The following is a 56,881-nucleotide window of genomic DNA, read 5'->3' on the forward strand; positions in this document are numbered from 1 at the left end:
GCCGCTCTCACCCGCTGGGGCGCGGCGGGCGGCCTGTACAAGACGCTGATCCAGGGCGCGCACAAAGCCATCTACTGAAGCGTTTCTACTGGCGAGCGAATCTGCGGCTACGCGACGCCCGCAGGTATCCCATCACCAACGCTTCCAGATCGGGATGCGTGGTCTGCCAACCAGAAGGCACGGACCCGCCCCGCACCAACGCGGTCGTCTGCCGCGCCGTGTGCGAGGAGTCGACGACAACGCCGTCTGTCTCCAAGTCGACCCCGGCCGCTCCGACCACGATCTGGTGGTCGCCCAGGATCTCGTCGATGTCGCCCGACACCTGCACCCGTCCCTCGTCGAGCAGCAGCAGGTGGTCGCAGACGTCGCCGAGATCGGTGAGCAGATGCGACGACAGCAGCACCGTGGTGCCCCGTTCCGCGACCTCGGCCATGACGAGACGCAACGTCTCGTCGCGTGCCAATGGGTCGAGATCGGACAACGGCTCGTCGAGCAGCAACACCTTCGGCAACCTGCCGAGGGCCAACGCGATCGCGACCTGCGTGCGCGCGCCGGCGGACAACGTACGCACCTGCGCGTCTTTGTCCACGCCCGCCAACAGGTCGAGCATTTCGTCCGCGCGCGAAGCCGACCAACGGTCGTTCATCGCCGCGCCCGCCCGCATCATCTCGCGCACGGTGAACTGCTCGTAGAGCGGACGCCGCTGAGTCAGCAGCGAGACGTCGGGATGCATCCGGCCGCGCACCGCCGTGCCGTGCACGCTGATCGAGCCGCTCGTGGGCTTCGCGAGTCCGGCGATCAGCGACAGCAGCGTGGTCTTGCCCGCGCCGTTCGGGCCCACCAGCCCGGTCACGCTGCCCTCCGGCAACGTGAACGTGCAGTCGTCGAGCGCTCGGGTGCGTCCGAAGTGCTTCGCCACGCTCTCCGCGTGCACCGGACTCGCGTTCATCGTGCTCCAAAGTCCACAGTGGACATCAGTAGTGCGTGCTCCGCACGTCGGTGTAGATCGCGTCGACCTCGTCGGCCGACAGACCTTCGTCCACCGCCCGGTCCATCCACTGCTCCAGGTCCTGCCGCAACGGCGCGTCCGCGCGCGCCGCGTCGGTGGCGAGGGAGGCCGTGACGAACGTGCCCATGCCCCGGCGGCCTTCGACGAGACCTTCGTGTTCGAGCTCGCGATACGCCTTCAGCACGGTGTTGGGGTTGACCCTGGTGGCCTCCACCACCTCCCGTGCGGTCGGCAGCTTGTCGCCGGGTCCCAGCAGCCCCATCCGCATGGCCTGCTTGACCTGTGCGGCGATCTGGAGATAGGTGGACACCCCGGAGTGCCGATCGATGCGAAACTCGATCACGCCGCTCAGCATAGGTGCCCACCCCCGGTCACACCTGCCTGCGCACTGCCCACACCGAGCCCAGCACGAACAACACCGCCAGTCCGGCGAAGATCGACGCCTCGAGCAGGTGCACCGTGGTCGCCTGGTCGATCGGGAGGACGTCCCGGAACGACCGCGCGAGGCCGTTCTGCTGCCAGCAGGCGGTCCGGTCCTCGACCGAGACCTCGATCGGCGCGTTGGGGACGCACTTCGTCTTCGCCGCCGACGGGTCCGCCACCACGGCCCCCTTGGCGTCCAGGAAGCCCGTGCCCACCACCACCTGACCACGTTCGACGGCGGCATAGGGATCCGTCAGATCGTTCGACAGCACGCGGATCGGCTCGACCACGTCCTCCCGCCGCAGGGCGAGAGCGCCACGGACCGCGACGAAGACGCCGAGCGTCAACGTGATCGCCACGAGCGTCCGCTTGAACAACGCACCCACGAACACGCCCAGCGTGTACGCGAAGAGCGTGTACGCGATCGGCGACACACCCTGAGCCTCGAAGGTGGTGAAGTAGTACGGCCCTCCCGCCAACGGCCCGAGCTCGCCCGCCGCGTTCACCCAGCTGCGCACGAGAAGCTGAAGGACCGCCACGAACAGCAGGGCGGGGAAAGCGGCGACGAGGAACTTGGTCGCCATCCAGCGCGTCCGGCTGACGGACTGGGTGAACGCCAGCACGTGCGTGCCCTGTTCGAACTCGCGCGCGAACAGCGGCGCGCCGATGAAGACACCGATCAGCGCGGGCACCACGATCACCACGACCTGCGCGATGTGGATCAGGTCGTACCAGGTCTTCTGAAAGTCGCGGGCGGCCTCGCCACGACAGGACTCCATGCTCCGCCGCACGCAGTCCACGATGTTGCCGGCATGGAGATCGGCGACCATTCCCGCTCGCAGCAACAGGATGGCCGCCGCCGCCACGACCAGCCCGGTAGCGAGGGTGATGAACACCGGCCGCTGCTGACGCCACACGGTCCAGATCATGCCGCCCTGCCTTCCTCGGCCTGCCGCAGATAGGAGAGAGCGAGCTGGCTTAGCCGCTCCAGACCCGGTTGCCCGGCGTGCGCGCGCAACAGCTCGTCGACGTCACCCACCAGCCGCACGCGGCCGTCGGTCAGCAGCACCAGGTGGTCGCACACGCCCTCCAGCTCGGCCAGCACGTGCGAGGACAGCAGCACGGTGATGCCCTGCGTCCGGCACTCCTCCACGAGCGTCCGCAACACGGTCTCGCGTGCCAGCGGGTCGAGGTCGGCGAGCGGCTCGTCGAGCATCAGCAGCCGCGGCCGCTTCCCCAGCGCCAGCGCGAGCGCGACCCGCGTGCGCTGACCGCCCGACAGCGTCCCCACCTTCGCCGCGAACGGCACCTGCGCTTTTCGCACAAGCTCCTCGGCGTACGCCTGGTCCCACCCCGGATTGGAGCTCTCGCCGTACCGCAACGTCTCGGCCACCGTGAACTGCGGGTACAGCGGCTTCGCCTGCGTCAGGAACGCCACCGCGGCGTGCATCCCGCGCCCGTTCGGCACGTCGCCGAACACCGTGATCCGGCCGGAGGTCGGGCGGAGCAGACCGGTGATCATGCCCATCAGCGTGCTCTTGCCCGCCCCGTTCGGCCCGACGAGCGCCACGATCCGGCCGGCCGGGATCTGCAGCGTGCAGTCCCGCAACGCCCAGCCCCGCGAGTACTTCTTCCCCAGGTTCTCCGCTACGACGGGCGGATGCTCCCTCAGTCCCATGGGAGCGACCGTATCACCCTTTCACTAGTTCCCTAGTGAAAGGGTGCTGTACGTCCTCTGGCCAGCGCGTCGAGGCGCCGCAACGTTTCCTTGTTGCGTGGAACCAGCATCAGGTCCTGCACGAACGCCGGCAGGAACGCCGAGGGGCCGCGCACCACGGTCTCGGTCATCCGCACCTGCGTGAGCGAATCCGACCGCGCCTGCAGGGTGAACGTGATCCGCGCCGCTCCCGCCGGCCACAGCCGGGCGTCCAGCTCCAGCAGCCGGCCAGGCTCACAGCGCACCACCTCGGTGGAGTCCTGGATGACCAGCGGCCACGGCCCCACGCTGTGGTGGATGTGCGTGCCGGCCTTGGGCCAGCCGGTGTCCACGTCGCGGATGTGCGACGCGCCCACCACCCACCCCGCGTACGACCAGCCGTCGGCGAGCACCGTCCAGACGGCGTCGATGGGCGCTTCGACGTTCAGAGAAACCTCAGCCACGCACGGGAGGTACCCGCTGCGTCAGGAGGCAATCCGCCGGACTGGACGGCTAAGACGCCACGCTTTGCCGGTACTCGGCCGCCTCGGGTTCGAGGACGTACTCGAGCATCTGACCGGAGTGCATCTTCAGCAGCTCGCGCACTTCCTCCGGCGTGGCGTAGAAGAACTCCCGGCGCATGTTCACTCGATTGACCCTGCGACCGGACAGCTCCTGATGGAGCTTGGTCTCCAGGGAAACCGCGTCCGCCGAGTAGTGGAGGATGTGGGTGTCGTAGCGGAACGGCACCGAGGCGTCACCAAGCTCCAGCACGCGCTCCTCTGGATGCAACCGCCGAGTCATCCCGATCTTGACCATCTTCGGCCCGAACGCACCCAGGTTGCTGATCACGTACACGTACCCGGCGCGGATGTTCGCCTCGCGCTGGTGCACGCCCTCGATACCGGAGACGACCTTGTCCAATTCGGACTGGAGCTCTTCCGCGGCGGCCAGATCTCCCTTGGCGAGGAGCGCCTGCCGGACGTTCTCGAGGTGCTTGCGCTCCTTCTCCAGCTTCTCCAGCTCGCGGCGGAACTCGGCCTGCGCCTTGGCCTCCTCGCGCAACCGCTCGCGCTCGGCGCGCTCGTTCTCCTTCTCTTCCTGCTTCTTTTGCAGGTAGTCCGCCATCAGTTCGAGCTCGCGCATGCGGAGAGCTTCGTAACGGTCGTCGATCTCGATGCTGAGCATCTTGCCAAGCTTCTCAATCGCCTCGGCTGCGCGGACCAACCGCTTTTTGGCCGCGTCGACAGAACCCGCTTTCATCACCCGCAGGCTGTTCTCCGCCTCGGCGTTGTACGAGCGCAGCATCAGCTTGCACCAGTCAGCGACCATCTTGGCGCCTTCCCGGCTCGACCCGTTGAAGGTGAAGTTGCTGCTGCCGATGACCGCGGTCTTGTCCTTGATCATCTGCTTCATGGCGTCCTGCACCCGGTCGAGCTCACGCTTGTAAGCCTCGGAGTTCTCCAGCGGGTGGTGGTACCGGAACACTCCCGCTTCCTGGAACAGCAGCTCGTCGTTGAACGGCACCAACGTCGCCTGAGTGGCCGCGAGCTCAGCCCGCAGCTGGGCCAGCCCCTGCTCGAAACCCTTCTTCTGCAGGGCCAAGGACTGCTCCTGCGCCTGGCGCTCAGCAGCCAGCACGTTCTGGTGCGCCTGTCTCTCCGAGGCTTGTGCTTGGTGCAAACCGGCGAGTTCGGCACGCATGCGGTCGATCTCCTGACGCACTTGCACGTAGTCGAGGCCGCCGATCTGCTGCAGGTACGCGTTCAGCTGGTTGACCTGCGCCTGGAGCCCACCGGCAGCCTGTTCAAGCGAAACGATCTTCTTCTGCTTGCTGCCGAACATCGGATGGCCCCCTTGTGGTGACGACATGTACCGGCGTCATCGCGAGGCACGCGGCGACCGTTAGACCAACCGGGCAAACCCACCCGAACGGCGCATCAGGAGGCAATCCGGCGCGTGCGGCGACTCTCGGCCTTGCGCTGCAGGTGGTCGGCGGTGAGCTCCAGCTCGTAGGACCGCAACGCCTGGTAGCGCGGCGAGATCCGGAGGGCGAACGTGCCGCTGAGCCGCTCGATCGCCGACGCCGCGCGATCGAGCCGCCTGCGGGCGGCGTCCAGGCCACCGGCTCGCAACATGCGCAGGCAGTTCTCGGCCTCGCAGTTGTACGAGCGGAGCATCAGCGCCGACCAGTCCTCGACGAGCCTGCGCCCGGTGGCGTCCGACCCGTTGTAGGTGACCTGCGCGCCGCCCTCGATCGCGGCACCGGTCTTGATCAGCGTCTTCATCTCGGTGTGGATCAGGTCGACCTGGGCCTGGTGATCCACGGCCGCGTCGGTGCGGAAGACGCCCGCGCGCTGGAAGGTCAGCTCTTCGGACAGCGGTTGCAGCTCGGCGCGCACTTTCTTGATCCGGTGCCGCAGCGCGATCAGCTCGGCACCGGCGCGGTCGGCCTCCTCCAGCGCCTGATCTTGCGCTGTTCGGGCGTCACCGATTCGGGCGAGCAGCTCCTGAAGGCTTTCGACGGCCTGCTCCAGCTCAGCGATCCGGCGGTTCTTGCGCCCGAGCATGCTTACCTCCCCGACCAGGACGAAAGGCCTACGACCGTTCCATCGCAAGGAGGTATCCACCGTTATCCACCCCGCTAGGCACTCACTCCATCGAGTGAACCCACAAAGTGGACGAAGCCTTCGGGGTCTTCGCACGACTCCGACTGCTGCAAGATCACGCTGTCCGCCCCGGCGCCGGCCACCGACGCGACGAGATCCGTGACGAACGCCCGGTCACGCGAGTCCGTCTCGACGTAGACGATGAGCGGGTGCTCGCGGGTCGCCCTGATCGCCCTGACCCGGTCGAGATCAGCCGACGCGTCCAGGATCGTGCCGTCACCGACCTCACCGGCGAGGTCCAGGGTCTTGGCACCCAGCCCGCCCACGTAGATCGGCATCGGTGCGGCGGGCGGCCAGTCGAGCGCCACGCCGGTCAGCGACACGTATCGGCCGGACGTCGTGACCCGCTCGCCCGCGAGCAAAGCACGCAACGCCCCCGTGTACTCGCGCAGCAGGGTCAGCGGCGACGACACCCGCACGCCGACCTGCCCCATCCAGTCCTGCACGCCGTGCCCGATGCCGATCATCGCGCGTCCCGGGAACAACCTGTCCAGCGTCGCGGCCTCCATCGCGGTCAGGGCGACGTTGCGCAACGGCACCGGCAGCAGCCCGACGCCGACCTTCAACCGGGACGTCCAGGCGAGAGCGGCGGAGGCGCAGGCGATGCCGCTCTCCAGGAAGCAGTCCTCCCACAGCCACAACGAGTCCACACCGGACTCCTCTGCGGCGAGGACGACGGAACGCAGGTTCTCTGGCGGAAGCTGGGGCCGGTAGACAGCGCCGAGTGTGGTCACCCGACAACTACTACCGGCCCCGGCGGTGGTTCAGCAACAGCGTTCGGTCAGCAGCCGCCGCAGTTGTAGTACGTCACGTCCCAGTGGTTCGACTCGAGGAAGTAGATGTTGCCCGAGCCCGACTTCCACTTGTTGCCACCGATGGAACTGAAGTTCCGCTTGATGTAGTTGGTGACGCAGCTGGACAGCGAGTAGTCCAGCTTGTAGCCGTTCCAGTGCGAGTAGGTGCCCGACGCGTGGCCGGTCTCGGTGCCGCCCGTGATGTTCAGCGCACAGCCCGACGCCCGCTTGAACGTCTTGGCTCCCGCGATGCTCGTCTGGTTGACCTGCTCGAACGAGGTGCAGTTCGGACGGTTGCGGTCGCTGCAGCCACCGCTGGACGACCAGGTGATGCCGGCCGCGCGCAGCTGCGCGGTCGCCTGCGAGTGGGTGTACTTGGCCGGGGCCGCCGACGCGACGGACGCGCCCATCAGCAGAGCCGCGAACATCGCGATCACAGCTGCGATCGTGCGAACGAACATGCTCTCTCTCCTTATGCCCAAAGCAAGGTGGGCAGAAGCTAGGAACGAGCGGTAAAGAGACGCCTAAATCGACCTTTGGCCGATCTTTGGCGCTGTCGTGAACAGTTCCGGTCGTCACCAACAGCAAGTCGATCGGAGCAACAACCATGCGCATTCGCCACGCCGTCGCGGCGACCGCACTCTCGCTGGGGCTGCTGTCCGGCATCACGGGCATCGCCCACGCCGCACCGGAGGGTCCTGCCGAGCAGGAGACCGCCATCTCGCAGGTCGAGGCGGCGGCCGGGTACGGCGGCACGATCAGCCGCACCGAGGTCATCAAGCGGGCCAAGGACTGGTGGGACCGCAAGATCCCGTACAGCCAGTCCGCCTACGCGTGGGACATCAACCACGGCAAGAAGTACCGCACGGACTGCTCCGGCTTCGTCTCCATGGCGTGGAAGCTGACCAGCAGCCGCAACACGTCCACTTTGGACGAGGTCGCCACGCAGATCTCGTGGGCGAACCTGAAGCCGGGCGACATGATCCTGCGCAACGGCCACGTGAAGCTGTTCGAGAAGTGGGCCAACTCCGCGCACACCTCCGCGTGGATCTACGAAGAGGGCAGCACCGCCACGGACATGGACCACGAGACCGTGTCGATCTCGTCGCTCAAGAGCGGCGGCTACAAGCCGTGGAAGTACAAGAAGATCAGCGGCTGAGCTAGCTGATCGCGAAGCCCCACCGAGCAGGCCACTGGCGCACTTCCCCCACTTCTCGTGTGCCCAGTCGCGTGAACAGCTCGGCAGCTTCGTCCCAGCAGCGGTCCGCGCCTGCCACGTCCCCCAGGCAGGCGTGGACCGCTCCGAGGTCTCTGAGGGTGCGTGCCCGCCACAGCGGCAGGCCGAGGTCGTTCCACGACGTGAGCGTCGCGGTCAGTACGACCCGCGCACCGGCGTGGTCGCCGGCCGCGAGCCGCCACTCCCCCAGGGTGCGGCGGACGAGCGCCTCGCCGAACCGGTCGCCGACGTCGCGCAGCCGGCCAGCGCCTGCCGCAGCAGTTTCTCCGCCGGTTCGAAAGAACCCTTGCGCAGCAACACCTTCGCCCACGCCTGGGCGGTGTAGCAGCCGAGCAGCTCGTCACCGGTGCCCGCGACCATCTCGTGGGCGCGCACGATGTGCTCCTCCGCGAGGTCCAGCTCGCCGCGAGCGCGGTGCACGAGCCCGATCCCGCGGGCCGCCAGCGCTTCACCCCTCCTGCTCCGCGCCTCGCGGTAGACGGACTCAGCGTGCGCGAGAGTGTCGAACGCTCCCTCGTCGTCGCCGAGTTCTCGTTTGATGGAGCCGATTCCGTAGAGCGCGTGCCCGAGACCCTCCGGATCGTGCGACTCCAGCAGCTCACGGGCCCGGCCGAGCGCCTCCAGCGCGCACGGGTACTCGCCGAGATCGCGGCACACCATGCCGATGCCGTTCATCGCGACGGCCTCGCCGTGCTTGTCGCCCAGGTTCACGAACAGCGTCTGCGCGGTGTCGAACCACGACCGCGCTTCTCTCAGGTTGTCGCGCTTGTAGTGCATCTGGCCGAGGCTGCACCGCAGAACCGCCTCCAGCCGCAGGTTTCCGGTCTTCCACACGGCTTCCAGCGCCGCTGTGTGTGTTCGTTCCCAAGCCTCGTAACGGTTCCTGAGCCCGAACCAGGCGAACACCAGCACTTCTGCCAGCTGTGACGCGATCTCCGCGAGCCCGAGCTCCGCCGCGCGTTCCACGAGTTTGGTCAAGAGCGATTCCTCGCGCGCGAACCACGTGTCCTTGTCCGCGGGACGCACCGCCGTGGTGACTATTCCCAACGAGTCCTGCATGCGCGGCACAGCGAGGAAGAGCTGTTCGGTCAGACCGTCCACAGTGGACAGGGCTGCGACCACGGCCCTTCTGACGATGTCTTCGCGTTGCTCCTGCGGGTCTTCTGCTTCGGCGAGCTCGCGGGCGTGCAGCCGCACCAGCTCGTGCATCCGGTACCGCGCGCTGCCGATGACGTCGAGCAGCCGCGCGTCGACGAGCTGGTCGAGCACGTCCTCGTCGAGCAGGTGCACCCACAGGAAGCTCGGCACCTCGGGCAGCCCGAGGAACCCGAAGATCCGGTAGGCGCTCCGGACGTTCTCGTCGAGCGCGCGGTAGGTCAGCTCCAGGCTCGACCGCACCGCGAGGTCGTCCGCGACCAGCTCGTCCAGCCTGCTGCGTTCGTCCGAGAGCCTTCTGACCAGCTTCGACACCGGCCAGTGCGCCCGTCCGGCGAGCCGCGCGCCGGTGATCCTGACCGCGAGCGGCAGGTACCCGCACAGCCGCGCGACCTCCTTGGCCTGATCGGGTTCGTTCGACACCCGGTCGTCGCCGAGGATCTTCTTGAGGAGGGTGACGGCCTCGTCGCCGCTCAGCACGTCGAGGGGGATGCGGCGCACGCCTTCCAGCCCGCACAGCCGGCTGCGGCTCGTGATCAGCGTCAGGCAGCCGGGACTGCCGGGCAGGAGCGGCCTGACCTGCGACACGCTCGTGACGCCGTCCAGCACGATCACCACGCGCCGCCCACTGACCGTCGCCCGCCACAGCGCCGCGCGTTCCTCCGCCGACTCCGGGATCCGCTCGCTCGGCACGTCCATCGCGCGCAGCAACGCGTCCAGCGCCCCCGACGGCGAGTGCAGGTCCACGAACAGCTGCCCGTCCGGATACCGGTCAGCCAGCCGATGCGCCGCGTGCACGGCCAGCGCCGACTTGCCGACACCCGCCGGCCCCTCGATCCACCAGACACCGCCGTCGCCGTCGAGCAGCCTGCCGAGCTCCCGGTCGCGCCCGGTGAAGTCACCCGCGTCGCGCGGCAGGTAGTTGCGACGACTGTCCCGCGAACCCTCCAGCACGTCGCGGTAGAGCTGCTGGAGCTGCTCACCGGGCTCGACACCCAGCTCGTCGACGAGAACCTTGCGCGTCTCCCGGAACACGCGCATGGCGTCCGCCCTGCGTCCCGCCCTGGCGAGCGCCGTCATGAGCTGACCACGGAGCCGCTCCACCAGCGGATACTCGGCGACGAGCGTGCCGAGCTTCTCGATGAGCTCGGCGTGACGCCCCAGCGCGAGCTCGACGTCGACCAGCGCTTCGGCGGCGGCGAGCCGTTGGACGTCGAGCGTCTGCGCGAACACCACCGGCGTGCCCCGCCAGAGCCGCAGTGCCTCGTTGAGCGCCTCGGCCTTGGCCTTGAGATCGGCCTCGTCGCCCGCCTGCGCGACGAGCTTGCGGAACAGGTGCAGGTCGACTTCGTCCGGTTCGGCGTTGAGCACGTACCCCGCGGCCCGGTGCTCGACCGGCAACCCCGCCCGGCGCAGGCTGGAGATGTGCACCTGCAGCGACTTGCGCGCCTGCGGCGGCGGCTCCTCACCCCAGATGAGATCGATGAGCCGCTCGACGGGAACGATCTTCCCGCACTCGACCGCCAAGACAGCTAGGATCTGCGCGGGCTTCGGCGGCACCGACGGCTCGACCGGCCCGAGAATCCTGATCTCCACTGCGCCCCCACCAGTGTTGAAGATTCACCGAGTTCTGCGTGGCATTGCAAAATTCTGACGCAGCCCGGCTTACCCGGTTCCACTTCTGGGTGAAGGCCACTCGAATGGACGCAGATCCGGATGCAACCAGACCACAGTTCACTCCGTCCAGCCCACTTTCAGTGGGCATGAATGTGAACTTTCGTCCTGTTTTCACAGACTCGCTTTGAGCCTGCCGAACTCCTCAGCCAAAGCCGGCAACTGCCAGTGCGCGTTCAACCCGCTCGGATTGGGCAGCAACCACACCCGCGCCCCGCCCACCGTGTCCTGCTGCGGCCCTACCTGCGCTTTCTTGCGACCGAACGCCGCACGGTACACCGTCACACCCAGCACCGCGAGAACCTTCGGTGAATACCGCTCGACCTTTTCGGCCAAGGCCGCCCCACCGGCCCGCAATTCGTCAATTGTTAATTCATCGGCTTTGGCGCTCGGCCGCGCGACGACGTTCGTGATGCCGAGACCCAGTTCCAGGAGCTCCCGCTGCTCGGCGGGCGCGAACAGCCGCGGCGTGAAACCGGACAAATGCAGTGCGGGCCAGAACCGGTTTCCCGGCCGCGCGAAGTGGTGCCCGGTCGCCTCCGACACGAGGCCGGGGTTGATGCCGCAGAAGAGCACGTCCAGCCCTGGCTTGATCACGTCGGGAATCACGCGGCCGAGCTTACGAGGTGCCCGCGCGTACCGTGACCCGGTGGCCGCACTCCCGATCCTCTTCCTCGACGTCGACGGCCCGCTGCTCCCGTTCGGCGAGGGCATCGCCCACCGCGGCCCTCAGCACGACAACCCGTTGCTCGCCCGCCTCGACCCGATGCACGGCCCCTGGCTCGCGGCCCTGCCCTGTGAGCTCGTCTGGGCCACAACGTGGATGGAGGACGCGAACGACCTCCTGGCCCCGCTGCTCGGCCTCCCGAAGCTGCCGGTGGCGACCTGGCCGGACGACCCGGAAACCGAGGAGCAGGACGCCCACCGAGGGCTGCACTGGAAGACCCGAGGCCTGGTCGCGCACGCAGGAACCAGACCGTTCGCCTGGGTGGACGACGAGATCACCCACAAAGACCGCGCATGGGTGGCCGAGCACCACGGCAAAGCCCTGCTGCACAAGGTGAACCCACGCCACGGCCTGACAGACGCCGACTACCTCGAACTGGACACCTGGCTCCGCGCCCCGAATTGCTAGGCGCTTGCGGGCACCCGCGGCCGAGGCGTCCACATCGTGTAGCCGGCACGGCGCGCGTCCTCCGGCGAGTGGAAGAACGCGTCACCCTTCATCCGCTTGTAGTAGGGCGACTCGGGCGTGTGGAACATCATCGTCCGCGAGTTCGCCTTGATCGCGGACGCCGCCGCGACCGGCTCCTCCATGATCGACAAACGCGCCTCGGCGACGTCCTCCGAAGCTGACCGCGTGCGCATGCTCAGCCAGGTCAGCAGCACGCCCGCGAGGAAAGCGCCCGCGCACAGCAGGAACATCTGGAAGAAGAACCCGAACAACGAACAACTCCTAACCCGTAGTCGTGAAGTCCTCGTCGACGCGCAGGCCGGGAGCAGCGGCGCGCAGGGCGTCGCTCAACGCGCCCGCGCGCTCCGGGTCCGCCACGCGTGCCGACGCGGTCAGGTGTCCTTTGTGGACGACGCCGGTGAAGTCGGTGACGCCTTGGTCCAGCACCACCCCCAGCAGCGACGCGGCCATGTCGGCGGTGACCGGCATGCGCTCGCCCGCGTCAGGGGTGATCATGTCGGTGATCCGGTGGGCAGCGGCCAGCGAACGCACGGCGTCCACGAGCTCCTGGCGCTCACCAGAAGACCCCGCGGTGCCGGCCAGCACGATCTCCGACGACCGCACGGCGAACACCAGGTGGCCGGGCACCACATCGGGAGCGGGATGGGCCGCGAGACCCACCGTGGCGAGCAACGCAGGCACGACGAGAGCGCCGACGAAGACGCGCTGCGGTAACTGCACGCGCCTGACCTATCTCATTCGGACGACCCCATGCCACCACCTGGAGCAGAACGCCCAGGACAACACGCCCGAATTCACCCGTTCGTGGAGACCACCACGGGCGAACCGCCGGCCACCAGGCGCCAGTCCGAACCGGCGAAATCAGCGGGATTCAGCACGCCCGCGGCCTTGACCCAGTCGATCACGAGCTGGCGGATCTCCTGGTGCTGGTTGTGCAGCACGGGTGCGGAAGCGATGTGCGGGAAGTCGCCGCCGCCGGCCTGCCGGTAGTTGTTCACGGCCACCGCGAACTCGAAGGTGTCCGCAACGGGCACACCGTCGTACGCCAGCCCCACGATCCGCGAGCCCACGGGCTGGGAGATGTCGATGTCGTAGGTCAACGGCGCGGACAACCCGTAAGCGATGTCGAAGTTGTAGTCCGGCACATCGGCGGAAACCTCGTCCGCCGAGAACGGCCCCGGACCGGAGACCTGCAAGAAGTACCGCGCGGACTCCTCCAGGAAGTCACGCAGCTGCGCGCCGGTCAGCCGCACGCCCACCAGGGTGTTGTCGAAGATGTAGAGCCCGGCAACGTCCCGAATGGACACTTCCCCTGCCGGAATCGCCGCCGCACGGTTGAAAGGCGCGCACAACGACAGCACCGGTAACGACGTGGACTTGGCGACCTCCACCGCCTGCAGGTGGTTGATGAACCGCAACGCGGGCGTGTCCTCGAACCGCGACCGCGCGGCCGACATCGCCGCGGCGCACGTGCCGATCCGGGCGTTGACGTAGTCGACGACCTTCGAGTGGTCGTGCCGCAGCAGCCGCACGATCCGCGGGTCCTCGTCGACCGAAGCCGACGACAGCACGGAAGACCGCGACGCGACCAGTTCCCAGCGGTGGTCGTGCTGCAGGTCGAACTCCATCAGCGACAAACGCTTGCCCGAGAACAAAGGCTCGGTCAGCAGCACCGGCCGTCCGGTGACCTTGTTCGTCACGAACCGTTGCGGAATCTCCACGTGCGCATGCCCGACCAGCACGGCGTCGATGCCGGGCACCGTCTCGGCCAGCAGCGCGGCGCAGTTCTCCGGGAACGGCACCTGATCACCCAGCGACGACGAGAGATCGGCCCCGGAATGCGCCGCCACCACCACGAGATCGGACTTCGACCGCACCTCGGGCACCCAGTGCAGCGCCTGCTCCACCAGCCCGGGAAAGGTCAGCACACCTTCGACGTGAGCGCGGTCCCACACGGCGATGCCGGGGTTGGTGAGCCCGAGGATCCCCACCCGCAACGGCGGTCCGCCGGTCCGCCACACGGTCTTGATCACGTACGGCTGGAAGGCGGGCTGTCCCGTCGCCACGTCCACCGCGTTGGCTCCGAGCAGCGGGAAGTCCAGCTGCCGCTCGAACGTCCGCAGCACGTCGAGCCCGTAGTTGAACTCGTGGTTGCCCAGAACGGCGGCCGTGTAGCCGATGGCGTTCATCGCGGCGGCCATCGGGTGCACGTGCATGCGCGTCGTGATCGGCTCGACCTTCGCGTAGTAGTACGCGAGCGGCGTGCCCTGGATCGTGTCTCCTGCGTCGAGCAGCAACGTCCGGTGCCGCCCGACGTCGGAGCGCACCGCGTTCACGAGGGTGGAGATCTTCGCGAGCCCGACGTCGTTGTGCGCGAAGTCGTCGAACTCGCGGTCCAGGTAGTAGTCCCAGTTGAAGAGGTTGCCGTGCAGGTCGGTCGTGCCCAACACAGTCAGTGTGAACGTGCGCAGACCGCTCACCTCCGGTTGTGGTCGGGCATGCACCCGACCATAACCACTCACACTTGACCCACCTACTACCTCGCCGGAGGCGCCTGCTGGCCCTGCTGACCACGCTGACCAGGCTCGACGACGCTCGACGCGACGATCTTGCCGTCCTCTGTGGCAGCGATCACGGTCACCGTGTCGCCCTTCTCGACACCTTCGGCCACGGTGTCGGCGTCGATCACGTAGGTCTTGGTGTAGCCGTCCGTCGACTTCACCTCCACCGACGTGTCGCTGATCGCCGTGACCTCACCGGTCTGGAACTCGCCGTGCGTCGCGGAGCCGGAGCCGAGCCCGAAACCGGGCCCGCCCTGCCGCATGCCGTTGCCACCGTCCGGCGGTCCTCCACCTGGGCCCATCGCTCCGGTCTGCTGGCTCGTGCCACTGGCCGCGTAGATCGCGACGCCTCCGGCCGCGGCGATGCCCACGGCGATGGCCACGGCTGCGACCGTCTTCTTCGCGGTCCACGCCGGGCGCTGAGGTGCCGGCTGGGGTGCGCCCCACTCCGGGGGCTGTTCTTCGGTCATGTCAGCCACCGTGGCGACGCTGCCTGTGCCGGACCTGTGCCTGGCGTAGGCACGAGCTGTGCGCCGCGCTCACAGCTGGTACACAGGGTCGGCGTTCACGATGGGAGCCATGCGCGCGATGAAGACCGAACTCCGCAGGCCGGACGGGCAGCCCGTGCGGGTGCTCGTGGTGGACGACGAGTCCACTCTGGCCGAGCTGATGTCGATGGCGCTGCGGATGGAGAAGTGGGACGTCCGCACGGCGCTCGACGGCCAGACGGCGGTGCGGACCGCGCGCGAGTTCCGGCCGGACGTGGTGGTGCTCGACGTGATGTTGCCTGACTTCAACGGTTTCGAGGTCCTGCGCAGGATGCGCGCGGACCTCCCCACGTTGCCCGTGCTGTTCCTGACGGCGAAGGACGCGGTGGAGGACCGCATCGCCGGGCTGACCGCCGGCGGCGACGACTACGTCACCAAGCCCTTCTCCTTGGAGGAGGTCGTGCTGCGGCTGCGCGCTTTGTTGCGCCGCACCGGCGTGACCGACGCGGACGCGGGCGCCCGCCTGATCGTCGGCGACCTGTCGCTGAACGAGGAGACGCGCGAGGTCGAACGCGCCGGCGACTCGATCGACCTGACGGCAACGGAGTTCGAGCTGCTGCGCTATCTGATGAGCAACCCGCGCCGGGTGCTGAGCAAGGCGCAGATCCTCGACCGCGTCTGGAGCTACGACTTCGGCGGCCAGGCGAACATCGTCGAGCTCTACATCTCCTACCTGCGCAAGAAGATCGACGCCGGGCGTGCTCCGATGATCCACACGATGCGAGGCGCCGGATATGTCCTCAAGCCTGCGACCTAGAACCCTGCGGGCGAAGCTCGTCTCGGGCCAGATCGTCCTGCTCACCGCGCTGTGCCTGGTGATCGGCGGGATCTCGGTGCTCGCGCTGCACGCGTTCCTGATGGGCAACCTCGACCGCGAGGTCACGAACCTCAAGCCACCGCCGCCCGGTTCGCCCTACCCCGCCCCCGGCCTCAACGCGATCATCCAGCCCGACGGCACCATCCGCGGCACGATCGAACTGCCGGACTGGCAGCAACCGCGGCTGCTCACCGACGACGAGATCACGGCTCTGGAGTCGATACCTTCGGGCCTGCACACGGTCGACCTGGGTGAGACAGGCGAGTTCCGCGTGGTCACCGACCGCATGAGGATCAAGGGCCTGCCGCTGGCGCCCGTCACCGGCGTGGTGTGGCAGATGGTCTGGATCCTCGCCGGGCTCATCGTCGCGGGAGCGGCGGTGGTGGCACTGGCGGGCCGGGTGATCGTGCGGCGCGCACTGGTGCCGCTGGACCGCGTCGCGGACACCGCGACCCGCGTCTCCGAACTCCCGTTGCACGAGGGCGAGGTCGCGCTCGCCGAACGCGTGCCGGAGGAGGACACCGATCCGGCGACGGAGGTCGGCAAGGTCGGCCTCGCGCTGAACCGGATGCTCGGCCACGTCGACGAGGCGCTGAAAGCCAGGCACGACAGCGAGACCAGGGTCCGGCAGTTCGTCGCGGACGCCTCGCACGAGCTGCGCACCCCGCTCGCCGCGATCAGGGGGTACGCCGAGCTGACCAGGCGGACCGGCGCGGACCTGCCGCCCGAGGTCACCCACGCGATGAACCGGGTCGAGTCCGAGGCGCTGCGGATGACGTCACTGGTCGAGGACCTGCTGCTGCTGGCCAGGCTCGACGCGGGCCGTCCCCTGGAGAGCGAGGACGTCGACCTCTCCCGGCTGGTGCTGGACGTGGTTGGCGACGCCAGGATCGCGGGCCAGGACCACAGCTGGAAGCTCATGCTGCCGCAGGACCCCGTGATCGTTCCCGGTGACGTGCAACGGTTGCACCAGGTGCTCGGCAACCTGCTGTCCAACGCCCGCACCCACACCCCGCCGGGCACCACGATCACCACCGGGCTGTCCGTCCACAACGGACGCGTCGACCTGACCGTCACGGACGACGGGCCGGGAGTCCCGCAAGGCCTCCAGGTGTTCGAACGGTTCGCGCGCGGGGACAGCTCGCGGTCACGTGCCGCGGGCAGCACCGGGCTGGGACTGTCGATCGTGGCCGCCGTGGTCGGCGCGCACGACGGTGAAGTATCGGTGGCGAGCGAGCCTGGCCGCACGACGTTCACGGTCTCCCTGAGAACCTCACCGCACACAGGTCGTTCACAGCGAGAGCACACGACCGGCCCAGGGTAGGCCGCGAACCTCGTCCGCATGAGACGAGAACGCCTGGCGCTGGCGGTCCTGCTGGTCGCGACCGGCGCGCTGTACCTGTGGCGGCTGGGTGACTCGGGCTGGGCCAACGCCTACTACTCCGCCGCCGCGCAGGCCGGCGCGACGAGCTGGAAGGCGTGGTTCTTCGGCTCGTCGGACGCCTCCAACGCGATCACCGTCGACAAGACGCCCGCCTCGCTGTGGGTGATGGGCCTGTCCGCCAGGCTGTTCGGCGTCAACGCGTGGAGCATCCTGGTGCCGCAGGCGTTGATGGGCGTGGGCAGCGTGTGGCTGCTGCACGCGACGGTCCGCCGCTGGTTCTCCCCCGCCGCCGCGCTGATCTCGGGAGCCGTGCTCGCGCTGACCCCGGTCGCGGTCCTGATGTTCCGCTTCAACAACCCGGACGCGTTGCTGGTGCTGCTGCTGATCGCGGGCGCCTACTGCGTCACCCGCGCGGTCGAGAACGCCAGCCCGTTCTGGCTCGCTCTCGCCGGTGTGGCTGTCGGGTTCGGCTTCCTCACCAAGATGCTGCAGGCCTTCTTGGTACTGCCTGCTTTTGCGCTGGTCTACCTGATCGCCGCGCCCACGAGCATCGGCAAACGCGTCCTGCACCTGTTCGGCGCGGCGAGTGCGATGGTCGTCGCGGGCGGCTGGTGGATCGTCGCCGTCGAGCTCACGCCGGACCGGCCGTACATCGGCGGCTCGCAGACGAACAGCGTGCTGGAACTGACGTTGGGCTACAACGGACTCGGCCGGATCACCGGTGACGAGGTCGGCAGCGTCGGCGGTGGCCGCGGCTGGGGCACGCCAGGCTGGAGCCGCCTGCTGAGCCCGGAGATGGGCAGCCAGATCGCGTGGTTCCTGCCCGCCGCGCTGGTGCTGCTGATCGCCGGCCTGTGGCTGACGAAGGGCCGCGCCCGCACCGCGCTCGCGTTGTGGGGTGGCTGGCTCGTCGTCACCGCCGCGGTGTTCAGCTTCATGAACGGGATCATCCACTCCTACTACACCGTGGCGCTGGCTCCCGCGATCGCCGCCGTCATCGGCATCGCCGCCGCGGAGCTCTGGCAACGCCGCGACGAACCCGTTGCGGCGGCAGTGCTTTCCGGCTCGGTCGCGTTGAGCGCGCTGCAGTGTTACGTGCTGATCAACGGATTCTCCACGCCCGTCGCGGTGCTGGTGCTGATGGCCGGGCTGACCGCAGCGGCCGGCCTCGTGCTGTCGATGCGCTGGGCCATCCCGGTCGCGCTCGTCGCCGCGTTGCTCGGCCCCACCACGTACTCCTTCGCCACCGTCACCACCCCGCACACCGGCGCTCTGCCCGTCGCGGGCCCTTCCACCATGCGAATGGGCGGCGGAGGGCTGCTCGACACGACGACGCCGGACGCCGAGGTCGTGGCTCTGTTGCAAGACAACGCGGACCGCTACCGGTGGGCCGCGGCGACGATCGGGTCCAACAACGCGGCAGGCCTGCAGCTCGCCAGCGGGCAGCCGGTGATGGCTCTGGGCGGGTTCAACGGCACGGATCCCGCACCGACCCTGGAGCAGTTCCAGGAGACGGTCCGAAGTGGACAGATCCACTACTTCGTCGCCACCGGCCGGATGATGCGCGGGGAAACCGGAAGCGACGCCGCCCACCGGATCGCCGAGTGGGTCGCCGCGAACCACACCGCGACCACCGTCGCCGGTACCACCCTCTACGAACTGGACGCGTCATGACCGCCACACTCGCCCCCGCGCCCGCCGCCGCACCGGCACCGCGCGCACACCGGAGCGGGAAACCGTTGCACCGCATCGCCTTCCTCGGCCTGCTCGCCGGCACAGCCGTGCTGTACCTGTGGAACCTCACCGCGACCGGCTACGGCAACGAGTTCTACGCGGCGGCGACGCAGGCGGCCTCGCAGAGCTGGAAGGCGTTGCTGTTCGGCTCGCTCGACCCCGGCAACACGATCACCGTCGACAAGCCGCCCGCGTTCCTCTGGGTGAGCGGCCTGTTCGCCAAGTCGTTCGGCTTCTCCAGCTGGGCCGTGCTCGCCCCGCAGGCGCTGGAAGGCGTGGCGGCGGTGGCACTGCTGTACGCGACGGTCAAGCGCACGTCCGGCCCCAGCGCGGCGTTGTTCGCCGGCGCGGCCTTCGCGCTGACACCCGTGGCAACGCTGATGTTCCGGTTCAACCTGCCGGACGCGTTGCTGGTGCTGCTGATTGTCGCTGCCGCGTACTGCACGGTGCGGGCGCTCGACAAGGCGAGCCCGTGGTGGCTGGCTCTCGCGGGCACGGCGATCGGTTTCGCGTTCCTCACCAAGATGATGCAGGCGTTCCTGGTGCTGCCCGCGCTGGCGCTGGCCTACCTGGTCGCCGCTCCGGCATCGTTGCCGAAGAGGCTGCTGCACCTGCTGGGCGCCGGGCTCGCCGTGGTCGTCTCGGCCGGGTGGTACATCGTGCTGGTGGAGCTGTGGCCGGCGGACAGCCGCCCGTACATCGGCGGGTCCACCAACAACTCGTTGTGGGAGCTGGCGATCGGCTACAACGGCCTCGGCCGCATCTTCGGCGACGAGGGCGGCGGGCCCGGCGGCGGCAACGGGAACATCGGCTTCGGCGGCGAAACGGGCGCCGGCAGGTTGTTCGGCGCCAGCATGGGCCCGGAGATCTCCTGGCTGCTGCCCGCGGCGGTGATCGGCCTGGTCGCCGGACTCTGGTTCACCCGTCGTGTGCCCCGCACCGATCGCACTCGTGCGGCACTGGTGGTGTGGGGTGGCTGGACGCTCGTCAGCGGCGTGGTGTTCAGCTTCATGAGCGGCATCACGCACCCCTACTACACGGTCGCGCTTGCACCTGGGATCGCCGCGCTTGCCGGTGTCGCGGGACAGGAGCTGTGGCGCGGCCGAGCGCACTTCCCGGCACGGATGGCGTTGACGGCGATGGTCGCGGCGACGGGCGTCTGGGGCTTCATCCTGCTCGACCGCACGCCGGCGTGGATGCCATGGCTGCGCTGGGTTCTGCTGGCCGTCACCACGGTCGCCGTGCTGGCGCTGGTGTTCGGCGTGAACGCGCGCCGCTCGCTGGTGGGAGTGCTGGTGGCGGCTGCGTTGCTCGGCACCTCCGGCTACGCGTTCGCAACGGCCGCCACCACGCACAGCGGCTCGATCCCGTTGTCCGGTCCGCGCAGCCAGCAGGGCGGTGGGATGCGGGAGAGCGGATCGTCCACGGAGGTCGTGCAGTTGTTGAAGGGCACGGACACCGAGTGGGCGGCCGCGACGGTCGGCGCGCAGAACGCAGCGTCGTTGCAGCTGGCGTCCGGACGGGCCGTCATCGCGATCGGCGGCTGGAACGGCAGCGATCCGGCACCCACGCTCGACGAGTTCAAGGCACTCGTCGCCGCGGGGAAGGTGCGGTACCTCGTCGCGGGCGGACGAGGTGGACCTGGCGGCGGCAACAGCGCCATCGGCGAGTGGGTCGCCGCGACCTTCCAGGCCACCACGGTGGGCGGCCAGACCCTCTACGACCTGACCTGATCCTCAGACGCGGCCGGTGTCAGCGGGCAACACCTCTCCTGGCACCGGCACAACGACCTCGGTCGGCGCCTCGTCGATCCACAGCAGGGGCGCCAGGTCCGCGCCACGCCGCCACAGCCACGGAATCCCTTTCAGCACAAGCCACGCGACGTGGTGCCACACCGTCAGCTCGCGCCCGCCAGAGCACTCCAGGCTGATGTCGCCGACGGAATGCCCTGTCGCGCGCAGCTCGGCGGCGAACGCCCTGGCCAGCAGCCGGTGACCGCGCTCGGACGGGTGCAGGCGGTCGACCGCCCACGTCTCCAGCTCGTACGCGCCGGGCAGGGTGTGCAGATCGACGCACCGCACGCCGTGCCGCGCCACCACGACGTCGATCACGCGGTTGAACTCGTCGATCCTGTTCTTGAGCACGCGCCGCAACTTGCCGGGCAGCTTGAAAACACGGCCCTGGTCGTGAAACCGCACGGTGACGACGGAAACCCCTGCTGCCGTGAGCGCGCCGCAGACGTGGTCGAGATCCGCGTGCATCTGCCGCACGGAGAAATCCGACCGCAGCGTGTCGTTGACGCCGGCGATGACGACGGCGGCACTGGGCTTGTCGCGCAAAGCCTGCGGCAGCTGGGTGCGCCGGACGTCGGCCAGCCGCGCGCCGGAGACGGCGTAGTTGCGATAGCCGTTGTCCTCGAACGCGGACGAGAGCAGGGGGCCGAAGCCGCGCCAGCCGCCGGGAACGAGGTCGCCTATCCCGACCACTGTCGAGTCACCGAGTAACACCAGCACACGAATCAGCATCAGCTGGCCCGGTGATCTCGGAATGACCGTGCGGGAACGGTTCAGCGAAATGCTGGGTAAAGCGGGAGTTCGAGCACCTCAGCGCCGTAGCGGTCGACCAGTGCGCCGACCACGGCGTCGGCGTGCGACGCGACCGTCTTCTCGCCGAGGATCAGCGCATCGGACCGCAGCCGGACCCACCGCCCGGCGAGCACGACACTGCGCGGCGGGGCGTTGTCGACGCTCGGCATCGGCTTGGAGAGCGCACGCCACGTCGCGAGCCACACCCACAGCAGCTGGGCCTCCAGCAGGCGCGGTAAGAGCACCGCGTCGTCGTCCATCTCGGGCCACACCGACCCGACCTCCGCGCGCCACGCGGCGATCATGGCCTCGGACATCCCCGGCGGCAGGCCCCATCCGCACCAGCAGGACGGGAACGGCACGCGCAGGGCCGCGGCGTCGAACACGATGTCGCGGACACAACCGCCCTCGAAGTCGACGAACCGGACTCCGCGCGAGGTGACGAGGTGGTTGTCCGGGCAGGACGTCGATGGGCTGAACGCGCGCCGTCGCGAGGTGCTGAACGCTCGTGCGGCGTCGGAGGCGAACTCGATGGCCTGCGGGGACATCTCCACGCCGAGCGTGGAGACGGCCAGCGCCGGTAATCCCACGATGGCCGCGTGCACGTCGACCGCGATCGGGTCCTGGCAGCACTGCGCACCGGCCCGCCGCATCAACGCGTCGAAGTCCGCGTCACGGCCCGCCGTCGTGGCGTGCAAACGCCCCATGGCGTGTGCCCACGACAACAGTCCACGTTCCGCGGCGCGCGCGTCCTTCGCATGCAGTTTCTCGGACAGACGCGGCGCACGGCCCAGGTCTTCGAGCACGACCAGACGCGACGCCGCGTCGTGTGCGAACAGCTCTGGCGTGGCGCGCTCTTCGGCGGGCAACGCGGTGAGGAGCTGGTGGCTGACCGCCTCGTGCGCCCACGGGTCGCGGTCTCCGGAACCGGCCGGATACTGCTTCACGACCAGCGTGCGGGGCATGGAGAACGGCGAGGAGGCCACTCTGACGCGAATGACGACGGAACGACCGGTACCCCCGAGAGCCTCGGGGTCCGCAAGGCGCACCGTTGCGCCCAAACGCCTGGTCAGTACCCGCTCGGCTGCTTCGACAGCTTCGGCGATCTCAGGTGAAGTCGTCTCAGGAGGGCCCGCGGTGATCTCCACGCTCATCCCCTCCGACCCTACTCCCCATGTCCGTGAGCCGGACCGACGCTAATCCGGCCAGGCTGCGACCACCATCACTCGTTGATAACGGCTCGCGCTGTTTCCGGATCACCCCTTGGACAGTGGACGTGTGGAAACACCATCCGTTGCCCTGCTCCTGCGGATCAACAGAACGAGCGAGGCCGCGGCGACAATACCGATCAAGTTGATGCCCAACTGGGCAACTGCGGGCCCCACTCTGTCCCACACTCCGAGAACAGCGGCCAGCGCGGCGTATCCGGCGGCCGGAACCGTGGTGACCGAGATGAACACGCCGACGAGTGCCGCGGACTTCGCCGACGTCATCGACAGCATGCCCGCCGCGCCCGCCAGCAGTGCGACGATCAGCGAGAACGGTCCGAACTCGTAGACGAAGTCGACCTGGTGGCCGTTGACGAGGTCGGCCTTGTCGAACAGCCCGCCGAGCTCGCCGAACCACGTGAGCACCGACGTGATCACCATGGCCAGCGGGAACCCGACCGCGAGCGCGATCGACGCCCGTTTGACCAGGTCCCAGCGCTTCGCGACGAGACCGACGGCGATCGCGGCGAGCGGGCCGAACTCCGGACCCACGACCATCGCGCCGACGATCGTGACCGGCGAGTTCGTCGCGACACCCACCGCCGCCAGCAGGCAGGCGATGGTGAGGAACGCCTGGAAGGTGACGCTGGGCCGGGACTCCTCGCCGGACTTCGCGATCAGCTCTTCCCACACGATCACGTCGGAGCCCTCGCCCGGCGCGTTCTCCTCGGCGCGGTCGGCGGCGTCGGACAGCGACGTGTCGATCGTCTCGATCGTGACGCCGCCGGTGTGGTCGATGTGCAGGTCGCAGAGCGCGACGACGATCTCGTCGACCGCCTCGCGCGCCACGTCGGCCGTGATCAGGTCGCCCTCGGGGTCGATCGCCGCGCCACGCAGGACCACCAGGTGGGTGGCTCCCGCGTGGTCGCGGAGGATCTCGAGCGCGGCCTCGGTCTGGTCTGCGGGACAGACCACCCGCAGCCGCAGCATTACTGCTTCTGCTCGGGCTTGGCGTCGACGCCGGCTTCCTTGCGCTGCTGGGCGGTGATCGGCGCCGGGGCCGCGGTCAGCGGGTCGTAGCCGCCGCCGCTCTTCGGGAACGCGATGACCTCGCGGATCGAGTCGACGCCCGCGAGCAGCATGCAGAGGCGGTCCCAGCCGAGCGCGATGCCGCCGTGGGGCGGCGCGCCGTACTTGAACGCGTCGAGCAGGAAGCCGAACTTCTCCTGCGCCTCCTCGGCACCGATGCCCATCACGGTGAACGCGCGCTGCTGCACGTCCGCGCGGTGGATACGAATCGAGCCACCGCCGAGCTCGTTGCCGTTGAGGATCACGTCGTAGGCGTAGGCCAGCGCGTTGCCGGGGTCGGTCTCGAAGTTGTCGATCCACTCCGGCGTCGGGGAGGTGAACGCGTGGTGCAGCGCGGTCCAGTTGCCGCCACCGACCGCGACGTCACCCGCGTCGAGCTTGTCGACCGACTCGAACATCGGGAAGTCGACGACCCACGCGAACGCCCATGCACTCTCGTCGATCAGGCCGACGCGGTGCGCGATCTCGACACGGGCCGCACCCAGCAGAGCGCGCGCGTCACGAGCCTCGCCCGCGGCAAAGAAGATGCAGTCACCGGGGTTGGCGCCGACCGCCTTGGCCAGACCGTCGCGCTCGGCGTCGGTCAGGTTCTTCGCGACAGGACCGCCCAGCGTGCCGTCCTCGGCGAGGAGCACGTACGCGAGGCCCTTGTGGCCGCGCTGCTTGGCGAACTCCTGCCACGCGTCGAGCGTGCGGCGCGGCTGGCTCGCACCACCCGGCATGACGACGGCACCGACGTACGGCGCCTGGAACACGCGGAACGTCGTGTCCTTGAAGTACTCGGTGAGCTCGGTCAGCTCCAGCTCGAAGCGCAGGTCCGGCTTGTCCGTGCCGTACTTCGACATCGCCTCGGCGTAGGAGATGCGGCGGAACGGCAGCGGCAGCTCGACGTCCTTGGTCTCCTTCCAGATCGAGGAGAGCAGCTTCTCGGTCAGGCCGATGACGTCGTCCTGCTCGACGAAGCTCATCTCGATGTCGAGCTGGGTGAACTCCGGCTGGCGGTCCGCGCGGAAGTCCTCGTCCCGGTAGCAACGCGCGATCTGGTAGTAGCGCTCCATGCCACCGACCATCAGCAGCTGCTTGAACAGCTGCGGCGACTGCGGCAGCGCGTACCAGGAGCCGGGACGCAGCCGCGCGGGCACCAGGAAGTCGCGGGCGCCTTCCGGGGTGCTGCGGGTCAGGGTCGGGGTCTCGATCTCGATGAACTTCTCGCCGTGCAGCACGTCGCGCGCGATGCGGCTGACCTCGCTGCGCAGCCGGATGGCCTTGGCCGGGCCGGAGCGGCGCAGGTCGAGGTAGCGGTGCTTGAGGCGGGCCTCCTCGCCGATCTCGCCCTCGCCCTCGACCTGGAACGGCAGCGGCGCGGCCTCGTTCAGCACCTCGAGCTCGGACACGTAGACCTCGATGGCGCCGGTGGCGAGGTCGGGGTTCTCACTGCCCTCTGGCCGCTTGCTGACGTCACCGGTGACCTTGATGACGTACTCGCTGCGCAGCCGGTGCGCGCGCTCGGCCATCTCGCCCTCGCGGAACACGACCTGGGCGACACCGGAGGCGTCGCGGAGGTCGATGAAGATGACACCGCCGTGATCACGCCGGCGAGCGACCCACCCGGTGAGGGTGACGGACTGCCCGGCGTGCTCGGCCCGGAGTGATCCGGCCTCGTGCGTGCGCAACACGGTGGTGGCTCCTTGTAGACGAAGTCAGCTTTGCCGTCAAGGCTAGCCAACGGCACCGACAGATTTTCACGCAGGGCTTTCGCGGGCGTAAGTGATCTCCGTTGACTAGCGTCTCGCGCATGCGGATCCCGGTGGCCGTCGTCGGCATGCTCGTGATGTTCATGGTGGCCGTCGGTGTGCTGTTCCTCGGCATTCTCGGCTTCACGCCGGTGCAGAAATGCACTGGCGCGTGCATGGTGCCGTTCACGATGACGTTGGTCGGCACCTTCGTGATCGGGCTGTCCGCGACCTTCGCGACGTGGTTCCGGGCCTTGCGCGCGCCCCGCGCCTACTGGCCGTGGATCGGCGCGGGGCTCATGGTCGTCCTCTATCTCGTGGCGCTCGCAGTCGCGGACCAGGTCCTCTAACCAAAGGAAAAGGCCGCGACATCAGCCGCGGCCTTCCCACGAACAGCTAGCTCACGCGGTCGGCGCGAGGTACAGCAGGCGGTTCGGCGAGCCCGAACCCGGCGACGTCACCTTCGACGGCGTCGACTGCGCGATCAGGTACGAGGCGACCTGAGCCGGCGTCGCCGCGCGGTTCGTCGAGAGGTAGCGAGCGGCGGCACCCGCGACGGCCGGGGTGGCCATCGACGTGCCCGAGATGGTGCTGGTGGCGCTGTCGGAGGTGTTCCAGGCCGACGTGATGTCGCGGCCCGGCGCGAAGATGTCCAGCACCGAGCCGTAGTTCGAGAACGACGATCGGGCGTCGGTGCGGTCGGTGGAGCCGACCGTGATCGCCTCGGTCACGCGGGCCGGGGAGAAGCCGGACGCATTGGCGTTGGAGTTGCCCGCCGCGACCGCGAACGTCACGCCCTTTGCGACGGCGTTGCGCACAGCCGTGTCGAGCGTGGCGTTGGCGCCGCCGCCGAGCGACAGGTTCGCCACGGCCGGCTTGACCGCGTTGGCGGCCACCCAGTCGATGCCCGCCGCGACGCCGGCGAGGGTGCCGGAACCGTTGTTGTCGAGCACGCGGACGGCGACGATCTTCGCGGCCTTCGCGACGCCGTACTGCGAGCCCGCGATGGTGCCGGCGACGTGGGTGCCGTGGCCGTTGCCGTCCTGGGCCACGTTGTCGTTGTCGACGAAGTCACGGCCGTTGGAGGCGCGGCCGCCGAACGTGGAGTGGCTGATGCGCACGCCGGTGTCGACGACGTACGCCGTCACGCCCGAGCCGGTCGAGGTGTAGCTGTACGACTGGTTCAGCGGCAGGTTGCGCTGGTCGATGCGGTCGAGACCCCACGACGGCGGGTTCGTCTGCGTGGCCTGCGTGTGCACGACCTGGTCGGCCTCGACGAACTCGACGGACGGGTCCGCGGCAAGGCGCTTGGCCTGCTTCTCGGTCAGCTTCACGTTGAAACCGCCGAAGCTGGTGTACTCGCGCTCCACCTTCGCGCCGAAACGCGAGGCCAGGGCGTGCGAGCCGGCCTTGCCCTCCTTCAGCTTCACGATGAAGCTGCCCGCGATCTTCTCGGGAGAGCCGAGGGACAGGACCTCACCTTCGGCGGCCGACGCCGAAGGGACCATCAGAACCGACATGGCGAGGGTCGCCGCGCCGGCACCGGCCAGGAACCGGATCTTTCGCGTCATGATGTGCATTCCGTTCTTTGCAGGGGAACGAACACTTTCGACGCTATGGATCGATCCGGTTCCTGCCAAGGGTGTCCTAAAGGTTAGGACGAACCTGTGTTTTCACCATTCACAGTGACGGCGGCCAGTAAAGAATACGAGTGACGGGTGGTGTCCCCGGAGTGCCCGTGGTAACCAATGCGCGCTCGACCTGTGCGGGTGTGGCTGCCCGGTTGAACTCCAGGTACCTGGCCGCGACACCGGCCGCGTGCGGTGCCGCCATCGAGGTGCCTGAGATGGTGTTCGTGGCGGTGTCTCCGGTGTTCCAGGTGGACGGAATGCTGACGCCAGGAGCCCAGATGTCCACCAGCGGACCGAAGTTCGACGACGACGACTTGGTGTCGGTCTGCGTCAACGCGCCCACGCAGATCGCCTGGGAAACCCGCTGGGGCGACGAGTTGCCGGGATCGGTGTTGCTGCCGCCGGCCGCGACCGTGTACGAGACACCGGAAGCGATCGAACGCCGGACCGCGTCGTCCAGAGCGGCGGAAGCGCTGCCGCCCAGCGACATGTTGGCCACCGCGGGCTTCACGGCGTTGCGGGTCACCCAGTCCACGCCCGCGATGACACCGGAGATCGTGCCGCTGCCCTGACCGTTCAGCACCCGCACGCCCCAGACCGTGGCGCGCTTGGCAACACCGTACGTCGTGCCCGCGGCGATGCCGGCGACGTGCGTGCCGTGGCCGTTGTCGTCCTGCGCGACCGCGTCGTTGTCGACGGTGTCCCAGCCGTTGCGGGCGCGGCCGCCGAAGTCGGTGTGCGTCACGCGAATGCCGGTGTCGATCACGTAGATGTTCACGCCGCGACCGGTGCTGGTGTAGGAGTACTTCTTGTCCAACGGCAACGCGCGCTGGTCGATCCGGTCCAGACCCCACGGCGGGTTGAGCTGCGTGCTGTTGGCGTGCACGATCCCGTCACGTTCCACATGGGACACGTTCGGGTCTGCCTTCATCCGCTTGACTTCAGCGGCTGTCAGCCGGGCGCTGAAACCGTTGAAAACACTGGTGTACCGGTGCTCCACCGCACCGCTGAACGACGACACAGCTCCGTCGCGAAGGACCACGATGTACGAGGACGTGGCCGCGGACGCCGGGGCGACCACGACCATTGCCGCCAGGGCGGCGACTCCCAGCAGGGCTCTCACAGGGAACTTCCTTTCGTTCTCCCAAAAATTGGGGCAGGGAAAACGGCCCCGGCTCGAAGGGAGCCGGGGCCGCACATCTCAGGGTTCTGCTCAGCTGGTCGGCGCCCAGTACAGGAGCCTCGTCGTCGTGCCGGCGCCCGGGTTGGTCACCTTGCCGTTGGTGGCGTTGGAGGTGATCGCGGTCGAGACCTGCGCGGGCGTCACGTTGCGGTTGCCCTGCAGGTACCTGGCCACCACGCCGGCGACGTGCGGCGTCGCCATCGAGGTGCCGGAGATGGTGTTCGTGGCGGTGTCACTGGTGTTCCACGCGGACGTGATGTCGCGGCCAGGAGCGAACACGTCGACAACCGGGCCGTAGTTGGAGAACGACGACCGCGCGTCGTTGCGGTCGGTCGATCCCACGGTGATCGCCGCGCCGACGCGTGCGGGCGAGGTGTTGGCGGCGTTGGTGTTCGCGTTGCCGGCCGCGACCGCGAACGTGACGCCGCGCGTGATCGCGCCCTGCACGGCGCTGTCGAGCGAGGCGTTCGCGCCGCCACCGAGCGACATGTTCGCCACCGCGGGCTTGACGTGGTTCGCGGCCACCCAGTTGATGCCCGCGTTGACGCCGGCGAGCGTGCCGGAGCCCTGGTTGTTGAGCACGCGCACCGCGATGATGTTCGTCGCCTTGGCCACGCCGTACTGCGAGCCCGCGATGGTGCCGGCGACGTGCGTGCCGTGACCCTCGCAGTCCTGCGCGACGGCGTCGTTGTCGACGAAGTCGCGGCCGTTCTTCGCGCGGCCGCCGAACGTCTGGTGGCTGATCCGGACGCCGGTGTCGATGACGTAGGCGTTCACGCCGGAGCCGGTGGTGTTGTAGGTGTAGCGCTGGTCGAGCGGCAGGTTGCGCTGGTCGATCCGGTCCAGGCCCCACGACGGCGGGTTGACCTGCGTGGCCTGGATGCTGAGCACCTGGTCGCGTTCCACGTACTCGACCGAGGGGTCAGCGGCGAGTCTGCGGGCCTGGGCGTCCGACATCTTGACCGAGAAGCCCTTGAAGACGGTGTCGTACACGTATCCGACCTGGCCACCGAAGCGTGCACCGAGAGTCGCTGCGCTCGCGGTGACCCTGTTGTCCTTCAGCTTCACGACGAAGCTGCCGGGGATGTTGTTCGCGCCCTCGAACGTGCGGATCTCGCCGACGGCGGCGGACGCGGGTGCCGCGAAGGCAGCGATCATGATCGCAGAGCCCAGCAGGGTTGCTGTCTTGCGCATTGCGTAGTCCTGTTCGTCGCAGGGATGCTCAGGAACCCAATCGGGACTATTGGCGGCGTAATAGACCCGAGATCTGAACTTTCCGGGTTTCCCACCGGCCCGAAACCGCCGATCGGCTGTACCGCGTTCCCTTTGCTGCCGATAGCCTTCCGACCTTGACCCCGTGAAACGGAGGGGTGATGCTGACGATTTACCCACCGCGCGAGGAGCTCGCCGACCTGTTGGTGACGGGTCCGTTCGCGGACGCGTTGCGGGTCGCGATCCAGGTGCGGGGTCTCAGCCTGGAACGGTTGCAGCACCGCCTGCGGCTGCGGGGCGCGCCGATCAGCGTGACGGCCCTGAGCTACTGGCAGTCGGGAAGACGCAGACCCGAGCGGCCGGAGTCCTTGATGGCTCTCGCGCACCTCGAAGACGTGCTCGGACTGCCTCAGGCGGCTCTCAGCCGTCTGCTGGGCCCACCGCGGCCACGTGGACGTTCCCGCAGGCGGGAGCTGTCGTCCCGGGCCCAGTGGGACGGGTCCGGGCTGGTGCTGACCGCCCAGCACGACCGGGTCGACGTCGCACCCTGCGGCGGGGTGCGCGGCGTCCGATCGCGACAGGTCATGCAGGCGAGGACGGCCGATGTGGACCGCTGGATCCTGTGCCAGGAAACGGGTTCGGCGCAGCCCGCGCTGACCGCCGTCCGTTCGTGCCGGGTCGGCCGGATCGCCCGTGAACGCACGAACGGAGTGCTCGTCGCGGAGCTGTTGTTCGACGAACCGATGGCCGCGGGAGACTCGATCGCGATCGAGTACGAATTGATCTATCCACATCCGACGGTCGAGCACACGCATTTCCGCCGGTTCGCCGAACGGGTGCACGACTACGTGCTGGAGATCAAATTCCCGGCCGAGTCCCCTCCCGCTTCCTGCGAGCAATTCGCGTCAGGTCCGGCGGGAACGGAAATGTTCGGCGGCGCGCGCCCGGCACCGGTGGACGCCTGGGGCTACGCGCACGCCGCCGCGCTCGACTTCGGGCCGGGCCTCTACGGGATGCGCTGGACCGTGGCGGCGAACGCCTCCGGGTCGTCGAGCCAAGGGTAGTGACCGGCTCCCGGCTGGACGACGAGCTGTGCGCGCGGGAAGAAGTCCGCGTACTCCTGCGCGCGCTTGGGCGGCAGTGACACGTCCAGCTCACCGGCCAGCAGAAGCGTTGGCACGTCAAGGGATTTGATCTGTTCGCGGACCTGCTCGGGGTCGAAGGCGCCCTCGGCGTAGTAGCCCCTGGCGGCGTCGTCGTTGCGCGGGTGGTCGTCGAGCTGCCGCGCCTGGGCGTCCCAGCGGCCGTGCAGGAACGGGGTGATCCCCTTGAACGCCTCCGGCGTGAAGTTGCCCGCCCAGATCTGCTGGAACGCCGCGTAAGCCTGCTCGAACCACGGCTCGGCGTGCCGCTGCTCCGCGATCTCCCTGCGGTCCGCGTCGGTGACGTCGATGCCGGCGACGCGCGGGCTCGGCGTGATCAGCACGAGCTCCTTGACGTGCCGCGGAAATCGCGTCGCGTAGAGGATCGCGAGGGTGCCGCCCGCCGAGTGGCCGAGCAGGCTGATCACGTCGAGGCCGAGGTGGCGGCGCAGTGCCTCGACGTCGTCGACCTGACGATCGACGCGGTAGTCGTCCGCTTCCGCCGATTCGCCGGTGCCGCGCAGGTCGAGCCTGAGCACGTTCCCGAGCGGCAGGCCACCCAGGTAGGACGACGCCTGCATCGGCCCGCCGGGCAGGCAGATCAGAGGATCCGGACCTTCCCCGTGGTAGGCCAGCGTGACGCCGTCTGAAGTTGTGAAGGTCCCCATGCCGCGAGGATAGGTGGTTGCGGCCGCCGGAACGGCCACAACCACTCACGAGCTCTCAGTAGCTGCGGGGCAGCTTGAGCGAGTTCTGCGCGACGAAGTTGAGGACCATCTCCCGCGAGACGGGCGCGATGCGGGAGAGCCGGGACATGCCGAGCATCGACGCCAGCCCGAACTCGGAGGTCAGCCCGTTGCCGCCGTGGGTCTGGATCGCCTGGTCGACGGCAGCCGCGATGGCCTCGCCCGCCGCGTACTTGGCCATGTTCGCGGCCTCGCCCGCGTCCTTGTCGCGGCCGGAGTCGTAGAGCGCCGCCGCCTTCTGCGTCATCAGCCTGGCCAGCTCGATCTCGATGTGGATCTTCGCGAGCGGATGCGCGAGACCCTGGTGAGACCCGATCGGGCTCTCCCAGACCGTGCGCTGCTGGGCGTAAGTGACGGCCTTGCTGATCGCCAGGCGCGCCGAGCCGGTCGCCATGCTCGCGCCCATGATCCGTTCGGGGTTGAGACCGGCGAAGACCTGCAGCAGACCCTGGTCCGGTGACCCGACGACGGCATCGGAAGGCAGCCGCACGTCGTCGAAGAACAGCGTGAACTGCTTCTCCGGCGCCACCAGGTCCATCTCGATCTGGTGCCACGTGAAGCCCTCGGTGTTCGTGGAGACGATCACGAGCACCGGCCCTGTCTTCTGGATCGCCACCACGAGCACGGCGTCGACCTCGTCGATGCCGGAGATGAACGTCTTGGTGCCCTTGAGGATCCAGTCGTCGCCGTCGCGCAGGACGTGCGTCTTGAGCTGGTGCGCGTTGGATCCCGCGTCGGGCTCGGTGATCGCGAACGCCATCTTGAGCGTGCCGTCCGCGAAGCCGGGCAGCCACTTGGACTTCTGCTCGCTCGTGCCGAACCTGGCGATCACCGTGGCACAGATGGCGGGTGACACCACCATGAGCAGCAACGGACATCCCGCCGCCGCCAGCTCCTCGCACACCGCCGCGAGGTCGCCGATGCCACCGCCACCACCGCCGTACTCCTCTGGCACGGCCACGCCGAGGTAGCCGAGCTTGCCCGCTTCCTCCCACAGCTCGGTGGTCTTCTCCCCCGACCTGGACTTGGCGACGAAGTACTCGGTGCCGTACTTGGCACCCAGCTCGGAAACGGCCTTCCGCAGCGCGATCCGCTCTTCGGACTCGACGAAGCTCACTGGTCGTCTCCATTCTTTTCGGCCACCACGGCCAGGACGTCGCCCGCGTTGACCTGCTGGGCTTTCTCGACGAGAAGTTCGGTGACGGTGCCGGCGTTGTTCGCGAGCACGCGGTGTTCCATCTTCATGGCTTCCAGCACCAGGAGTTCGGCGCCGGCCTCGACCTGGTCGCCCTGGCTGACGCTGACCCTGACGACGGTGCCGGGCATCGGGGCGACGGTCGCGCCCGGCGCGAGCTTGGTCTCCGGTTCGGGGAAGCGCGGCACGGCCGTCAGCGACACCGAACGCGCGGAGAGTCGACCTCGACCAGATCGCCGTACCGGCTGACGTGGAACGGAGCGCGCACGCCGTCCAGGTCGAGGATCACGGTGTTCGCGGTCGCCTGCGCGGGGTCGTACTCGACCTCGACGAGCTCCTCACCGAACAGGAACTTCGCCTTCGGCCGCTGCGACCGCACGTTGCGCCAGCCGAGCGGCAGGTGCCCGATCTTGCGGCCGGCCGCCTGCGCGAGCGCGGCGGCGAGCGCAAACGGTTGCGGGTCAACGGACCGGGTGAACTCGTGCTCGGCGAGGAACCCGGTGTGCGTGTCACCGTTGAGGAACGCCTCGTGCCCGAGAACGTCGATGAGCAGCCGGCGGTTCGTGATCAGGCCGTGGATCTGAGCGTTTTCCAGTGCCGTCACGAGCTTGCGGGCAGCGGCTGCGCGCGTCGGTGCATGCGCGATCACCTTGGCCAGCATGGGGTCGTAGTGCACGGAAACGACCGAGCCGTCCTCGACACCGCTGTCGAGCCTGACGTCGCCGGGCACGTGGAACCTGTGCAGCGTGCCGCTCGCCGGGCGCCAGTCGTGGTCCGGGTCTTCCGCGTAGAGGCGGACCTCGATGGCGTGGCCCCGCGGTTCCGGCGCCACGGCGGGCAATGGAGCGCCTTCCGCGATCCGCAGCTGCCATTCGACGAGATCCACGCCGTGGACCAGCTCGGTGACCGGGTGCTCGACCTGAAGCCTGGTGTTGACCTCCAGGAAGTGGAAGTCCTCGCCCTTCAGCATGAACTCGACGGTGCCCGCGCCGACGTACCCGATCGACTCGGCCGCCGCGGTCGCCGCCGCGAACAAACGCTTGCGGACGTCGTCGTTGACCGCCGGGCTCGGCGACTCCTCGACGATCTTCTGGTGCCGGCGCTGGATCGAGCACTCGCGTTCGCCGAGCGCCCAGACCGTGCCGTGGGTGTCTGCGAGGATCTGCACCTCGACGTGCCGCGCGTGCTCCAGCAGCGGCTCGCAGAACACCGTCGGGTCACCGAACGCCGACTCGGCCTCTCGTCGCGCGCTGGCCAGCGCGTCCGCGAACCGGCCTTCCCGCGGACGATCCGCATGCCACGCCGCCACCGCCCGCCGACGCCTTGATCAGCACCGGGAACTCGGTGACGGTCTCCGGGTCGAGTTCGGGCAGCGTCGGCACGCCGGCGGCGGCCATCCGCTTCTTCGCGGCCACCTTGGAGCCCATCGCCTCGATCGAGTCCGGTTCGGGCCCGACCCAGGTCAGGCCGGCCGCCTGGACCAACCTGGCGAAGTCGGCGTTCTCGGACAGGAAGCCGTAGCCGGGATGGACGGCATCCGCTCCCGCCTTGGTCGCGGCCTCCACGAGCAGGTCGCCGCGGAGATAGGTCTCGGTGGGGGACGCACCGGGAAGCCTGACCGCGAAGTCGGCTTCCTTGACGTGCGGGGCTTCGGCGTCCGGGTCGGAGAAGACCGCGACCGTGCGGATTCCGTTGGCCTGGCAGGTGCGGATGATCCGGCGGGCGATCTCGCCGCGGTTGGCGATCAGGAGTGTCTTGATCATGTCGCTCACATCCGGAAGACGCCGAAGCCGTCGGCGCCTTTGATCGGTCCACTGTGGACAGCGGAGAGACAGAGACCGAGGACGATCCTGGTGTCACGCGGATCGATCACGCCGTCGTCGTAGAGCTTCCCGGACAGGAACGGCGCCAGCGACTGCTCCTCGATCTGCGCCTTGACCATCTTGCGCATGGCGGCGTCGTGCTCCTCGTTGTACTCCTGCCCCTTCGCCGCGGCGGCCTGCCGCCCGACGATCGACAGCACGCCCGCGAGCTGCGCGGGCCCCATCACGGCCGACTTGGCGTTGGGCCAGGTGAACAGGAACCGCGGGTCGTACGCCCTGCCGCACATGCCGTAGTTGCCCGCGCCGTACGAAGCACCCATCGTGATCGTCAGGTGCGGCACCCGGCTGTTCGACACCGCGTTGATCATCATCGAGCCGTGCTTGACGATGCCGCCCTGCTCGTACTGGGCGCCGACCATGTAGCCCGTGGTGTTCTGCAGGAAGACGAGCGGTGTGTCGCTCTGGTTGGCGAGCTGGATGAACTGCGTGGCCTTCTGCGACTCCTCCGAGAACAGCACGCCGCGCGCGTTGGCGAGGATGCCGACCGGGTAGCCGTGGATCCTGGCCCAGCCGGTCACGAGGCTGGTGCCGTACAACGGCTTGAACTCGTCGAACAACGACGCGTCGACGAGCCTCGCGATGACGTCACGCGGGTCGAACGGCACCCGCTGGTCCTCGGAGACGAGGTCGAGGATGCTGTCGGCGTCGAACAGCGGCTCTTCCACCGGCGCGGGCTCTGGTCCCTGCTTCTTCCAGTTCAGCCTGGCGACCACGCGCCTGGCCAGCCGGATCGCGTCGGTCTCGTCCTCCGCCACGAAGTCGGCCAGCCCAGACGTGGCGCCGTGCATCGTCGCGCCGCCCAGCGACTCGTCGTCCGCGTCCTCGCCGGTCGCCATCTTGACCAGCGGTGGACCGCCCAGGAACACCTTCGACCGTTCCTTGATCATGATCACGTAGTCCGACATGCCCGGCACGTACGCACCGCCGGCCGTCGCGTTGCCGAACACCGCCGTGATCGTCGGGATGCCCGCCGCGCTGAGGCGCGTCAGGTCGCGGAACGCCCGGCCGCCGGGGATGAAGATTTCGCTCTGCGTCGGCAGGTCCGCCCCGCCGGACTCGACGAGGCTGACCAGCGGCAACCGGTTCTGCAGCGCGATGTCGTTGGCCCGCAGGGACTTCCGCAGCGTGTACGGGTTCGACGCGCCACCACGCACCGTCGGGTCGTTCGCGACGATCACGCACTCGACGCCTTCGATCCGCCCGATGCCGGTGACGACCGACGCGCCGACCGGGAAGTCCGTGCCCCACGCCGCGAGCGGCGACAGTTCCAGGAACGGGCTGTCCTCGTCGATGAGCAATTCGACCCGTTCGCGGGCCAACAGCTTGCCGCGCCTGTGGTGCCGCTCGACGTACTTCGGCCCACCTCCCGCGAGCGCCTTGGCGTGCTCGGCGTCCAGCTCCGCGATCTTCGCGAGCAGCGCCTCCCTGTTGCCCATCAGGCGAACCCCAATCGTCGTGCCGCGAGCTCGGTCATCACTTCACTCGCCCCGCCCCCGATACCGAGGATGCGGGCGTCCCGGTAGTGACGCTCCACTTCGGACTCCCGCATGTATCCCATGCCACCGTGCAACTGCACCGCCGCGTCGACCACTTCCGAGCAGGCCTCGACAGCCGCGTTCTTCGCGAAGCAGACCTCGGTGACGCAGTCCTCACCGCGGTTGATCCGCGCCGCGACCTCTCGGGTGTAGGTCCGCGCCAGGTCGATCTTCTGCGCCATCGTGGCGAGCTTGTGGCCGACCACCTGGTTCTTGATCAGCGGCTTGCCGAACGTCTCCCGGTTGCGGGTCCACTCCACGGTCAGGTCGAGCGCCCGCTGCGCCGTCGCGTAGGCCTCGACCGCCATCGTGACGCGCTCGACCTGGAACTGCCGCATGATCAGCGCGAAGCCCTGGTTCTCCTCGCCCACCAGGTTCCTCACCGGCACCCGCACGTTGTCGAAGTGCAGTTCCGCGGTGTCGCTGCAGTGCCAGCCCATCTTGTCGAGCTTGCGGCGCGTGAAGCCGTCCTCGATGACGAGCAGCGAGATGCCCTTGTAGCCCTTCTCGCCGGTCCGCACCGCCGTCGTGACGAAGTCCGCCCTGCACCCGGAGGTGATGAACGTCTTCTCACCGTTGACGACGTAGTGATCGCCGTCCCTGGTCGCCGTGGTCCTGATCGCCGCGACGTCGGATCCCGCGCCGGGCTCGGTGACCGCCAGGCTGCCGATCTTCTCGCCCCTGATGGCGGGCTTCGCGAACCGTTCGATCAGGTCCTCGTTCCCCGTCTGCCAGATGTGCGGGATCGCGATGCCGAGCGTGAACAGCGCCGCCATCAACCCCGACGAGCCGCCGGACTGGATGATCTCCTCGGTCAGCGCCACCGAGTCCAGCAGGTCGCCGTGCTCGAACCCGATGCCCAGCAGGTCCAGCTCGGCCGCTTTCTTGTGCAGCTCACGAGGAATCTCGCCGTCCCGCTCCCACTGACCGAGGTGCGGCACGATCTCGTTGCGCGTGAAGTCGCGGACGAGCTGCCTGAGCTCTTTCCGCTCGTACAGATCCTTCGTGATCACAGGAGCTCCTCCGGGATCTCGACTTCCCTGCTGCGCAACCACTCGCCCAGCGCCTTCGCCTGCGGGTCGAACCGCGTGCTGCCCGCCACCCCGTCGCCGAGCAGTCCGTGCAGCACGAAGTTGAGCGCCTTGAGGTTCGGCAGCTCGTACCTGCTGACCTCTCGCGCCTCCGGCAGCAGCTCTTTGAGCTTCTCGGTCGTCAGGAAGCCGTTGAGCCACTCGTAGGCTTGTTCTGTGCGAACCCACACGCCGAGGTTCGCGTCGCCGCCCTTGTCCCCGCTGCGCGCTCCGGCGATCGTTCCCAACGGCCTCTTCACAGCAGCACCGCCTTGGCGCTGACCTCGTCGCGGTTCACATACGCCGCCCTGTAGACCCCGAACGGCGTCCCGTCACCGGGAGGCGCCGTCACGTGGAACCCGGGATAGCTCGCCAGCGCCAGCTCGATCGCCGCCCTGCTGAACCCCTTGGCCCGCCGGGGATCCGCCGTCTTGATCGTCACGTGCAGCAGCGCGCTCGCCTGCTCCTCGGTGTCCGCGTCGCTCTGGTCGGTCCGCGCGAGCGTCCACGTCAGCCCTTCGTCACCGATGGCGTCGTGGAGCTGCCGCTTGACCAGCTCGGCTTTGGCGTCCACGTCCAGTCCGGTGAGGACGAACGTCGTGGCGTTCCTGAAGCCGCCCAACGTGTTCAGGCACACCTTGAGCGTGTCCGGCGGCAGGCTGCCCCTGGTCCCGCTGATCCTGACGCCTCTTTGATGCTCTTCAAGCCTGATCGTGTCGAAGTGCGTCGTGACGTCCGGCCCCAGGTACTCCGGCGCCCCGATCTCGTACAACAGCTGTGCCGTAACGGTGTCCGTGGTCACCGCCCCGCCGGTACCGTCGTGCTTGGTGATCAGGCACGACCCGTCCTCGTCGATCTCCGCGATCGGAAACCCCGGCCTGGTCGCGTCGATCTCGGTGAAGAACGAGTAGTTCCCGCCGGTCGCCTGCGTTCCGCACTCCAGCACGTGCCCGGCGACCGTGGCTCCTGCCAGCCGGTCCCAGTCCGTGCGGGCCCAGCCGAAGTGCGCCGCGGCCGGCCCGACCACGAGACTCGCGTCCGTGACCCGCCCGGTGACCACGACCTGCGCGCCCTGGTTCAGGCACTCCGCGATCTCCCACGCGCCCAGGTAGGCGTTGGCCGTCAACGCCTCCGGGAACCGGCCCTTGAGATCGTCACCCGTGACGTACCCGACCTTGGCGTCGAGCTTGCGCGCCAGCCCTTCCGGATTGAGCCCGCCCGCGTTGGTCACGATCTTGACGCCCTTGTCAAGCGCCAGGGCCAGGCAATCCTCCATCTGCCGGAGAAAAGTCTTGGCGTACCCGAGGCTGGAGTCCTTCATCCGATCCCGGCCCAGGATCAGCATGGTCAGCTCGGCGAGGTAGTCGCCCGTCAGCACGTCGAGGTGCCCGCCTTCGAGCTGCTCACGCATGGCGGACAACCGATCGCCGTAGAACCCGGACGCGTTGCCGATCCTGATCACCGCCGGCCTCCCGCTTCGCCGTGCTCGCATCCCCGCATCACCGGCCACCTCCCGGCGGCCCCGCAAAGGCTTGCGCGATCGGCACCCACTGCTCGGCCACCTCGCCGGTGGCCTCGATCGCCAGCTCCCCGCGGTTTCGCCGCTGCGTCACCAGCCACGCGAAGTCCAGCGCAGGCCCGGAAACCCGGTTCTCCGCGTCCTGCGGCCCCCACGTCCACAGCTCCCCGCCCGGCCCGGTCAGCTCGACCCGGACCTCGGCCTGCGGCACCGGCAACCCGTTGAGCAGGAACGCGAATCCCATCGTCCGCACACCGAGGTGGCACACGTGTTTGATCCGCGCCGTCGGCTCCCGCACCACGCCGAGCGCGTCCGCGACGTCCTGGCCGTGCGCCCAGGTCTCCATGATCCGCGCGGTGGCCATCGACGCCGGGCTCATCGGCGGCCCGAACCACACGATCTTCCCGGAGGCCCGCGCCAGGTGCTCCCGCAGCGCCGCCCGGCTGTCCCGCCACAGCTCCAGCAGGTCCGGCAACGCCGCCGCCTCGGCCGCGGTCTTGTCGACGATGTTCGCCGTCAGCGGTTGCGCCTGGAACGCCTCGGGATCCGTGATGGCGAGGATCGCCGCCTTGTCCGTCCACATGAGATGGCCGATCTGGTGCCCGATCGTCCACCCCTCGGCGGGCGTGGGCAGCGACCAGTCCTCAGCACCGGAGACCATCGCGTCGAGCTCCCGCGACTCCGCGTCGAGGTCGGCCAGCAGTTCTGTGATCACAGCTGCTCCTCCAGCATCCTCGCCCAGTAGCGCACGACGTGCGCGCGGCGTTTGCCGTCGTCCGCGAGCTGGTTGGCGAGAGCCAGCCCGCGCACCAGGTCCAGGGTCGCCTGCACGGCGTCCCTCACGCCCGGCAAGCTGTCGTCGACGTCGAGCAGCTCCAGCGCCAGCCCGTAAACCTCACGCCCCAGCCGCGCCTGCAGCTCCAGCACCTGCTCGCGCAGTTCCGGGTCCGTGCGCGCCGCGACCCACAGCTCCAAGGCCGCGGTGAACAGGTCGCTGGCGTGAAAGTCCGCGATCAGCTCCACCACGGCATGCGTGCTCTTCTCCGCGATCTGCGCCCGCCGCTTGAGCACCTCGACGCTCTCCGCGCCCACGTGCTCCACCGCCGCGGCCACCAGTTCGCCACGCGTCCGGAAGTGGTGCAGCTGCGCACCCCGCGACACGCCCGCTCGCTCGGCCACCTCGGTGGTCGTGGTGCCTGACCAGCCACGTTCCACCAGGCACTCGACCGTCGCCTCCATCAGCTTCCGCTTGGTCTCGCGGGTGCGGTCGGCCTGCCGCTGCCTCGTCTCCACACCTCGAGTGTTCCGCCCCACAAACAAACAGTCAAGCCTGCTTGTAAATGCCGATGTAGCGTCCGGAGTGATGAGCATCGTTGATCAACTCAGGGCCGCCGGCTGCGTGTTCGCCGAGGAAGAGGCCGGCCTCCTCCAGGAAGCCGCCATCGACGAACGGCACCTCGAAGAGCTGGTGACGCAGCGCGTGAGCGGGCTGCCGCTGGAGCACGTCGTGGGCTGGGCCGAGTTCTGCGGGCAGCGGATCGTGATCGCCAAAGGTGTGTTCGTGCCGCGTCACCGCACCGAGCTCCTGGTCGACCTCGCGACCGAGCTGAAGCCCGAGGTCGCGGTCGACATGTGCTGCGGATCCGGCGCGGTGGGCGCGGTGCTGCAGCGCAGGCTGCCGAACGCCACGGTGTACGCGGCCGACATCGACCCCGTGGCTGTGGCGTGCGCGCGGAAGAACCTCGCGAACGTGTTCGAGGGCGACCTGTTCGCCCCGCTGCCCACGCACCTGCGAGGTCAGATCGACGTCGTGGTCGCCAACGTGCCGTACGTGCCCACCGACGACATCCAGTTCATGCCGACCGAAGCACGCGACTACGAGGCACGCGTCGCACTGGACGGCGGCACGGACGGACTCGAAGTCATGCGGCGCGTGGCGGTGCAGGCGGCGGACTGGTTGCGACCGGGCGGCCACCTGCTGAGCGAGACCAGCGCCCGGCAGGCGCCCTGGGCACTCGAGGCCTTCGCCAGAGCCGGACTCGTCGCCAAGCTCGTGAGCAGCGAAGACACCACCGCGGTCAGCGGCCACCTGCCCGCGTAGACGCCTTGCCGACATTCAACTCGACGACGCGCGCCCGACTCCGTACAATGTACGGTATGTCGTACGACGAGGTCATGCAGTGGTTCGCGCAATGGGACGAGCTCGCGGTCGCGGGTGAGGTCGAGAAGATGGCCGACATGGCGCTGTTTCCGATCAACACGGTCACCGACGGCTCGGCGACGTCGTGGGACCGGGAGCGGTTCATCAAGGAGATGGGCGCGCAGCTCGGCGGTGACGTGCAGATGGAGTCCACCAGGACGCCGCACTTCATCAACGACAACCTGGTCTTCGTGATCACCGACGGGACGATCAACGGGATGACCGTGCGCTACGGCGACCTTCTGGTGAAGGTCGGCGGCGGGTGGAAGTTCCAGACGATGGTCCAGGGCGGCTGGGCCTAGCCCTGCGACAAGAGGCGGCGAAGGACACCCTGGGGAAGAGGGTGCCTACCGCGCAGAATCTCAAAAGAAGAATCTCAAAGCAGGGTGAGCTGTTCCTGGTCCACGCGCGGAGCCGGCACACCGACCGGCAGGCTGCCATCGGGCCACACGCCGTCGTCGTCACCGGGCACACCGGTGACGGCGTCGGTGGAACGCCCGCGCGGTGCCAGTCCGTGCTTCTCGATCAGCGGAACCACCCGCGCCGTCAGCCGCGCGCGATACCGCTTGTCCACATAGGACCCCGCTCCGTAGAGATACCGGTACGTCTCAATGAGATCCGGATGCTCACGGCGGAGCCACGCAGCGAACCACTCCCGAGCGCCAGGACGCAGGTGCAACGGCAGCACGGTCACGCCCGTGGCGCCGGCGGCCGCGATCTGCTCCAGCAGAAAGTCCAGCTGCTCAACGGAATCCGTCAGCTCGGGCAACACAGGAGCCACGAACACCCCGCACGGCAACCCGGCCTCCCGCACCTTCCGCACCAGGTCCAGCCGAGCAGCCGGCGTCGGCGTGCCAGGTTCCAGCGACCTGTGCAGATCACGGTCCATCAACGCCAGCGACACCGCGATTCCCACCGGCACCACCTCGGCCGCGGCGGACAGCAGCGGCAGATCGCGCGCCAGCAGTGTGCCCTTCGTCAGGATCGAGAAGGGCGTGCGGGAGGCGGTCAGCGCCTCGATGATCCCTGGCATCAAGGCGTACCGCCCCTCCGCCCGCTGGTACGGATCCGTGTTGGTGCCCAGCGCCACGTGCTTCTGCTTCCACTTGGGGGAACGCAGCTGACGCGACAGCACCTCCCCCGCGTTGACCTTGACGATGAGCTGGCTGTCGAAGTCGCGGCCGGAGTCGAGATCCAGGTACGTGTGGGTCTTGCGCGCGAAGCAGTTGTGGGACACCACGCCGTTCGCGATGAAGTCACCGGTACCGGTCGTGATGTCGTACAGCGTCATCTCCGAGAGCGGCTCAACGGAGACGACGCCCAACGGCTGCTGGGACTTGATCGCCACGCCGTCGATGTCGCGCTTGCGCGTGATCGCCGGGTCGACGGTGTGGAAGAAGCGCAGGTTCTCCCGCAGCCCGCCGCGCAGCCGCACGACGCGCACACCGCGGCGCCGCCGAAGCTCCTCGATCGCGAAGTCGAAGTCGAAGTGCTTCAAGGCGATGCAGATCGCTTCGAGCACGGTGGCGTTGCGCGTCGACATGCGCAGGATGCTGCGCGAGCAGGTCCCGAGGTAGTCGAACGCGCCGGCCAGGAAACCCTTGAGCCAGTCGGGGTTCGGGGCTATCTGCCAGTGCGCGAGCTCGCGCACTTGGTGCAGAAATCCCCTCCCTTCTCGCACACCGAAGTAGTCGAGATACTCCTGTGTGCGGTCCATGGCCTCTATGTCGGCCAAGGGGATGTGGAACTCGCTCCCGTCGTCCACCATGCCGCGCAGGTAGCCGCGGCGGTAGTCGTCGGTCACGGTGGGCTGCTCGACGAAAGCCCCCGTGCCCATCAGCTTGTTGCCGGTCGTGAGGTGCGGACGGCGGCCCGTGCCGGCGGTGTCACCGGTCACGTGCTTCCAGCCGCGGTCGGTCAGGAAGCGGTGATCACCGGACGCGACCACCGACGTGCCGTCCTCCAGCGTCAGCCGGTACGCGACCTTGCGCGTTTCCCATTGCGCCAGAACGGTGGTGAGCTTGTAGCGCCGGTAGTTGCCGACGAGCTCAGTGCCGTAGATCTCGTCGCCTTCCCGCAGCTCGGACAACGGCTTGGTGCGGCCGTTGGCCATGAGGATCGGGGTGTCACCGGCCATGCAGTAGGTGCAGGCGTGTGAGCAGCCCCGATACGGGTTCACGGTCCAGGAGAAGGGCAGCGACGAACCCGGTACCCCGTTGAGCACGGATTTGGCGCGGACCTCGTGGAACACCACGTCCGCGAACTCAGGAGTTCGTACGCTGCGCACCAGTCCCGGTAGCCCCGGTAGCGCCTGCTGCGGCTCTGCCTCGAGTTTCTGTCCGTCCCATCGCACACACCGATTCGAACACATGTTCGAACGGCGGTCAAGGAGCGCACGTGTCACCCGTTGAGGTTGCAGGCTTCATCACCGGCGCACTGTGCGTGTGGCTCGTCGCCCGGCAAAACCCCTGGAACTGGCCCATCGGGATCGCCAACAACGTCGCGTTCTTCGTGCTGTTCTGGGGCAGCGGCCTGTACGCGGACTCCGGACTGCAGATCGTCTACGTCGTGCTCGCGGTCTACGGCTGGTGGGCGTGGCTGCGCGGCGGCGAGCAGCACACGACGCTGCACGTCAGCCGCACGACGACGCAGCAGTGGATCTGGCTCGCGGTCGCCGGCGTGCTCGGAACCGGGCTGCTGCACTGGATCCTGGTGACTTTCACCGAGTCGACCGTCCCGTTCTGGGACGCGATCACGACCGTGCTGTCACTGCTCGCGACGTGGGGCCAAGCCCGCAAGAAGATCGAGTGCTGGTGGCTGTGGATCGCCGCCGACGTGATCTACGTGCCGCTCTACGCGTACAAGGAGCTGTATCTGACAGCGGTGTTGTACGTGGGGTTCATGGTGCTGTGCGTGATCGGGCTGCGCAGCTGGATCAAGGACATCAAGGACGAGGCGCGGGTGTGAAGGAGTTCGAACACGCACTGGTGCTCGGCAAGTTCTACCCACCTCACAACGGGCACCACCACCTCATCGAGACAGCCGCCGCACGCAGCGAACGCACCACCGTCACCGTGCTCGCGGCTTCGACGGAGTCCATCCCGCTCGAACACCGGGTGCGCTGGCTGACCGAGACCCACAGAACGACGCCGGGCGTGCGCATCATCGGGGACCTGGACGACCACCCGATGGACTTCGACTCCGACGAGATCTGGAGCCTGCACGTCGAACTGACCAAGGCAGTGCTGGCGAGGCGCGCGATCGCCGACGGAGAACCCCGCAAAGCAAAGGTCGACGTCGTGTTCTCCAGCGAGAAGTACGGCGACGAACTGGCACGACGGCTTGGCGCGCAGCACGTGCTCGTCGACCTCGACCGCCTCACGCACCCCGTCTCGGGAACGGCGATGAGGACCGACCCCATCGCGAACTGGCACCACCTCGCGCCGGCGACCCAGCGCGGGCTGGGGTGGAAGGTCGTGGTCGTCGGTGCCGAGAGCACCGGCACCACCACCCTCTCCCGGCAGCTCGCGGACCACTTCCAGGCGCCGTGGATCCCCGAGTACGGCCGCGAACACACCGAGCACAAGCTCCAGGCGGCCAGGACCTTCAGCTCAGATGCCACTGTGAACAGTCTGGTGTGGACGCTGGGCGACTTCGAAGACGTGGCGCACGAACAGGAACGCCGCATCCAGGCCGAAACCGCGCCACTGGTGATCGCGGACAACGACGCGTTCGCCGCGACGGTCTGGGGAGAGCGCTACCTCGGTTTCCGCCCAAACCTCTTCCTCGGCACCGAACCGGACCTCTACCTGCTGACCGACCACGTCGGCGTTCCGTTCGAACAGGACGGCTGGCGTGACGGAGAACACCTGCGGGAGTGGATGACCGGCCTGTTCGAACGTGAGCTGACCAGGCGTGGCGTGCCGTGGCTCAAGGTGACGGAGGACAGGTTCGCGACTGCCATAACGGCCGTCGCACAACTCATGAGGCAGGATGTCACGCGTGGGTCACGGTCACGGGCATAGCCACGCACAACCAGCAGAACCCGCTTCGCAGCGCGTGCGCACGTTGCTGATGTGGCTGCTGGTGCCGTTGGCATTGGCCACGATCGTCGGCGCGGCGCTGCTCTACCCGTTCGGGCACGAGCAGAAGACCGGCGCGGACGTCGGGCTGCACCAGAGACCGGTCCAGGCGGTTGTCACCGGCGTGCAGGAGAACTGCGGCGAGAAGTGCATCGCGGTCAGCGTGCGGATGACCGACGGCGACGCGAGCGGCCAGAGCATCACCATCCCGAGCCCGCTCGGCCCAGGAGCACCGCGCTTCCAGATCGGCGACGAGGTGGTGCTGTCCTATTCGGGCAGTCAGCCGCAGGCCGCCGAGTCGTACCAGATCGTCGACTTCCAGCGCGGCTGGTCGCTCGTCGTGCTGGCGCTGCTGTTCGCGGCCGCCGTGCTGCTGCTCGGACGATGGCAGGGCCTCGCGGCGCTGGGCGCGTTGCTGCTGAGCTTCGTGGTGCTGGTGCTGTTCGTCATGCCGTCGATCCTGGCCGGCGAGAACCCCCTGCTCGTGGCGGTGGCCGGCGCCGGGCTGATCATGTTCGTGGTGCTGTACCTGACGCACGGCCTGTCCGCGAGAACGTCGACAGCCGTGCTCGGGACGTTGGTCAGCCTCGCGCTGATCGGCGTGCTCGGGGCGTTGTTCTCGGTGGCGTCCAAGCTGACCGGGCTCGACGAGGACACGATCAACCTCGTCACCGTGCTCGGTACCGACATCGACACGCGCGGACTGCTGCTCGCGGGCACGCTCATCGGCGCGTTGGGTGTCCTCGACGACGTGACGGTCACGCAGACCAGCGCGGTGTGGGAGCTGCGCCGCGCCAACGACAAGCTGACGTGGCGCGAGCTCTTCGCGGCGGGCTCGCGGATCGGGCGCGACCACATGTCGTCCGTGGTGAACACGCTCGTGATGGCTTACGCCGGTGCGGCGCTGCCGTTGCTGCTGGCGATCTCGCTGGCCGGGCGGTCGATGGGCGAGATCCTGACCGCGCAGCAGATCGCGCAGGAGATCGTGCGCACACTGGTCGGCAGCATCGGACTGGTCGCCGCGGTGCCGGTGACGACGGCGCTGGCCGCACTTGTCGCCGTACGCCAAGAGGTCGCCCCCGCCTCCGCCGCAGAGCCTTCGGAACCCGAACCGGAACCCGAGCCTGAGCCTGAGCAGAAGACCGTGAAGCGCGCGAAGCCAGAGAGTCCGGACCAGCCGCGGCGGGCCAGGATCGAGGGCGACCTCTTCATCGGCTACGACCCCGACAAGGGGCCGTGGGAGCGTCCTAGCCGGCCAAGAGCACGAAGAGCAGCGCCAGCGAGCCAGGCACCACCTGCACGAAGAAGATCTTCCGGCTCGCCGTGAACGTGCCGTAGATGCCTGCGACGATCACGAACACCGTGAAGAGCACGGACGCGCCGAAGTCCTGGCGGATCAACGCGTAGATCAGGCCTGCCGCGAGGAAGCCGTTGTACAGACCCTGGTTCGCGGCGAGAGCCTTCGATGCCTCCGCGAACTCCGGCGTGAGGCCGAACGCCTTCTGACCGCGCGGTGTCGTCCAGAGGAACATCTCCAGCACCACGATGTAGAGGTGAATCAGCGCCACGAGGGCGATCAGGATGTTGGCGATAACCTGCACTTGGGTCCTCCTCGGTACTGACACGCCCGGTGAGACAATAGAGCAGTGGGAAGACAGCGGCCCGACACAGAGGCGATCACCGAGTCGATCGACTCCGGCGTCGCCGAACTGGTTCCCGACCTCGGTGGACGGAACTCGTGGACGTTGCGGGTCAACGGAACCCCACAGTCGCATGTGGACCTGGACGACCCGGCCTATCTGGAGTTCGAGTACGTCCGCCGACTGGGTCACATCGTCGATCTCACCGCGCCTTCGCGTGTCCTCCACCTCGGTGGTGGCGCTCTCACGCTAGCGCGCTACGTCTCGGTCCTCCTGCCTCGGGCGCTCAGCAGGTGGCCGAGATCGACGCCGGGTTGATCGCGTTCATCCGCCGCGAGCTCCCTCCGCCCCCTCGGGTGAAGATCACCACCGGTGACGCACGTGCCGTGCTCGTGAAGGCACGCCCCGGCTCGTTCGACCTGATCGTCTCGGACTGCTTCGCCGGGGCACGCACGCCGGCGCACCTGACGTCGGTCGAGTATGTGCGGCAGGCGTCCGCGGCGCTGGCTGAGGACGGGATCTACGCGGCGAACATCGGGGACGGGAACGGGCTGCAGTTCGCCCGTGCCCAGTGCGCGACCGTGCGCGCGGTGTTCGAACACGTCTGCGTGCTCGCCGAACCAGGGGTGTTCCGTGGCCGGCGGTTCGGGAACTTCGTGATCTTCGCGTCGCACAACGGGCTGCCGCTGCAGCAGCTGACCCGCGCCACGTCCGGGGACCCGTTCCCCGGACGCGTCGAGCACGGCACGGGGCTGACGAAGTTCATCGGTGGTGCACCGGTCACCACCGATGTGACAGCGATCCTCTCCCCCGAGCCGCCGTCCGGCCTCTGGGGCACGTGACGCCGGCTCAGTCCAGCGAGGTCACGAACTTCGACACGGCGTCCGGATGGAGCTTCTGCGCCATGCGGCCCGCCGGTGCCAGCGACCCGAGCCGGTACAGCGGGCGATCCGCCGCCGCCAGTCCCCGCGCCTCGGCCCGCAGCTGAGCCACGAGCAGCTCCGAGAACACCAGGCCAGGCGTGTCACCACGGGCCGCGAGGGCGTCGGCGAGCCGGCGCAGCTGGTAGATGCCCAGCTCACGGCCGCCGGTGCCCGCGTACATCGACAGGGCGACGTTGATCGCCTTCTTGCCGCCGCGCACGAACAGCCCGACGGTCCTGGCGCCGCGCAGGTCGGTGACCAGCAGGTCCAGGGCGTCGGCGGTGGCCAGGTCGACCTTGCGCGTGCCGAACGCGCGGACGAAGACGGACGTGCCCTCCAGCCACACCGTGCGGCGGGCCTCGGACATCGCCAGCAAGATCACCGGCAGGGACACGATCAGGAACGCGATGATGCCGCCCCAGCGGCCGCCGAAGAATCCGATGATCGCGCCGAAGGCCAGGGCGACCATGAGGCCGCCGATCGCCACCATCCGCGCGCGCTTGCGGACCGTCGTCTTGTCCAGCAGATCGAGAGGGAGCTTGTCGTCGGAGCTCACGAGGTCTCTCGCACCGCCTCGGCCACTGCGCCGCCCACGTCCGATGCCAGCGCCTCGGCACCACCCGGCACATCGGCCACGAGGTCGCGCGCGTCAGGCCTCAGGGACTTGCGCACCGCTTCGACCACGTCAGCGAGCGCCACCGACACCTGCGCACCCGTGGCGAGGGTCTTCAAGCCGATGTTGCCGGCCTCGAGGTCGCGCTCGCCGAGCACGAGAGCGAGCTTCGCGCCGGACTTGTCGGCGGCCTTGAAGCCCGCCTTCATCGACCGGCCGCCGTAGACGAGGTCCGTCCGCACGCCGGCGGCACGCAGCTCACCGGCGATCGCGACCAGACGGGCCCGCGCGGCCTCGCCAGCGGCACGCCGATCACGTCGACCCGGCTGAACTCCGGCAGCACGCCCTCGGCCTGGGCCGCGAGCAGCGCACGGTCGACACCGAGGCCGTAACCGACGCCGGAGAGCTCCTGGCCGCCGAGCTGGGCCATCAGGCCGTCGTAGCGACCGCCGCCGCCGATGCCCGACTGGGCGCCGAGGCCGTCGTGGACGAACTCGAACGTCGTCTTCGTGTAGTAGTCGAGGCCGCGGACCATGCGCGGATTCTCGACGAACTTCACGCCCAGCTCAGTCAAGTACGCCTTGACGAGCTCGTAGTGCGCGCGGCAGTCGTCGCACAGGTGGTCCACCATCAGCGGCGCCTCGGCGACGAGCTCGCGCACCTCGGGGCGCTTGTCGTCGAGCACCCGCAGCGGGTTCAGCTCGGCGCGCTGGCGGGTCGGTTCGTCGAGCGGCAGCTTCGCGAGGAACGCCTGCAGCAACGCGCGGTAGGCGGGACGGCAGTTCGCGTCGCCCAGCGAGGTGATCTCCAGGCGGTAGCCGGTCAGGCCCAGCGCGCGGAACCCGGCGTCACCGACCGCGATGACCTCGGCGTCGAGCGCGGGGTCGTCGATGCCGATCGCCTCGATGCCGACCTGGTGGAACTGACGGTACCGGCCGGCCTGCGGCGCCTCGGCGCGGAAGAACTGACCCGCGTAGAAGAGCTTCACCGGCAACGAGCCGCGGTCGAGGCTGTGCTCGATCACGGCCCGCATCACGCCCGCGGTGCCCTCCGGGCGCAGCGTGATGGAACGGTCGCCGCGGTCGAGGAAGGAGTACATCTCCTTCGACACGACGTCGGTGGACTCGCCGACACCGCGCGCGAACAGCGCCGTGTCCTCGAAGACCGGCAGCTCGACGTAGCCGTAGCCGGCGAGCTCGGCGGCACGGGTCAGCGTCGACCGAACGTGCAGAAACGCGGCGGAAGTCGGCGGGATGTAGTCGGGAACGCCTTTGGGTGCGGAAAACACGTCTCTCAGAGTCCTCGGTGCGGGGCGGCCGGAGCGTCCTGCAGCTGAAGCAGGTAGGGGTTCGTCGCACGCTCGCGGCCAATGGTCGTCGTCGGGCCGTGGCCGGGCAGCACCACCGTGTCGTCGGGCAAGGTCATGACCTTGTTCTGCAGAGACGACAACATGCGCGAGTGGTCACCGCCAGGCAGGTCGGTGCGTCCGATGGAACCGGCGAAGAGCGTGTCACCCGAGATCACCAGGCGACCCCCTTCCTGCGCGCCGGAGCGGAACATCACCGACCCGCCGGTATGGCCCGGCGTGTGGTCGACGGTGATCTTCAGCCCGGCGAGGTCGAGATCGGCTCCGTCGGTCAGTTCACGGACCTCGGAGGGCTCGCGCATCTCGAGGTTGCCGCCGAAGAACGCGGCCGACTCGCGGCTGATGCCCTTGAGCGGGTCGGCGAGCATCTCGACGTCGTCCGGGTGGATGTACGCGGGGATGTCGTTGCCGTCGCAGACGGGGGTGACGGAGAACGTGTGGTCGAAGTGCCCGTGCGTGAGCAGCACGGCGACCGGTGCGAGCCGGTGCTTGCGCAACGCCTGCTCGATCGGCTCGACCGCGTCCTGACCGGGATCGATGATCACGCAGGGCTCGCCCTCACCGGCTGCCAGGACGAAGCAGTTCGCCTGGAGCGCACCGGTGGGGAACCCGATCACGAGCACGAAAATGACCTCCCTGTTCAACGACAGCCTAACCACCACACAAAGCTCATATGCCCAGGCCCTAGACTGCCCAGCCGACCGCCCTATTCGCATGAGTCCCTGGGGAGGGAGCACGTGCCCACCAACGAGCAGCGACGCGCGGCAGCCAAGCGCAAGCTTGAGCGTCAGATGGTGTACCGCCAGGAGCGGGCCAAGAAGCGTCGTATCATCGCCGTCGTCTCGACGGTAGTCGTTGTTGCGCTCGTCGGAGGTGGTGTGTGGTTCCTCGCGACTCACGACTTCGGCAACGGTGACGCCGCCGCCTCGGAGACTCCCAAGCAGGAGGCCGTGGACAAGGCGGAGAAGATCCCCACCGAGATGCACCAGATTCCGAAGCGCCCGCAGGCGTTGCCGGAGAAGGTGAACTGTGAATACACCAAGGGCCAGGAGCCGGCGGCCAAGGAGAACACGCCGCCCGCGAACGGCGAGCAGTCCGCCACCGGCACGGTCGGCGTCACGCTCGGCACCTCGATCGGCGACCTGAAGTTCAACCTGGACCGCTCGCTCGCGCCCTGCACGGTGAACAACTTCGTGAACCTGGCGAAGCAGAAGTACTTCGACAACACCACCTGCCACCGCCTCGTGGTGACCGGCATCCAGGTCCTGCAGTGCGGCGACCCCGGCGGCAACGGCATGGGCGGCCCCGGCTACTCGTTCAAGGACGAGGTCTACCCGGAGCTGACCTACGGCCGCGGTGTGCTCGCCATGGCGAACTCGGGCCCGGACACCAACGGCTCGCAGTTCTTCATCGTCTACGGCGACGGCGCGAACCTGCAGCCGAAGTACACGATCTTCGGCACGGTCGACGGTGAGTCGCTGAAGAAGATCGACGAGGTCGCGAAGACCGGAACGATCTCGCAGCAGCCCGGTCAGGGTGACGGCAAGCCCAAGACGCCGGTCGACATCAAGTCGGCGCTGGTCGCGAACTAACCCAGCCCGAACTGACACAGCACAGCGAAACAGCCCCCGGGACGACTGCTCCGGGGGCTGTTTTGGTGTCTGCAAGTACCACCAACAGCGAGTTGGTAGTACTTGCAGACGTCGGTTACGAAGCCGAGGTCACGCGGTAGACGTCGTAGACGCCCTCCACGCTGCGCACGGCCTTGAGCACGTGGCCCAGGTGCTTCGGGTCGCCCATCTCGAACGAGAACCGGCTGACGGCCACGCGGTCCCGCGACGTCGTCACCGACGCCGACAGGATGTTCACGCGCTCGTCGGCCAGCACCTTCGTGACGTCCGACAGCAGCCGGTGCCGGTCGAGCGCCTCGACCTGGATGGCGACCAGGAAGACGCTGGAGGCCGACGGAGCCCACTCGACGTCGAGGAGGCGTTCCGGCGACTTCAGCAGCTCGTCCGCGTTCGTGCAGTCGGTGCGGTGCACGGACACGCCGCCGCCCCGCGTAACGAAGCCGAGGATGTCGTCGCCAGGCACCGGAGTGCAGCAGCGGGCGAGCTTGACCCACACGTCCCCCGCGTCCTTGACGATCACGCCCGCGTCGCCGGTGGGGCGGCGCCTCGTGACCGTGGACGGGGTGGCGCGGTCGGCCAGCTCCTCCTCGGCGTGGTCCACGCCGCCGAGCTGGGCCACGAGGCGTTGCACGACGTGACGGGCCGAGGTGTGTCCCTCGCCGACCGCCGCGTACAGCGCGCTCATGTCCGGGTAGTGCAGCTCCTTCGCCAGTGCCTGCATCGAGTCGACGCTGACCAGGCGCTGGATCGGCAGCCCGACGCGCCGGACCTCCTTGGTGATCGCGTCCTTGCCCTGCTCGATCGCCTCTTCCTTGCGCTCCTTGGCGAACCACTGCTTGATCTTCGCTTTGGCGCGCGGTGACGCGACGAAGCTCAACCAGTCGCGGGACGGGCCCGCGCCCTCCGCCTTGGAAGTGAAGATCTCGACGACCTCGCCGTTCTCGAGCTTGCGTTCGAGAGCGACCAGACGACCGTTCACGCGTGCGCCGATGCAGCGGTGACCGACCTCGGTGTGCACGGAGTAGGCGAAGTCGACCGGCGTGGAGCCCGTCGGCAACGTCTCGACGTCACCCTTCGGCGTGAACACGAAGATCTCGCGCGCGGCGAGGTCCCAGCGCAGGCCCTCCAGGAACTCACCGGGGTCCGCGGCTTCCCGCTGCCAGTCGAGGAGCTGGCGCATCCACGCCATCTCGTCGATCTCGACGGACTTGCCGTTGTGCGTGCCCTTGGTCTCCTTGTAGCGCCAGTGCGCCGCGATGCCGTACTCGGCCCGCTGGTGCATCTCCTGCGTGCGGATCTGCACCTCGAGAGGCTTGCCGTCCGGACCGATCACGGTCGTGTGCAGCGACTGGTAGACGCCGAACCGCGGCTGCGCGATGTAGTCCTTGAACCGGCCGGGCATCGGCTGCCAGGCCGCGTGGACGACACCCATGGCCGCGTAGCAGTCGCGCACCTCGTCGACCAGGATCCGCACACCCACCAGATCGTGGATGTCGTCGAAGTCCCTGCCGCGGACGATCATCTTCTGGTTGATCGAGTAGTAGTGCTTCGGCCGGCCCTCGACCTTCGCGACGATCCGCGCACTCTCCAGCTGACCGTTCAGCTCCTCGACGACGGTCCGCAGGTACGTGTCACGACTCGGCGCGCGCTTCGCGACCAGGCGCACGATCTCGTCGTACTTCTTCGGCTGCAGGATCGCGAACGCGAGGTCCTCCAGCTCCCACTTGACGGTCGCCATGCCCAGGCGGTGGGCCAGCGGCGCGAGCACTTCGAGCGTTTCGCGGGCCTTGCGGGCCTGCTTCTCCGGCGGCAGGAACCGCATGGTGCGCATGTTGTGCAGCCGGTCGGCGAGCTTGATGACCAGGACCCGCGGGTCCTTCGCCATCGCGATGACCATCTTGCGGATGGTCTCGGCCTCGGCCGCTGCCCCCAGCTTGACCTTGTCGAGCTTCGTGACGCCGTCGACGAGACGAGCAACTTCCTCGCCGAAGTCGTCCTTCAGCTGCCCCAGTGAGTAATCGGTGTCTTCCACGGTGTCGTGCAGCAGCGCGGCCACCAGCGTCGTGGTGTCCATGCCCAGCTCGGCGAGGATCGTCGACACGGCGAGCGGGTGCGTGATGTACGGATCGCCGGACTTGCGGCGCTGCGGGCGGTGCTTCTCCTCGGCGACGTCGTATGCGTGCTGCAGAAGCGCCAGATCGGCCTTGGGATGGAGGTCACGGTGCACGGCGGCGAGAGGTTCGAGGACCTGCTTCACCGGGGCCGCACGTTGGGCGGTGATGCGCCGCGCAAGGCGGGCGCGCACACGCCGGGTAGCCGACGGTTGAACAACCGTCGCAGCGGGTTCGGTGTCTTGACTCAACCCCACGCTCCTCGGGTCTCGCGAGTACCGAGGATAACGCGTTTACGCTGACGAAACTTCCGATGGCGCGCTGAGCGGCACAGCTCACACGGTGAACGCCGACCGAACTTTTGCTGGGCCGATCAGGCGACGCTCTCCACGAACGCCCGCCAGGCGCCGATCGAGAAGGCCAGGACGTCACGGCCAGTGGCCTTCGAGTCACGCACAAGCGCCACAGGGACGGGCATGAACGCGGCATGGGCGGCCGAGCGGGCGGTAGCCGGGAGCGACACCTCAACGCACGCGCTTTCGATCGTGTCGTTGCTGTAGGAGCTCTTACGCCAGTTCCGCTCGTGGCTCATCGAGGTCCTTTCGGAGTCCGCTGACGTAGTTCGCCAGCAAGCTCCGCGATTGTCCCTCATCCAAGGCGCAGGCATCCAACCACTTGAAGAACTCCCGACTGTCCCTGATGGCGCCGCCGTCATGGGCGAACACCTGGCCCAGAGCGTTCTCGCTGTAGGCAACGGGCGTGTGCTTCTCGAAGCTGAAGAGCATGCGGGCCGATTGCCTGACAGGAGCAGCACCAGCCGACATCGGCACGATCCGCAGGATGTGCGTGTTGAAGAGGAGGCGCAGGTACTGCTCCTCCATGAGCCGATCATCGCCGACCCTGAGCTGCAAGGCGAGTTCGTGCACGTAGAAGAGACACTCCGGAGGATTGTGGCGCCTCAGGACCGCCTGCCGTTCGGTGCGCAGCCGAACACCTTTGTCGATGTCTTCAGGCGCTACTCGGCCGCCGTCGATGAACAGTGCTCGTGCGTACTGCGGGGTCTGGATGAGCCCCGGGATCGTGTGCACGTCATAGGTCGTGATCTTCTTGGCTTTCGCCTCAGCCCCGGCGAGCGTGCGGATGTTGTCCGGCACGAGCACCACATATGGGTCGAAGGCGTAGCGGTAGCGCTCGCGGAAGGCCTCGAAGAAGTTGCTGTCGCGGCCGCAGGTCATCAGGTACTGCACGAGGTCGATCTCGCTCGCGCGCGCCTTGCCGTTCTCGATGTTCGAGACCTTGCTCGGGTCCCAGCCGAGTTGTTCGGCGAAGGCGAAGCCCGTCAGCCTCGTGTGCTTCTCGCGGAGCCGGCGCAGTTCGTCGCCCAGGTCACGGCTGTAGGCGGTGGAGGTGATCGCGGTCATTCGTCCGACGGTAGGCATTGACCCTCCTCCACGAACCAGCTCATTCGGGTGAAAACGGCTGCTCGCAGCCCTGGTGTGACGTCAAGCGGTGAGGCGGTGGCCGGGGTGGGTCGTGGTGTTGGTTCTGGGGGTGCGGGCAGGGTCGAGCCAGGCGGGCGGGATGAACGTCGGGGTGCCATTGAGGAGCCTTACCTCCCATTCGCTTTGGTGGATCAACGTGTGGTGGTGGCGGCACAGCAGGGCCGCGTTCTCCACCGAGGTCTCGCCGCCTTGCGACCAGAACCTCACGTGGTGGGCGTCGCAGTGCTTCGGCGGGCGGTCGCAGCCGGGGAAGGAGCAGCCCTGGTCTCTGGCCACCAGGAGGCGGCGGATCGACGCCGGGAAGGTTCTGGTCTTGCGGCCGATGTTCGTCTGCTCGGAGCGGCCGCCCAGGACCACCGGGATGACTCCGGCGTTGCAGGCCAGGCGGCGCACCAGCGTGGCCGGGATGCGGTCGCGGTTGTCCAGGGTGGCGAAGCCGGTCTGCTCGGCCAGGTCCTGGTAGGCCATCGTGAGGGTCAGGGTGACCGGCTCGCCGCCGTGTTCGGGCAGGCGGTCGGCACGCAGCACGAGGTCGATCAGGTCGGCGAAGGCGTCGCCTTCCCGCTCGGCACGTGAGCGCGGGTCCGGACCTTCCTCCGCCGTGGTGGGGCGGGGCTTGGCCAGTGGGTCGATCATCGCCTCGAACTTCGCGCCGGTGACCTTGTCCAGCCTGGCCGACACCTCCAGCTGGTCGCCCTTCCACTCCATTCGCAGGCGGTTGAGCGGTGGCTGCGGGTCGGCCTCGACGGGTTCCGCGTCCTGCTGGTAGAGCCGGTACGCCAGCTCCTTGCCGAACGCGCGCACCGCGCTGGGCTCGTGCTCCCTGGCGAACTCGACCACCGGCTGTTCAGCCTCGGGCGGCAGGGCCTTCATCACCTCGGCCACCGCGGAGATGTGCTCACCGGAGAGCACGCCCTCCGTCACCGCGGCGGCGGTGGCCGGCAGTTCCGGCTCCAGCACCGCCCCGGACGGCGTGAGCTTGCGGGAGACCAGCTCCGCCCGCGCGACCCACTGCCGTGCCGTCTTCAGGTCCCACCGGACAGCATGGCGCAACACGTGCGCCACATTCTTGTATCCCAACTCGGACGCGGCTCCACGCCGCTCCAATTCGGCGATCTTCTGCATCACCACATTCTCAAGAACGCGAATTTCCATCACGTCACCGACGACTGCACTCAGCAGTTCGTCGGTGGACAGAAGACGGAAGTCTCGTTCGCTCATGCGTTCGACACTACCGCAAGATCACGACGTAAACGCACGTCAGCCGCCACACGTTCGGGTGAAGCGGCTCGACAAGGTGCATAGGGTTCGTTAGTGCACAACTCTCTAGACGCAACACAACCACTAACAACCACGCACGCAACTAAACGCGGCGCACGCACAAGAACCACGCACCGCAAAATGGACCACGGAAATGCGGTCCGGCACGCGCCAGGCGAAGGAGTGCATGTGCCGCGTCGGCGCAGCCGCACACGCCTGAGAGACTCGCCGGCGTGAGGACACTCTTCTGGTGCGCCGCCATGACCCTCGTCTGGCTCGGCACGATGGCGTACCTCGCTCTCGACGACCCGAACCACATCGACTCGAGGTCGATCATCGGCTCGACGGTGGGCTGGGTCGTCGCGACCACGCTGAGCTGGCTGGTGCTGCGCCGCGCCACAGCGCCGAAGCTGTGGGAGATCGCGGTCGTGACGGCGCCGGCGTCCCTCGTGACATTGGTCTTCGTCAGCGTCGGCGCCGCTTTCGTCGCCCCACCGCCCCTGACCTGAGGATTTGGGCCGTGATCACAGTGACACGGCGGCCACGCGGCTGACATGCTTGCTCACTCGAAGTGAACGAGGTCTGGGGGGACCGCATGTTTCCTGCTCCGCCACCGTCGGCACAGTCCGTCAACAGAGGGACGCCTTTCACGCACTGCGCGGCGGGTGCCTCGATCTGGTTCGTCGCGCTCGTCACCGTCTACGTCGTCGCAGGGGTGAGAACCGGCGCCGGTCTGGGACAACTGGGCATCGCGCTGGCGATCGGCGCGGTGTTGTGGGCGCCGACGACGGTCATCACCTGGCTGATGCTGATGAAGGTCAGGCTGCAGCCGTGGGTGCTGATCTTCGTCACGCTGCCGGTCTACCTGGTGGTGTGGATGCTCGTCAGCGGCATCATGGGCGCGCTGGGCAACGTGTTCCGGCTTC

The 56,881-nt window shown here is 68.3% G+C and carries 53 protein-coding genes and 4 pseudogenes (1 of these 57 cut by a window edge); 18 read left to right on the forward strand and 39 right to left on the reverse strand.

From position 1 onward, the window contains the following. Positions 1-85 precede the first annotated feature (85 nt). From FXN61_RS10205 to FXN61_RS10245, 9 genes and pseudogenes are all read right to left on the reverse strand, one after another. Positions 86-949 (reverse strand): ABC transporter ATP-binding protein, encoded by an 864-nt coding sequence (locus tag FXN61_RS10205; protein WP_167972580.1) that lies wholly within the window; start codon positions 947-949, stop codon positions 86-88. Positions 950-974: 25 nt separating this feature from the next. After that, positions 975-1,352 carry a GntR family transcriptional regulator gene (locus FXN61_RS10210; RefSeq protein ID WP_167972582.1) on the reverse strand — a complete coding sequence of 126 codons (378 nt, stop codon included), beginning with the start codon at positions 1,350-1,352 and terminating at the stop codon, positions 975-977. Between the two features lie 28 nt (positions 1,353-1,380). Beyond that, entirely contained in the window at positions 1,381-2,361 is a 981-nt protein-coding gene (locus FXN61_RS10215; protein ID WP_167972584.1) for an ABC transporter permease, read from the reverse strand. A 242-nt stretch (positions 2,362-2,603) separates the two neighbouring features. After that, a pseudogene (locus FXN61_RS10220) lies at positions 2,604-3,110 on the reverse strand (ATP-binding cassette domain-containing protein); the annotation flags it as partial. 32 nt (positions 3,111-3,142) lie between these two features. Beyond that, the gene (locus FXN61_RS10225) at positions 3,143-3,592 is read right to left on the reverse strand and encodes an SRPBCC family protein (protein WP_167972588.1); all 450 of its coding nucleotides are present in this window, start codon (positions 3,590-3,592) and stop codon (positions 3,143-3,145) included. A 49-nt stretch (positions 3,593-3,641) separates the two neighbouring features. Further along, positions 3,642-4,973: an SNIPE associated domain-containing protein gene (locus FXN61_RS10230; RefSeq protein WP_167972590.1), complete on the reverse strand. Its 1,332-nt coding sequence runs from the start codon at positions 4,971-4,973 to the stop codon at positions 3,642-3,644. Positions 4,974-5,068: 95 nt separating this feature from the next. Next, positions 5,069-5,698 (reverse strand): SNIPE associated domain-containing protein, encoded by a 630-nt coding sequence (locus FXN61_RS10235; RefSeq protein ID WP_167972592.1) that lies wholly within the window; start codon positions 5,696-5,698, stop codon positions 5,069-5,071. 74 nt (positions 5,699-5,772) lie between these two features. After that, positions 5,773-6,531: an LLM class flavin-dependent oxidoreductase gene (locus FXN61_RS10240; RefSeq protein WP_167972594.1), complete on the reverse strand. Its 759-nt coding sequence runs from the start codon at positions 6,529-6,531 to the stop codon at positions 5,773-5,775. Positions 6,532-6,578: 47 nt separating this feature from the next. Beyond that, positions 6,579-7,052 carry a hypothetical protein gene (locus FXN61_RS10245; RefSeq protein ID WP_167972596.1) on the reverse strand — a complete coding sequence of 158 codons (474 nt, stop codon included), beginning with the start codon at positions 7,050-7,052 and terminating at the stop codon, positions 6,579-6,581. Positions 7,053-7,198: 146 nt separating this feature from the next. Here FXN61_RS10245 and FXN61_RS10250 point away from each other — a divergent pair, with 146 nt between their 5' ends. Beyond that, a complete protein-coding gene (locus FXN61_RS10250) occupies positions 7,199-7,750 on the forward strand; it encodes an NlpC/P60 family protein (protein ID WP_167972598.1) in 552 nt (183 codons plus the stop codon). 213 nt (positions 7,751-7,963) lie between these two features. Here FXN61_RS10250 and FXN61_RS55210 read toward each other — a convergent pair whose 3' ends face one another. Beyond that, positions 7,964-10,579: an AfsR/SARP family transcriptional regulator gene (locus FXN61_RS55210; protein WP_167972600.1), complete on the reverse strand. Its 2,616-nt coding sequence runs from the start codon at positions 10,577-10,579 to the stop codon at positions 7,964-7,966. Between the two features lie 192 nt (positions 10,580-10,771). Beyond that, the gene (gene mug, locus FXN61_RS10260) at positions 10,772-11,266 is read right to left on the reverse strand and encodes a G/U mismatch-specific DNA glycosylase (protein WP_312877628.1); all 495 of its coding nucleotides are present in this window, start codon (positions 11,264-11,266) and stop codon (positions 10,772-10,774) included. Between the two features lie 40 nt (positions 11,267-11,306). On the opposite strand from mug, the gene FXN61_RS10265 reads away from it, so the two are divergent. Beyond that, a complete protein-coding gene (locus FXN61_RS10265) occupies positions 11,307-11,792 on the forward strand; it encodes an HAD domain-containing protein (protein ID WP_167972604.1) in 486 nt (161 codons plus the stop codon). Here FXN61_RS10265 and FXN61_RS10270 read toward each other — a convergent pair. The 4 genes from FXN61_RS10270 to FXN61_RS10285 all read right to left on the reverse strand — a co-directional run bounded on the left by FXN61_RS10270 (position 11,789) and on the right by FXN61_RS10285 (position 14,883). Continuing rightward, positions 11,789-12,103 carry a sunset domain-containing protein gene (locus FXN61_RS10270; RefSeq protein WP_167972606.1) on the reverse strand — a complete coding sequence of 105 codons (315 nt, stop codon included), beginning with the start codon at positions 12,101-12,103 and terminating at the stop codon, positions 11,789-11,791. The genes FXN61_RS10265 and FXN61_RS10270 overlap by 4 nt on opposite strands. A gap of 10 nt (positions 12,104-12,113) precedes the next feature. Then, positions 12,114-12,572, reverse strand: a complete 459-nt coding sequence (locus FXN61_RS10275) for a hypothetical protein (protein WP_167972608.1) — start codon at positions 12,570-12,572, stop codon at positions 12,114-12,116. Positions 12,573-12,646: 74 nt separating this feature from the next. Beyond that, entirely contained in the window at positions 12,647-14,299 is a 1,653-nt protein-coding gene (locus FXN61_RS10280) for a 5'-nucleotidase C-terminal domain-containing protein (protein WP_246291221.1), read from the reverse strand. Positions 14,300-14,388: 89 nt separating this feature from the next. Further along, a complete protein-coding gene (locus FXN61_RS10285; RefSeq protein WP_167972612.1) occupies positions 14,389-14,883 on the reverse strand; it encodes a hypothetical protein in 495 nt (164 codons plus the stop codon). A gap of 109 nt (positions 14,884-14,992) precedes the next feature. On the opposite strand from FXN61_RS10285, the gene FXN61_RS10290 reads away from it, so the two are divergent. From FXN61_RS10290 to FXN61_RS10305, 4 genes are read left to right on the forward strand one after another with little or no spacing between them, the layout of a single operon-like run. Then, positions 14,993-15,718, forward strand: coding sequence for a response regulator transcription factor (locus FXN61_RS10290; RefSeq protein ID WP_281360399.1), 726 nt, complete (start codon positions 14,993-14,995; stop codon positions 15,716-15,718). Next, complete coding sequence (locus FXN61_RS10295) at positions 15,696-17,102, forward strand: sensor histidine kinase (protein WP_167972615.1); 1,407 nt, start codon at positions 15,696-15,698, stop codon at positions 17,100-17,102. Before FXN61_RS10290 ends, FXN61_RS10295 begins: the two co-directional genes overlap by 23 nt. An 18-nt stretch (positions 17,103-17,120) precedes the next feature. Continuing rightward, on the forward strand, positions 17,121-18,836 hold the full coding sequence (locus FXN61_RS10300; RefSeq protein WP_167972617.1) for an ArnT family glycosyltransferase: 1,716 nt from the start codon (positions 17,121-17,123) through the stop codon (positions 18,834-18,836). Beyond that, positions 18,833-20,629, forward strand: a complete 1,797-nt coding sequence (locus tag FXN61_RS10305) for a glycosyltransferase family 39 protein (RefSeq protein WP_167972619.1) — start codon at positions 18,833-18,835, stop codon at positions 20,627-20,629. Before FXN61_RS10300 ends, FXN61_RS10305 begins: the two co-directional genes overlap by 4 nt. Positions 20,630-20,632: 3 nt before the next feature. On the opposite strand, the gene FXN61_RS10310 is transcribed toward FXN61_RS10305, so the two are convergent. From FXN61_RS10310 to aspS, 4 genes are all read right to left on the reverse strand, one after another. Beyond that, positions 20,633-21,409 (reverse strand): SGNH/GDSL hydrolase family protein, encoded by a 777-nt coding sequence (locus FXN61_RS10310; RefSeq protein WP_312877629.1) that lies wholly within the window; start codon positions 21,407-21,409, stop codon positions 20,633-20,635. A gap of 53 nt (positions 21,410-21,462) precedes the next feature. Next, a complete protein-coding gene (locus FXN61_RS10315; RefSeq protein WP_167972623.1) occupies positions 21,463-22,635 on the reverse strand; it encodes a hypothetical protein in 1,173 nt (390 codons plus the stop codon). Between the two features lie 102 nt (positions 22,636-22,737). Then, positions 22,738-23,679 carry a DUF389 domain-containing protein gene (locus tag FXN61_RS10320; RefSeq protein ID WP_167972625.1) on the reverse strand — a complete coding sequence of 314 codons (942 nt, stop codon included), beginning with the start codon at positions 23,677-23,679 and terminating at the stop codon, positions 22,738-22,740. Continuing rightward, on the reverse strand, positions 23,679-25,454 hold the full coding sequence (gene aspS / locus FXN61_RS10325; protein WP_167972627.1) for an aspartate--tRNA ligase: 1,776 nt from the start codon (positions 25,452-25,454) through the stop codon (positions 23,679-23,681). Before aspS ends, FXN61_RS10320 begins: the two co-directional genes overlap by 1 nt. 119 nt (positions 25,455-25,573) lie before the next feature. Between aspS and FXN61_RS10330 the strand changes: the two genes are divergently transcribed. Further along, the gene (locus FXN61_RS10330) at positions 25,574-25,861 is read left to right on the forward strand and encodes a hypothetical protein (RefSeq protein WP_167972629.1); all 288 of its coding nucleotides are present in this window, start codon (positions 25,574-25,576) and stop codon (positions 25,859-25,861) included. A 51-nt stretch (positions 25,862-25,912) separates the two neighbouring features. On the opposite strand, the gene FXN61_RS10335 is transcribed toward FXN61_RS10330, so the two are convergent. From FXN61_RS10335 to FXN61_RS10345, 3 genes are all read right to left on the reverse strand, one after another. Further along, positions 25,913-27,082, reverse strand: a complete 1,170-nt coding sequence (locus tag FXN61_RS10335; RefSeq protein ID WP_376770620.1) for a S8 family peptidase — start codon at positions 27,080-27,082, stop codon at positions 25,913-25,915. A gap of 109 nt (positions 27,083-27,191) precedes the next feature. After that, positions 27,192-28,265, reverse strand: coding sequence for a S8 family peptidase (locus FXN61_RS10340; protein ID WP_312877630.1), 1,074 nt, complete (start codon positions 28,263-28,265; stop codon positions 27,192-27,194). A 90-nt stretch (positions 28,266-28,355) separates the two neighbouring features. Further along, positions 28,356-29,519 (reverse strand): S8 family peptidase, encoded by a 1,164-nt coding sequence (locus FXN61_RS10345; RefSeq protein WP_167972633.1) that lies wholly within the window; start codon positions 29,517-29,519, stop codon positions 28,356-28,358. Between the two features lie 179 nt (positions 29,520-29,698). Between FXN61_RS10345 and FXN61_RS10350 the strand changes: the two genes are divergently transcribed. Then, complete coding sequence (locus tag FXN61_RS10350; RefSeq protein WP_167972635.1) at positions 29,699-30,601, forward strand: hypothetical protein; 903 nt, start codon at positions 29,699-29,701, stop codon at positions 30,599-30,601. Here the strand turns inward: FXN61_RS10350 and FXN61_RS10355 are convergent. The 8 genes and pseudogenes from FXN61_RS10355 to FXN61_RS10390 all read right to left on the reverse strand — a co-directional run bounded on the left by FXN61_RS10355 (position 30,544) and on the right by FXN61_RS10390 (position 39,866). Further along, a complete protein-coding gene (locus tag FXN61_RS10355) occupies positions 30,544-31,347 on the reverse strand; it encodes an alpha/beta fold hydrolase (protein ID WP_167972637.1) in 804 nt (267 codons plus the stop codon). The genes FXN61_RS10350 and FXN61_RS10355 overlap by 58 nt on opposite strands. A 55-nt stretch (positions 31,348-31,402) precedes the next feature. After that, positions 31,403-32,542: an acyl-CoA dehydrogenase family protein gene (locus FXN61_RS10360; RefSeq protein WP_167972639.1), complete on the reverse strand. Its 1,140-nt coding sequence runs from the start codon at positions 32,540-32,542 to the stop codon at positions 31,403-31,405. Continuing rightward, positions 32,539-34,383 (reverse strand): annotated as a pseudogene (locus tag FXN61_RS51850) (acetyl/propionyl/methylcrotonyl-CoA carboxylase subunit alpha). Before FXN61_RS51850 ends, FXN61_RS10360 begins: the two are co-directional and overlap by 4 nt. A gap of 5 nt (positions 34,384-34,388) precedes the next feature. Then, positions 34,389-35,939, reverse strand: a complete 1,551-nt coding sequence (locus tag FXN61_RS10370; RefSeq protein ID WP_167972641.1) for an acyl-CoA carboxylase subunit beta — start codon at positions 35,937-35,939, stop codon at positions 34,389-34,391. Further along, entirely contained in the window at positions 35,939-37,051 is a 1,113-nt protein-coding gene (locus FXN61_RS10375) for an acyl-CoA dehydrogenase family protein (protein ID WP_167972643.1), read from the reverse strand. Before FXN61_RS10375 ends, FXN61_RS10370 begins: the two co-directional genes overlap by 1 nt. Further along, positions 37,048-38,600: pseudogene (locus FXN61_RS10380) on the reverse strand (acyclic terpene utilization AtuA family protein). Before FXN61_RS10380 ends, FXN61_RS10375 begins: the two are co-directional and overlap by 4 nt. Before the next feature lie 7 nt (positions 38,601-38,607). Further along, entirely contained in the window at positions 38,608-39,342 is a 735-nt protein-coding gene (locus FXN61_RS10385; protein ID WP_167972645.1) for a TIGR03084 family metal-binding protein, read from the reverse strand. Continuing rightward, positions 39,339-39,866, reverse strand: a complete 528-nt coding sequence (locus FXN61_RS10390) for a TetR/AcrR family transcriptional regulator (protein WP_246291230.1) — start codon at positions 39,864-39,866, stop codon at positions 39,339-39,341. Before FXN61_RS10390 ends, FXN61_RS10385 begins: the two co-directional genes overlap by 4 nt. Before the next feature lie 124 nt (positions 39,867-39,990). Between FXN61_RS10390 and FXN61_RS10395 the strand changes: the two genes are divergently transcribed. Together FXN61_RS10395 and FXN61_RS10400 are read left to right on the forward strand one after the other, a co-directional pair. Next, positions 39,991-40,728 (forward strand): putative protein N(5)-glutamine methyltransferase, encoded by a 738-nt coding sequence (locus FXN61_RS10395; RefSeq protein WP_167972649.1) that lies wholly within the window; start codon positions 39,991-39,993, stop codon positions 40,726-40,728. Between the two features lie 56 nt (positions 40,729-40,784). Further along, a complete protein-coding gene (locus FXN61_RS10400; protein WP_246291222.1) occupies positions 40,785-41,129 on the forward strand; it encodes a nuclear transport factor 2 family protein in 345 nt (114 codons plus the stop codon). A 74-nt stretch (positions 41,130-41,203) separates the two neighbouring features. Here FXN61_RS10400 and FXN61_RS10405 read toward each other — a convergent pair whose 3' ends face one another. Next, positions 41,204-43,198, reverse strand: a complete 1,995-nt coding sequence (locus FXN61_RS10405) for an intein-containing Rv2578c family radical SAM protein (RefSeq protein ID WP_167972653.1) — start codon at positions 43,196-43,198, stop codon at positions 41,204-41,206. A gap of 26 nt (positions 43,199-43,224) precedes the next feature. Between FXN61_RS10405 and pnuC the strand changes: the two genes are divergently transcribed. Genes pnuC through FXN61_RS10420 form a run of 3 tightly spaced genes read left to right on the forward strand, consistent with a single transcriptional unit; the run spans position 43,225 to position 46,236 of the window. Then, a complete protein-coding gene (pnuC, locus tag FXN61_RS10410; protein WP_312877632.1) occupies positions 43,225-43,794 on the forward strand; it encodes a nicotinamide riboside transporter PnuC in 570 nt (189 codons plus the stop codon). Further along, the gene (locus tag FXN61_RS55215) at positions 43,791-44,852 is read left to right on the forward strand and encodes an AAA family ATPase (RefSeq protein ID WP_167972654.1); all 1,062 of its coding nucleotides are present in this window, start codon (positions 43,791-43,793) and stop codon (positions 44,850-44,852) included. The genes pnuC and FXN61_RS55215 overlap by 4 nt, the downstream gene beginning before the upstream one ends. Positions 44,853-44,886: 34 nt before the next feature. Continuing rightward, positions 44,887-46,236 (forward strand): YibE/F family protein, encoded by a 1,350-nt coding sequence (locus FXN61_RS10420; protein ID WP_167972656.1) that lies wholly within the window; start codon positions 44,887-44,889, stop codon positions 46,234-46,236. Here FXN61_RS10420 and FXN61_RS10425 read toward each other — a convergent pair. Next, entirely contained in the window at positions 46,157-46,510 is a 354-nt protein-coding gene (locus FXN61_RS10425) for a DUF1304 domain-containing protein (RefSeq protein ID WP_167972658.1), read from the reverse strand. The genes FXN61_RS10420 and FXN61_RS10425 overlap by 80 nt on opposite strands. 45 nt (positions 46,511-46,555) lie before the next feature. On the opposite strand from FXN61_RS10425, the gene FXN61_RS51860 reads away from it, so the two are divergent. Both FXN61_RS51860 and FXN61_RS10430 read left to right on the forward strand, forming a co-directional pair. Further along, the gene (locus FXN61_RS51860) at positions 46,556-46,867 is read left to right on the forward strand and encodes a polyamine aminopropyltransferase (RefSeq protein WP_246291224.1); all 312 of its coding nucleotides are present in this window, start codon (positions 46,556-46,558) and stop codon (positions 46,865-46,867) included. Continuing rightward, positions 46,843-47,391 carry a spermidine synthase gene (locus FXN61_RS10430; RefSeq protein WP_312877634.1) on the forward strand — a complete coding sequence of 183 codons (549 nt, stop codon included), beginning with the start codon at positions 46,843-46,845 and terminating at the stop codon, positions 47,389-47,391. The genes FXN61_RS51860 and FXN61_RS10430 overlap by 25 nt, the downstream gene beginning before the upstream one ends. 7 nt (positions 47,392-47,398) lie before the next feature. On the opposite strand, the gene FXN61_RS10435 is transcribed toward FXN61_RS10430, so the two are convergent. The 3 genes and pseudogenes from FXN61_RS10435 to FXN61_RS10445 form a co-directional block, all read right to left on the reverse strand. Continuing rightward, entirely contained in the window at positions 47,399-48,028 is a 630-nt protein-coding gene (locus tag FXN61_RS10435; RefSeq protein WP_167972660.1) for a hypothetical protein, read from the reverse strand. A gap of 95 nt (positions 48,029-48,123) precedes the next feature. After that, positions 48,124-49,373, reverse strand: a pseudogene (gene hisS, locus FXN61_RS10440) (histidine--tRNA ligase); the annotation flags it as partial. Between the two features lie 5 nt (positions 49,374-49,378). Next, complete coding sequence (locus FXN61_RS10445) at positions 49,379-50,074, reverse strand: MBL fold metallo-hydrolase (protein ID WP_167972662.1); 696 nt, start codon at positions 50,072-50,074, stop codon at positions 49,379-49,381. A gap of 114 nt (positions 50,075-50,188) precedes the next feature. Here FXN61_RS10445 and FXN61_RS10450 point away from each other — a divergent pair, with 114 nt between their 5' ends. Next, entirely contained in the window at positions 50,189-51,043 is an 855-nt protein-coding gene (locus tag FXN61_RS10450; protein WP_167972664.1) for a peptidylprolyl isomerase, read from the forward strand. Between the two features lie 115 nt (positions 51,044-51,158). Here FXN61_RS10450 and FXN61_RS10455 read toward each other — a convergent pair whose 3' ends face one another. The 4 genes from FXN61_RS10455 to FXN61_RS10470 all read right to left on the reverse strand — a co-directional run bounded on the left by FXN61_RS10455 (position 51,159) and on the right by FXN61_RS10470 (position 55,916). Beyond that, on the reverse strand, positions 51,159-53,444 hold the full coding sequence (locus FXN61_RS10455; protein WP_188134898.1) for a RelA/SpoT family protein: 2,286 nt from the start codon (positions 53,442-53,444) through the stop codon (positions 51,159-51,161). A 122-nt stretch (positions 53,445-53,566) separates the two neighbouring features. Continuing rightward, a complete protein-coding gene (locus FXN61_RS10460; RefSeq protein WP_167972668.1) occupies positions 53,567-53,785 on the reverse strand; it encodes a DUF397 domain-containing protein in 219 nt (72 codons plus the stop codon). After that, a complete protein-coding gene (locus tag FXN61_RS10465) occupies positions 53,760-54,614 on the reverse strand; it encodes a helix-turn-helix domain-containing protein (protein ID WP_167972670.1) in 855 nt (284 codons plus the stop codon). Before FXN61_RS10465 ends, FXN61_RS10460 begins: the two co-directional genes overlap by 26 nt. 81 nt (positions 54,615-54,695) lie before the next feature. Further along, the gene (locus FXN61_RS10470) at positions 54,696-55,916 is read right to left on the reverse strand and encodes an HNH endonuclease signature motif containing protein (RefSeq protein ID WP_167972672.1); all 1,221 of its coding nucleotides are present in this window, start codon (positions 55,914-55,916) and stop codon (positions 54,696-54,698) included. Between the two features lie 272 nt (positions 55,917-56,188). Here FXN61_RS10470 and FXN61_RS10475 point away from each other — a divergent pair, with 272 nt between their 5' ends. Both FXN61_RS10475 and FXN61_RS10480 read left to right on the forward strand, forming a co-directional pair. Beyond that, complete coding sequence (locus tag FXN61_RS10475; protein WP_167972674.1) at positions 56,189-56,464, forward strand: hypothetical protein; 276 nt, start codon at positions 56,189-56,191, stop codon at positions 56,462-56,464. An 86-nt stretch (positions 56,465-56,550) separates the two neighbouring features. Beyond that, a protein-coding gene (locus tag FXN61_RS10480) for a hypothetical protein (RefSeq protein WP_167972676.1) crosses the window boundary here: on the forward strand, positions 56,551-56,881 show its 5' portion. It continues 11 nt past the right edge of the window; only the first 331 of its 342 coding nucleotides appear in the window; its start codon is at positions 56,551-56,553; its stop codon lies beyond the right edge, outside the window.

The organism is Lentzea indica (genome assembly GCF_012184385.1).
GTDB classification, from domain to species: domain Bacteria; phylum Actinomycetota; class Actinomycetes; order Mycobacteriales; family Pseudonocardiaceae; genus Lentzea; species Lentzea indica.

Bases quoted from the DNA above. Each gene is read 5' to 3' on its own strand.
- FXN61_RS10205 (WP_167972580.1), bottom strand. From the start codon at position 949: ATGAACGCGAGTCCGGTGCACGCGGAGAGCGTGGCGAAGCACTTCGGA.
- FXN61_RS10215 (WP_167972584.1), bottom strand. From the start codon at position 2,361: ATGATCTGGACCGTGTGGCGTCAGCAGCGGCCGGTGTTCATCACCCTC.
- FXN61_RS10230 (WP_167972590.1), bottom strand. From the start codon at position 4,973: ATGTTCGGCAGCAAGCAGAAGAAGATCGTTTCGCTTGAACAGGCTGCC.
- FXN61_RS10235 (WP_167972592.1), bottom strand. From the start codon at position 5,698: ATGCTCGGGCGCAAGAACCGCCGGATCGCTGAGCTGGAGCAGGCCGTC.
- FXN61_RS10245 (WP_167972596.1), bottom strand. From the start codon at position 7,052: ATGTTCGTTCGCACGATCGCAGCTGTGATCGCGATGTTCGCGGCTCTG.
- FXN61_RS10250 (WP_167972598.1), top strand. From the start codon at position 7,199: ATGCGCATTCGCCACGCCGTCGCGGCGACCGCACTCTCGCTGGGGCTG.
- FXN61_RS10285 (WP_167972612.1), bottom strand. From the start codon at position 14,883: ATGACCGAAGAACAGCCCCCGGAGTGGGGCGCACCCCAGCCGGCACCT.
- FXN61_RS10290 (WP_281360399.1), top strand. From the start codon at position 14,993: ATGCGCGCGATGAAGACCGAACTCCGCAGGCCGGACGGGCAGCCCGTG.
- FXN61_RS10295 (WP_167972615.1), top strand. From the start codon at position 15,696: ATGTCCTCAAGCCTGCGACCTAGAACCCTGCGGGCGAAGCTCGTCTCG.
- FXN61_RS10300 (WP_167972617.1), top strand. From the start codon at position 17,121: ATGAGACGAGAACGCCTGGCGCTGGCGGTCCTGCTGGTCGCGACCGGC.
- FXN61_RS10305 (WP_167972619.1), top strand. From the start codon at position 18,833: ATGACCGCCACACTCGCCCCCGCGCCCGCCGCCGCACCGGCACCGCGC.
- FXN61_RS10315 (WP_167972623.1), bottom strand. From the start codon at position 22,635: ATGAGCGTGGAGATCACCGCGGGCCCTCCTGAGACGACTTCACCTGAG.
- FXN61_RS10320 (WP_167972625.1), bottom strand. From the start codon at position 23,679: ATGCTGCGGCTGCGGGTGGTCTGTCCCGCAGACCAGACCGAGGCCGCG.
- FXN61_RS10330 (WP_167972629.1), top strand. From the start codon at position 25,574: ATGCGGATCCCGGTGGCCGTCGTCGGCATGCTCGTGATGTTCATGGTG.
- FXN61_RS10335 (WP_376770620.1), bottom strand. From the start codon at position 27,082: ATGACGCGAAAGATCCGGTTCCTGGCCGGTGCCGGCGCGGCGACCCTC.
- FXN61_RS10345 (WP_167972633.1), bottom strand. From the start codon at position 29,519: ATGCGCAAGACAGCAACCCTGCTGGGCTCTGCGATCATGATCGCTGCC.
- FXN61_RS10350 (WP_167972635.1), top strand. From the start codon at position 29,699: ATGCTGACGATTTACCCACCGCGCGAGGAGCTCGCCGACCTGTTGGTG.
- FXN61_RS10355 (WP_167972637.1), bottom strand. From the start codon at position 31,347: ATGGGGACCTTCACAACTTCAGACGGCGTCACGCTGGCCTACCACGGG.
- FXN61_RS10370 (WP_167972641.1), bottom strand. From the start codon at position 35,939: ATGGGCAACAGGGAGGCGCTGCTCGCGAAGATCGCGGAGCTGGACGCC.
- FXN61_RS10390 (WP_246291230.1), bottom strand. From the start codon at position 39,866: ATGGAGGCGACGGTCGAGTGCCTGGTGGAACGTGGCTGGTCAGGCACC.
- FXN61_RS10395 (WP_167972649.1), top strand. From the start codon at position 39,991: ATGAGCATCGTTGATCAACTCAGGGCCGCCGGCTGCGTGTTCGCCGAG.
- FXN61_RS10400 (WP_246291222.1), top strand. From the start codon at position 40,785: ATGTCGTACGACGAGGTCATGCAGTGGTTCGCGCAATGGGACGAGCTC.
- FXN61_RS10405 (WP_167972653.1), bottom strand. From the start codon at position 43,198: ATGTGTTCGAATCGGTGTGTGCGATGGGACGGACAGAAACTCGAGGCA.
- FXN61_RS10460 (WP_167972668.1), bottom strand. From the start codon at position 53,785: ATGAGCCACGAGCGGAACTGGCGTAAGAGCTCCTACAGCAACGACACG.
- FXN61_RS10465 (WP_167972670.1), bottom strand. From the start codon at position 54,614: ATGACCGCGATCACCTCCACCGCCTACAGCCGTGACCTGGGCGACGAA.
- FXN61_RS10470 (WP_167972672.1), bottom strand. From the start codon at position 55,916: ATGAGCGAACGAGACTTCCGTCTTCTGTCCACCGACGAACTGCTGAGT.